Source organism: Acinetobacter sp. YQ_14 (assembly GCF_043102985.1).
GTDB classification, from domain to species: Bacteria; Pseudomonadota; Gammaproteobacteria; order Pseudomonadales; family Moraxellaceae; genus Acinetobacter; species Acinetobacter venetianus.
The window spans coordinates 1-57671 of record NZ_JBICJJ010000015.1 but is presented as its reverse complement, the minus strand read 5'-3'; the positions used below and the strand labels follow the sequence as shown (position 1 = coordinate 57671).

Below are 57671 nucleotides of genomic sequence, written 5' to 3'. Positions count from 1 at the left end.
ACGAATGTGCCGACTTTAATACCCCCAGCTGTACTGAGTGATCCACCACCAATAAACATTAATAACATGGTGAGAAGTCCAGTGCTGTGATTCATCGCTCCAGTATCAATTGTGTTAAACCCTGAGGAGCGTGGGACTGTTGCTTGAAACCAAGCATTTGCAGCTTGCTCACTAAAGCTCATAGGGCCGAGCGTTAAAGGATTATTTGACTCTAAAATCCAAACCAATATAAAAGCAACCAAATTTAAAATTGCAATCGCACTTAAAATTAACTTGCTGTTCGGACTTAATTTGCTCCAGCGCTTATGCTGTTTTATATCCATCAGTACAAGGAAGCCGATACCCCCTAATATATAAAGTGAGCTAATAGTAATACTGATTAAATAGTTGTGTTGAAAATTCATTAAACTATTGTCAAATAATGAAAATCCAGCATTATTAAAAGCTGAAACACTATAAAATACAGCATAGTATAGACCGCGTGCAAAGCCATAAATAGGTGTAAAAGCGGTCGTTAAAATGATGACCCCAATTAACTCAAAAAGCAGTGTATACGCCACCACGCCTTTTGCAACAAAGGTAACTTTCGATAAGCTGGTTTGTCCTAAACTATCTTGGGCCATCATTTGTTGTTTTAAGCCGACCTTGGGGGAAAGGCTAAGTGCAGCTAGAATTGCAAACGTCATGAACCCCAAACCACCAGATTGAATCAACAGCAAAATCACAAATTGGCCAAGGTGGTTAAACGTATCATTAATATTTACGACAGAAAGTCCAGTAATAGTTACCGCTGACGTAGCGGTAAACAGCGCATCCATCCAGCTCAATTCTTCTTTTTGCATAAATGGGAGTTTAAGCAATATTGTTCCAATAACAATAAAGCTTAAAAAACCAATCGCAAGTAAGGATGGGGGGCTTAGGTTAAAAATTTTCTGGGAATTCATTTGCATTGACATTCTAGCTGAAACATCCTGAAAGTTTTTTAAGATGGTTGAGCAAGCCTTCTAAGATCAGGACGTCACCTGTTTTTAACGTAAAGTTGGTATCTGTTTCATAAAGAATTTGTTGATCCCGTTTCAATAACAGTAATTTAATATTTGGTTCTTGAGCAAGGATGCCTGAGAGATTTACATTATTGAGTTTTTCATTCACAGGGACTTTAATAATATAGTGATCATGATCAAGTGACATATAGCGACTGACCATTGGGTAATTTAAAGCTTGGGCAACACGTACCCCCATATCTTCTTCTGGATGAATAATCTTAGTGATATCTAAGTGAGACAAAATTGTATGATGTGCTTTGGTTTTTGCTTTTACTAATATCTTTTCTACACCTAAACTTTTTAGGTTCAATACACATAAAATACTCGCTTCAATATCCTCACCAATTGCAACAATGACCGCATCACAATTTTGAATATTTAGTTCTTCCAAAACATGTTCGTCAGTCGCATCTGCAATAACTGCGTGTGTAATTTGATCTGCCAGATTCTCAACATTTCTTTTTAGTGTATCAATACCAATAACATCATGATGAAGTTTGGTGAGTTCTAATGCGACAGTTGCTCCAAAACTACCTAAACCAATGACTGCGAACTGTGCCATATCTATCCTTAACTAAATGATAAAAATATACTTTTATCTATTTTAAATGGAATAACTCGTCGATTTGTAATGATTTTGTTTGTCAAATCTTCAAGAAATTCTACACTCATTTAATATAAATAAAGCCGACATAAAGTCGGCTTTATCACTATCTTTATACGCTTATTTAAGGAAGCGCTTATAGCCAATATTATCGCTAATTTCAGCATAAGGATATGTAATTTGCTCTAAAGTCTCTACAAGACCATCTGGATTCTGTTTTGCATCAGTTGCTTGTAATCCGACGAGAACACGACCTTCAGCTGCACCGTGATTGCGATAGTGGAATAATGTGATGTTATGTGTCGGGCCTAAACGCTCTAGAAAAGTTAAAAGAGCACCAGGGCGTTCAGGAAATTCCACACGGAACAAACGTTCATTTTCAATATTTGCATGGCCGCCAATCAAATAACGAATATGAAGTTTAGCTACTTCATCATCTGAAAGATCGTCGACTTCATATTGTTGTTTCAGCATTTCGTGAATTTCGTGGCGTTCAGTTTCGCCACCTTTTAAGCTAATACCAACAAATACTTGTGCTTGATTACTATCGCTTGCACGGTAGTTAAACTCAGTAATGTTCCGACCTTGCAAGGCACGACAAAAATGTAGAAATGCACCTTTTTGTTCTGGGATCGTGACCGCATAGATCGCTTCTTTGCGTTCTCCTAACTCCGTACGTTCAGCAATATAACGTAGACGATCAAAATTCATGTTGGCACCACAAACAATTGACACCATGTTTTTGCCAGTCAATTGATGTTCAGCAACATATTTTTTAATACCAGCTAAAGCCATTGCACCAGATGGTTCGACGATACTGCGGTTTTCATCAAATGTATCTTTAATTGCAGCACAGATTTCATCGGTATTTACGGTGATTATATCTGGTTCAACGATGGGTCCAGAATTATCTGATTTGCGCAAGCGAACCATTTCAAAAGGTAATTCACCGATTTGAGCAACAGCAGTGCCATCAGCAAATAAACCAACATGAGGTAAAATCACACGTTCATTTGTTTCCAGAGCAGCTTTAAGACATGCTGACTCTTCATATTCAACACCAATAACTTTTACATGCGGTGCGACTTCACCTAAGTAAGCAGCGACACCAGCAATCAATCCACCACCACCAACAGCAACGAAAACGTATTCTACATCACGCCATTGACGCAATAACTCATTGGCTATTGTACCTTGGCCAGCAATCACAAGTTCATCGTCATAAGGTGGAATGAAAACTAAGCCTTCTGTTTCGGCACGTTGTTTAGCATATTTATTCGCAACATCAAAGCTATCGCCATGAAGAACAACTTGACCACCAAGGCTTTTAACTGCTTGAACTTTAATGTCAGGGGTTGTGCTTGGCATAACGATAATGGCTGGAATACCTAATTTTTTTCCAGATAATGCAACACCTTGAGCATGGTTGCCTGCTGACGCACAAATAACACCACGATCTAGTTGGTCTTTTGGTAATTGACTAATACGGTTATAGGCACCACGTAGTTTGAAAGAGAACACGGGTTGTAAATCTTCACGTTTAAATCGAATGTTATTATTAATTTTTTGACTAATTCGTGGAGCTGCTTCAAGCGGTGTTTCAATCGCAACATCATAAACCGTTGCTTGTAAAATTTGTCGTACCACACGAGACAGCATGTTCATCTTCCCTATAACAGTTTAAAATAGGTGAACATTGTAGCAAACCCCTGTGCATTTGCGCTGTTTTCTTACAGCAAATGTCAAAATAGTTGAGTGAAGTCATGAGTCTATATGCAACCCAAGATGAAAAAAAACAAGCTGCGGCAAAAGCAGCTTTGAAGCATTTGCCTAAAGGCGGCATTTTGGGCGTAGGAACAGGAAGTACAGTTAATTTTTTAATCGATTTATTGCCTGAGTTGCAATTAGAAGCAGCCGTAGCAAGTTCAAAAGCAACAGCTGATCGTTTGAAAAAGCTTGGTATCGAAGTTGTAGACATGAACTCGGTTGGTGGATTAGATGCTTATGTTGATGGTGCTGATGAAATTGATCGTCATATGCATATGATTAAAGGTGGTGGCGCAGCTTTAACCCGCGAGAAAATTGTTGCTTCGATTGCAAAGAAATTTGTTTGTATCGTTGACGACTCAAAATGGGTGGATCAATTGGGTCGCGACTTTCCACTTCCTGTAGAAGTTATTCCAATGGCACGCTCTGCGGTTGCACGTAAGATTGTTGCCTTAGGTGGTGATCCTGTCTACCGTGAAGGTGTTGTAACAGATAACGGTAACGTTATTTTAGATGTTTTTAATTTAAACATTTTGAATGCAATTGAATTAGAGAAAACGATTAACAACATTCCAGGTGTTGTAACAAACGGAATTTTTGCTTTAAATGCGGCAAGTATTGCGATTGTTGCGACAGATAATGGTATTGAAGAGCGTACTGCGCAGTAATGCGAGCAGTCTTATCTGAAGCATTGTTACCTGAGATTAAAATTGTTCGACATGCAAGGGCGAGAAACCTGCGTTTGCGTGTTGAGCCATCGGGCATACGGTTAACTGTACCGCTATTTGCTTCAACTAGACAAATTCAGCAATTTCTTAATCAATCTGAACAATGGTTAATTGAGACATGGAATAATCAGCAAAATAAGTTTAGCCAATCAGTTGCTATACCTGAAGATTTAAAATTATTTCATCACGTAGAAACATTTAAGCTTATTCAACAAAAACAAAGACAAATATTTAAATTTGATTTTGAGCAGCATTGTCTTTTTGTAAGAAATGAACAATTTGAGAAAGCTTTACAAGCAGCAGTGATTGCTTATGCGAAACACTTTTTGCCTGAATATTTAAAACAAATAAGTTTAAGTATTGGGCTACCTTTTCAAAAATGCTCTATACGTAAACCGAAGACACGTTGGGGGAGTTGTAGTGCTAAACATGACATCATGCTCAATGCCGCTTTGGTTTTGATGCCTGAGCACATAGTTCGGTCTGTATGTATTCATGAACTAGCACATACGATACATTTTGATCATAGCGCTGCTTTTTGGAATAAGGTTGCTCAATATGATGAGAACTATTTAGAAAACCGCAAGCAATTAAAAAATATTCAATTGCCTGCGTGGTGGTATATCTAGCTAAAATTACATTGAAGCTGAGTAGTTTGTAATTGGTCTGGTGCTTTTCTGCTATCGAGACCAGCACTCGCACTTTGCACTTGATTTTCTTTGATTTTAACCTGTACGAAAGAATAATCTAATGAAGTATTATTTGGTTCTGTAGAGCTACTATTAAGTAAATACTCACGGTTTGCTTTGTCTACTTGTAATAGGTTGTCAGTACTATCAGCATCAAGTACAGAACGATAGATTTGAGAACCTTTGATCAATTCGAGTACACCATTTGCACGAATATTTAACTGACAATTATTTACCGTGTCTTCATAGTGACCAATCAGATATTCAATAGAAGGTAAGTTTGGATTGACAATATTGATTCCAGTAATCCCTTGCTTACATGGATATATTGAGCCATTACACGTTGCTGTGGTGTCTACAAAGCCGACGGCTCTTCTGTAGTCACCTGCACCAGCTGTTCTTACATTTAATGTAGTATTGTAAATCGGTTCTGTTCCCACATAAGTATATTGTTGCAATAATTTATAACCATTAGGATTTATTGTCTGTTGTTGAAAATTGGTTGCTAACTTAAGAACTGAATCCTTTAGTGAACTTCCAAATTCAGTTCTAATATTTTTTTGGTTATCACCGATGTCTTTAGCGTTATTTTTTTCAGGATCGATATTGTTAGGGGATGGTTCTAATAATGATATTAAGTCAGTTTTATCGCCGTTAATTTTTTTCGCGTCTAAATAACCGTCTTTTAAATCTATAGAAAGATTCTTAATGAAGTCAATATATGGTGCATCTGGATAATTATTTGCCCATTTTTGTATATAACCTAAACTAAAAAAAGTATTCACATATAGGCTAGGTTTAAGTTGAACATCTTGGTTTGTGAAGCTACTCAGTTGATACGATGAAGCTAAATTAGGTATGTCTAATCTAGTGTATGCATTCAATAGAGCGCTGTTGATGTCATCTGTAGCAAGTTTTAAATGCAAGGTACTAATATCGGTGGAGGTCTCGGATTCATTTGGGAGTTGCCCTGATCGAATCAAAGCTCTTTGATATATAGCCTCAGAGCTTGGATTGATAAAAATAGTTTGTGTAAGGTTACTGACGTCTACATTCACGATACTATGCAAAACAGTTGAAACATTTTCATATTTGTTCGTTAGAAAATTATAAATGAGGGAGTTAGGGGATGTATTGATCTCAACTCTATATAAGTGACTGGTATTTAAAACTTTAGGTAAAGTGATTTGTAAATCAGTTGTAGTTGTAATGTCTTTTTCAAGAACAAGAGTATTATCGAAGTTATCATATACTTTGATAGTGACATCTCTCATTTCTACAGGAACTTTGATTTTAAAGTTTTTTGGCTTTGGCTCTGTCACAGTTGGAGTAGTAGTGTTTTTAGCCTCACTTTCACCACTTCCACAGCCTACTAAAGCTGTACCAAGTAAAAGAGTGCTTACACCTAAACATATCAATTGATTTAATCTTTGTTTTGATTTCAAAGAAGGCATCCCAGCTCTCCAAAAATTCTACATCCATGAAATTTATTATTACCACATCGCTTTTTATTTTATGCGAATAGATTGCTGATTCAATAGTATTTCTTGACCAGCGGTAAAATCTTTACAGTCAAAGCCTTTTTACACTGTTTTAGCTCGAATAGCTATTTTTATGATCAAATAAGCCATTTTAAGAGATAAAAAATTTAATTTTAAAATTTTATTCAAACACTAAGCTTTGAAATTTATAGTTAAAAACGCGATATAACTTATAGGTTTATAGATTGTTAAAAGTCAATCAAACTGCCATACTATTCACACGATTCAAAGTTTGAGGTGGAACACGTGATTTCTGTTGGAATTGTTGGCGGAACTGGATATACAGGTGTCGAGTTATTGCGCCTATTATTAAGACATCCACAAGCCCAAGTACGTGTTTTAACATCTCGAACAGAAGCAGGGAAAGCTGTTGCTGCTATGTTTCCTAGCTTACGTGGTCACACTGATCTTGAGTTTTCTGATTTAAACCTCGAAAATTTAAAGCAATGTGATATTGTATTTTTTGCAACACCGCATGGGGTTGCGATGCAGCATGCTGAAGAGTTAATTACAGCTGGCACTAAAGTAATTGATCTTGCTGCGGACTTTCGTTTACAGAATTTAGGCCAATTCGAAAAATGGTATGGAATGCAACATCATTGTCCTACTGTTTTAAAAGAATCTGTCTATGGTTTAACAGAGTTAAATCGTGAAAAAATAAAACAAGCGCAAGTGATCGGAAATCCTGGTTGTTATCCAACAACAATTCAATTGGGTTTAGCACCTTTATTAAAATCTTCTAGCAAGCTTGTGAATACTCAAAGCATTATTATTGATGCTAAATCTGGTGTTTCAGGTGCTGGACGAAAAGCAAGTTTAGGTATGATATACAGTGAAAATGCTGATAATTTCAAAGCGTATGGTGTCGCAGGTCATCGCCATCACCCTGAAATTGTTGAAGGTTTAGAAAATATTTCAGGCTTGAAGGGACAATTTGATCATTTGATTTTTGTTCCACACTTAGTACCGATGATTCGCGGTATGTTAAGTACAATTTACATTGATTTAACTGAACAGGGTAGCCAAGAAGATCTACAAGCACTCTATGAAGATTTTTATAAATCTGAGCGTTTTGTTGATGTTATGCCTGCTAATAGCTCTCCTGAAACACGTAGTGTCCGTGGAGCAAATGAATTGCGGATAGCTCTTTATCGCCCACAAGCAAATAAACTTATCATACTTGTCGCTCAAGATAATTTAGTGAAAGGTGCTGCAGGTCAAGCTGTACAAAACATGAACTTAATGTTTGGTTTTGATGAAGCTGCTGGGTTAAATGGTATTGGTTTATTACCATAAAAAACGCTTTTTTACTTCACACACATTTAAATTTGGATTTAAATGTGTGCTTTGATGTAGACCATAACGATAGAGATAATGATGGAAAACGCTGAACCGACTGTTTCACCAGACAGTTCCGTTAAAAAAAATAAATTCCTAAAAGCGAATTTACCTTTAGTTATAGCAGCCACTTTACTGATCGGTAGTAGTTTTGTATTGGGTTACACCGTTGGTCATCGTCAAGGTTTAACTGCTGTTGGTTATGACGCTGATGCTGAACAATTGGTTGATGTCGTTCAGAAACAAAAAACTGCATTAGATTCGATGACTAAAAGTCTGAATTCTGCTGTACAAGAACGTGATATGGCTGTTGATAATGCTGACGAATTATTCAAAGGTATTAATCAAGCAAATGCTGATAAAGCTCAGTTCGAGACGATGAATGCAATTTATCGTGAGACTTTAAGGCAGCGTGGTGGGGTTAGCTTAACTGTACAGAACTTAGCGATTAAATCACTGCCTGAAAACGCTTTTGAATATCAAATTGACCTAATTCAAGTGAGTCCAAGTAAACGTCGTGCTGTAGGTTCAGTTGAATTACGTCTAATTAAAGATTCTGAAGTTTTGGTTGTACCACTGGAAGATAAGAACTTTAATTTTGATGACTTTGAGCGTTTGACAGGTCGTTGGACTATGCCTAAAGGTTTTACTCCTCAGTTTATTGAAGTTCGTTTAACTGGTTACGGAACACCAGTGATTAAACGTTTCAGTTGGCAGCGTGGTAAACCTGTTGATGTAAGTTCAGCATTCGTGTCTGAAATCCCACAAGCCGAAGCTAACGCTCAATAATATATAGATTAAGAATTGAATATGCGAAGATACAAACGTCAAATGAATTTAAGTGAAGTGAAAAATTCTTTTCATCAATCAGGTTATGTAGATTGGCACTTGAATCCACGATTAAGTGATTCGCAAGATGATCATGAGGGCGAGGTGGTTGTCCAAACAGCCCCTCCTGAATTAAAACGACCTCCTTTATATGCAGTTGTTCTATTAAATGACGACTACACACCAATGGATTTCGTCATTGAAGTTTTACAAAGCTACTTTTCGATGGATTTAGATCAAGCAAGCCAAGTGATGTTAACGGTTCACTATGAAGGTAAAGGAACAGCTGGCATATATCCAAGAGATATTGCAGAGACAAAAGCTAATCAAGTAAATAATTATGCACGTGCACAAGGTCATCCTTTATTGTGTCAAATCGAACCTGAGCGAGGTGAGTGAATATTCAAATGAAATTTGAATATGAAACGTAAGAAAGCAACGCTTTGTCCGAGCGCAAGAAAAAAACACTTTTAGTCGTGTAAGGCGAGCCTTTAATCTAGTTTTGATAAGTCAGGCAAAAGTAATTAAATTGAATAATAGGTGAGCCTAAAATTATTCAATATTTAAAGCATTTGGATGGGTAGCAGTCATTTATTCAAAAATAAGAGATTTGTTTTATTTTTAATCAATTTGCTGCTTTTATTCCCTTTGTAATTGAATTTTTACAACAATACTTTGTTTTGAAACTTGACCAAGATACTCAACTAATGCTAACTGTAGAATATGAAGCAAAGAGACTTGTAGACGGGTAATTTATAACGATTACAAAAGCTCAAGCGGATCAAGTCAATAATTAGCTTTTGATAAAAAGATGCTTCTTTTTTGAGAAAGCCCAAGATATAAGGGGGTTACATGCTCAGTCGTCAATTAGAAGTATCGTTACGTTTGGCTGTTAGCATGGCTCGTCAAAAGAGACATGAGTTTCTGACAGTTGAACATTTGTTGCTTGCTTTACTTGATAATGATTCAGCCGTAAATGCACTAAAAGCATGTGGTGCTGATATCGTTACTTTACGTAAAGAATTAGAGGAATATGTAGAGCAACATACCCCAAAACTTGGTGATAATAGTGAACAAGCTCCACATCCAACAGAGAGCTTTGATCGCATTTTGCAACGTGCAATTTTTCATGTTCAATCAAGTGGTGGTGATCGTACGGTTGAAGGTGCAGATGTACTTGTTGCGATGTATTCTGAAAGAGATTCTTTCGCGGTTTACTTACTTAAACGTCATCAAATTAATCGCTTAACTTTGACTCAATACTTATCTCACGGTACACGTAAAGATGAGATTCAAGTTGAAGAGGAAGTAGAAGATATTGAAGGTGAAAGTGCAGCTTCAGCAAATGCTGGACCACTTGAACAATATACATTGAACTTAAATATCGAAGCGCAAAAGGGTAAAACAGATCCTTTAATTGGTCGTGAAAAAGAAATCGAGCGAGCAGCACAGATCCTATGTCGCCGCCGTAAAAATAACCCATTGTTAGTTGGTGATCCTGGTGTAGGTAAAACATCTATCGCTGAAGGTTTAGCTTGGTTAATTGTTAATGGTAAAGCACCAAAACCTCTAGCAAATGCTGAAGTATATAGTTTGGATATCGGTGCGTTAGTTGCTGGAACAAAATATCGTGGTGACTTTGAGAAGCGTTTAAAACAGTTATTAAATGCTTTGAAAAAGAATCCGAATGCTATTTTATTCATTGATGAAATTCATATGATTATCGGTGCTGGTTCGAGCATGGGTAGTACTATGGATGCATCGAATCTAATTAAACCAGCCTTAGCAAATGGTACTTTACGTTGCATTGGTTCAACTACTTTCCAAGAATATCGTCAGGTGTTTGAGAAAGACCATGCTTTATCACGTCGTTTTCAAAAAATTGATGTAAATGAACCAAGCATTGGTGAAACGATTGAAATTTTACGTGGCTTGAAAAGTAAGTTTGAAGATTTTCATCATGTGGAATACGACGATAAAGCTTTAGTTGCAGCTGTAGAGTTATCGGCTAAATTTATTCATGATCGCTTTTTACCAGACAAAGCAATCGATGTTATTGATGAAGCTGGTGCACAACGCCGTTTAAAAGCAGAAGTAGATGGCTCAACAATTTCTGTTGAAAACATCGAAGATATTGTTTCTAAGATTGCTCGTATTCCTCCAAAAACAGTGTCTAAAGATGACAAGACTGTGCTTGAGAATTTAGAACGTGATTTGAAACGTGTTGTCTTTGGGCAAGATGAGGCGATTACAGCACTTGCGTCAGCAATTAAATTATCTCGTGCAGGACTTAAAGCGCCTGATAAACCAGTGGGTAGTTTTGTATTTGCAGGCCCAACTGGTGTTGGTAAAACAGAGGTGACGAAACAGCTTGCTAAGTTACTTGGTGTTGAGTTTGTCCGTTTTGATATGTCTGAATATATGGAGCGCCACGCGGTTTCTCGCTTGATCGGTGCGCCTCCTGGTTATGTTGGATATGATCAAGGTGGATTGCTCACTGATGCAATTCATAAGAATCCACATTGTGTTTTATTACTTGATGAGATTGAAAAGGCGCATCCAGATGTATTCAATCTTTTATTACAAGTCATGGATCATGGTGCGTTGACTGACAACAATGGTCGTAAGTCTGATTTTAGAAATGTGATTATTGTTTTAACAACTAATATTGGTGCAGAAAGTATTTCTCGTGCAAGTATTGGTTTTACTGAACAAGATCATAGTGCTGATAATCAAGATGCGATGAAGCGAGCATTTGCTCCAGAGTTCCGTAACCGTTTGGATGGCGTGATTCAATTTAAATCACTTCCTACTACTGTGATTGAATCAGTAGTTGATAAATTCTTAACAGAGTTACAAGCACAATTAGATGAAAAACAAGTTGTGCTTGATGTGGATCAAAGTGCGCGTGATTGGTTGTCTGCAAATGGATATGATCGCCTAATGGGTGCTCGTCCAATGCAGCGTTTAATTCAAGAGCATTTGAAAAAACCGCTTGCTGAAATGATCTTATTTGGTGAACTTGCAGAGCATGGTGGTAATGTTGCTGTTTCTGTGAAGAAAGAAGATGGAAAAGACGTTGGATTGAAACTTGAAGTATTTGAGGATCATATAAATCCAAGTGCTGAACCAGCTTAATGTTAGAGTTTACATTTTCTATAACCCGAGTACTGAGTGTATTCGGGTTATTTATTTTAACGGCTATTGCAGAAATCTTGGGATGCTATTTTCCTTACTTAATCTTGAATCAAGGAAAATCTCATTGGTTGTGGATACCAACAGCACTTAGCTTAACGGTATTTGTTTGGTTGCTGACATTGCATCCAGCGGCATCTGGAAGGATATATGCTGCTTATGGTGGAATATATATTTTTACTGCACTGCTATGGTTACGTTATGTCGATCAGGTGATTCTGACACGTTGGGATATTTTAGGTGGTTTAATTGTATTGGTCGGTGCAAGTCTTATTATTCTGCAACCTCAGGGCTTAGTTCGTTAGTTTATGAAGCATGACTACTTAATGCTAAGCGTAATGCTTCATTATTCAATTAAAAACTATTTTAAATGATATGAATTCGTGATTTCACATGCGTCAATAAATGAATCATCGTGTGATACCAGTAGTACAGAACCATTAAAGTGCTTAATTGCGTGTGCTAATAACTCTCTAGATTCAATATCCAGATGATTTTCAGGTTCATCTAAAAGCAGAAGCTCCACATGCTGAAATTTTAAAGCCAGTAAAGCGACTTTTAAGCGTTCTCCACCACTTAAATTTTTTAATGGTATAAGTGCTTTGTCTCTACGAATTTTCATGTTGCCAAGCGATGTTCGTATTTGCTGTTCTGTTAGATTTGCATTGATAGTCTTTAAATATTCTGTTGCAGAAATTTCACCAGCTAAAAAAGATATGTTTTGATCGAGATAAGCTGTTTGTACATTACAGTACATTTTGCCCTCATGAGACTTAATAAGACCTTGAATTGTCTTCAATAAGGTAGATTTACCTATTCCATTTTCACCTTGTATATGAATTTTTTCTGAAGCATTCACTGCAAAATTGATTGATATAGAAAGATTAAAATCAAGTGTTAAATCTTGGCAACGTAAGATTTCTCCTGTTTTTTCGGTGATATGGTTAAACTCAAAAGACTGTGATTTTAAATGTTCAAGTTGAGTCTGTTTTTGCATTAAGTTATCTTTTGCATCGGCTAGTCGCTTGATTTGCTGGTTGCGTAAATGAGAAAGCGATTGCTCAGCTTGTTCTTTTTTTGCATCTAATAAGATAGGCGCTTGAGAGCCTGAGGTCCTTAATTTTTCACCTGTCTTTTTCCGTTTTTGTGCTTTCATTTGGTTTCGATGTTGCTGTTCTTTAAGCGCTCGAATTTCTCTTTTTTCCTGATGGACAGCCTTTGATAGTGCTTCAACTTGTATTAGATGTTGTTGCTGATAATGTGAATAGTTCCCACCGTAGTAGTGTAACCCTAGCTGATTCAGAACAAAAATACCCTGTACCTGATCTAAAAGTTGTCGATCATGGCTAATAATTAGCCCGCCAGTTTGGTGCTGACTCATTTGATCAATTAACCAGTTACGCCCTTGAGTATCTAAATGATTGCTTGGTTCATCTAAAAGTAAATAATGATCTTTAAGAAGAAATAAACGGCATAGTGCCAGTTTGGTTTTTTGTCCTTCACTCAAATCTTGAATACGAGTATCAAGATCAATTGGTAAATTTGCGCTTTCTAGCAATTGTTGCCAATGAGCAGGTAAATGCCAGAGATTTTCAACTTGATCATAATCTGCAAATGAAGCAATGCCTTGCTTTATACGTTCAAAACAAAAATATAATTCATGAATATTTAAAGCTTGAGCAATTGTGCTTTCTTTAATTCGCTGTAGTTGAGTGAGATGTTGATGAGGGCATTGCCACAAGATTTGACCAGAATAAGCAACCTCACTTTTCTTCTGCAAATGTAATATAGACATGAGCAAGGATTTACCTTGTCCATTTTTTCCAACTAGGCCTGAAAATGAATTTAAAGGTAATTGGAAAGAAATGTTGTCAAAAATTTTTTGTTGTGGAAAATCAAGCGTTAAGTTGGAAATAATACATGCCTGTTGGGTCATAAGAAAACCTCATAAAAACAGGATATACAAAATAGAATAATAAGAATAAGTTCTTAGAATAGAAACCACTAAAAGATAGATAAGCCTATTTTGCACATCAAAAAAGAAAGGGTATTTGATGTTAAAAAATAGAACTTACTTCATTGGCGTAATCTCAAATTGGTGTATTTTTACACTATTTTATGAGTAAAATGTTGAGAGGTCAATTTTTCTTATTTTGAAGTTATGTTTAAAAAAATATAAAAAGTGCTTGTCAAACGAGAAAATAGTGCGTAATTTAATACTTAGGAACAGTTTTTTAGATATTTGAAATAAACATGTTAAAGCATACTGTAAACACAAACGCATACTTTTATTTTTGGCAATATATTTAGTTGCCTGACGCGTTTCGGGCATCGGAAAGGTTGCCCAACCAGTTAATACCTGATCGGCAACACCGATCAGGTTTTTTTATGCTCTAACAATCATTACTTTAGGAGAAATACCATGTATAAATTTAATAAGTCATATTTTAGCAGCTTTTATTGGTTCTACTTTAGCCAACATCAATTATTGCTTAGATCCCTATTGCTCAAATAAATGATCTGGACTGCGAAGAAGGACAGTCCAAAGGAAATGAATAATGAACGCTTTAAATACTGCTTTGACACAACCACAAACTCATTCAAAAGAATCAATGCTTAGCTTGCCATCACAACTCAAAGCGCAGTATCCCTTGTCTGTCACTTTAGCGCAGCAAATTTCAAAACATCGTCAAACGATTCAAAACATTTTATCTGGACATGATCATCGTTTAATGGTGATAACAGGGCCGTGTTCAATACATGATCCAGTTGCAGTGCTTGAATATGCTGATCGGCTACAAAAATTACAAGAACAAGTCAAAGATCAAATTTTCCTCGTGATGCGTGCATATATTGAAAAACCACGTACCACGGTAGGTTGGAAAGGTTTTTTATACGATCCGAATTTAGATGGATCATCAGATTTACAACTTGGTTTAGAAAAATCACGTCAGCTTTATTTACAGCTTATTGAGAAAGGCTTGCCGATTGCGAGTGAAATTCTTAGCCCTATGGCAACAGGTTATTTTGATGACCTGTTAGCTTGGGGCGCTATTGGAGCGAGAACCAGTGAGTCTCAGATTCATCGTGAGATTGCAAGCCATATGCCGTACAGTATCGGCTTCAAAAATGGTACAGATGGTTCTATTCAGATTGCTTTAGATGCGATTCAGTCAGCATTAAATGGACACCAATTTTTAGGTATGACACAACAAGGTTTACCTGCGATCCTTCATAGCAATGGCAATCCATTACCACATTTAATTTTACGTGGCTCAAATCACGGAATAAATTATGATTTAGCCTCAATTCAGGCGATGCATTTCAAACATAAACATATGCCTGCTTTGGTGATTGATTGTAGTCATGGAAATAGCGGTAAAGATCCGTTATTACAACCACAAGTTTTGCAACAAATCATCGATGAGCGTGCGGAGTCAAAAGTTCGTGGTGTAATGATAGAAAGTCATTTAGTAGATGGAAATCAAAAGATTTCATGTGATATGACCTATGGTCAATCTGTAACTGATGGCTGCTTAGGCTGGGATAAAACAGCACAAGCTTTATTGGATATTGCTGAGCAGATGAGATCAAAAGTATAAAAGTATAAAAAGCCAATCATTGAGATTGGCTTTTTTATATTTATTTTGATTTAGGCAGCATGTTTAGATTGAGCATTAAGAAAATGCACAATTTCTTGGCTGAATTTTCTTGGTTCTGTAATTAGAGGTGTGTGCCCTGAATGCTCAAAGTAAACGGCTGTTGCATTGCTTAACGAGTTCGCAATCAGTGTTTGTCCTGTTTCAGGGTAAAGCGTAGATTCACGACCAATAAAGAAGGTCGTTGGGCAATCAACATGACTGATTGCTTCACGATAATCTTCATCGTGATTTAAATAGTTCTCTACATACCAAAGCAAGTAATCTAGGCGTTGAATTGGGAGTAAATACTTTTGTAAGAATGGGCGATGTAATGCGAGTTTGAAAATCTTAGGGCTGTAACTGTTGCTGCTCTGAAACTCAATGAATCCAGCCCATAAACTTACTAGCTTATAACGAACATCATCAGGTAAATCCTCTAACTTCTGAGCGTATTTATAATTTAGCAGAAGTGTTTGTATGTCGAGGAGTAGCTTTTTAAATTGAGGTTGTTTTTGCCCAAATAAACCATATTGCCAAGAATCATCAACTGCAATTTTGGGTGTTTGGTCAATGTGTAAATAGGCTTTTAATTTATTTGCTAGATCACCATGCTTCATACCATGCATTGCCGTCGTTGCGCCCATGGAATAGCCCATTAAGATGAATTGATCTAGTTTCAATTGCTTGATCAATGCATCTATATCATTCCAATGGCTTGAAATGGCATCCATTTCAGGAATAGCGCAGTTCTTTGAGCCACCAAAACCACGCCAATCGGGAATAATAAACTCGTATTGCTTACGATTTGCAAATAGGAAAGGTAGCCATTGCCAACTATGCATACCAAGTCCTGACAATACGAGTACAGGTTCACCTTCGCCAACACGACGTACAAAAAGTTTTTCTTGGTCAGGCATAGTATAAAACGGCATTATTATTCTCCAGTTTTGTCTGATTGCTCAAATTTCTTTAATTGAGGAATCATTTGTTCTAACCATTTTATCCATTCATTTTCTTTAATGATACCGAGTTCAAGGATCATTTTATGGATAAAGAGGATGCGATTAGTCGGTTCATGATTTTTAAAATCTTTATCATGAATTGCTTGGTATAAGCTTAATTTTTCCTTATGAAGCTCAAGATGACGCTCAAGTTCAGGTAAAATATTGTTACCGCCGAGTTGAGCTTCAGCTCTTAATCTAACCATAAGGTCATCGCGCAGTTGCGCAGGTTCACTTTGTTGTTCAATCCATGAAGCGAGTTGTATTCTGCCGAGTTGTTCGACTTGATAGGTCTTTTTTCGGCTATTCGCAGCTTGTTCTTCTAGTGTAGAAATCCATCCTTTTTTCAGCATCCCATTGAGTTCACGATAGATTTGCTGATGAGTCGCATTCCAAAAGAAGCCCATTGAACGGTCAAAGCGACGAGCTAATTCAAAACCAGTACTTGGCTTTTCTAATAAGCTTGTCAATAAAACATGGGCAAGTGACATAATATTCCGTAATAAAAATGACTCATTAGAATTATGCAATATGTTGCATAAAAATCAAATCTTGTTTATAACTTTATGCAACAAGTTGCATTAGCAAGCAGATTGCTAGCCAAAGGAGAAAACATGTCAGCTTACCCACATTTATTAAAGCCACTTGATTTAGGCTTTACAACTTTAAAAAACCGCGTGCTTATGGGGTCTATGCATATTGGTTTAGAAGAAGCACCACAAGGTTATGATCGTATGGCAGCATTTTATGCTGAACGTGCAAAAGGTGATGTGGGCTTAATCGTAACGGGTGGTGTTTCTCCAAATGATGATGGCGTTGTTTTTTCACACGGTACAAAATTAGATTCGATAGAAGAAGCTGAAAAACATAAAGTGATTACTCAGGCTGTGCATGAAGCTGGTGGTAAAATTGCTATGCAAATCCTGCATACGGGTCGTTATTCTTATCAAGCAAATAACGTTGCACCATCTGCTATCCAAGCACCAATTAACCCAATAAAACCTAAAGCGTTAAGTTCAGCGGAAGTACAACAAACAATTGATGATTTTGCTAACTGTGCCAAGCTTGCTCAATACGCTGGCTATGATGGTGTCGAAATCATGGGTTCAGAGGGTTATCTAATTAATGAATTTATTGCTGCGCGTACCAACCATCGTGATGATGAATGGGGTGGTAGCTATGAAAACCGTATTCGTTTTCCGATTGAAATTGTAAAGCGTACACGCGCATTAGTTGGTGAGAACTTCATTATTATTTATCGTCTATCCATGCTTGACTTGGTTGAAGGCGGTTCGAGTTTAGAAGAAGTCATTCAACTCGCAAAAGAAATTGAAAAAGCAGGTGCTACGATCATTAACACAGGGATTGGCTGGCATGAAGCACGTATCCCAACGATTGCGACCAAAGTTCCTCGTGCAGCATTTACTTGGGTGACTGAGAAGCTAAAAGGTACAGTTTCTATTCCACTGATTACATCGAATCGTATCAATACACCGGAAATGGCAGAACACGTATTGGCATCTGGCCATGCGGATATGATTTCAATGGCACGCCCAATGTTAGCAGATGCTGAATTTGTATTAAAAGCTAGTGAAGGTCGTAGTGATGAAATCAATACATGTATTGGTTGTAACCAAGCATGTTTAGATCATATTTTCTCTATGAAAATTGCAACTTGTTTAGTGAATCCGCGCGCATGTTATGAAACTGAGCTTATTTTTAAAGAAGCAAACACAGCAAAAAATATTGCGGTGATTGGTGCAGGTCCAGCTGGTTTGAGCTTTGCAACCTATGCTGCAAGTCGTGGTCATAAAGTAAAAGTATTTGATTCGAGCAATCAAATTGGTGGCCAATTTAACATTGCGAAAACGATTCCTGGTAAAGAAGAATTCTATGAGACTTTACGCTACTTCAAACGTCAAATTGAATTACAACCGAATATTGAGCTCGTACTGAACCACACTGCGACTTATGAAGAGTTGAGTCAAGCAAACTACGATGACATCGTCGTTGCAACAGGTGTTACGCCTCGCCAATTACAGTTTGAAGGTATTGATCATCCAAAAGTATTGAGCTATATCCAAGTATTAAGAGAGCGTGTGCCTGTAGGTAAGCGTGTCGCAATTATTGGTGCGGGTGGTATTGGTTTCGATACTGCGGAATACTTAACGCATGAAGGTGATAGCGGAAGTTTAAACCCACAAAAATTCTATGATGAATGGGGTATTGATACATCATATGAAAATGTGGGTGGGTTAAAACCAGCTGAGCTTGAAAAATCTGAGCGAGAAATTTACCTCTTACAACGTAAAACCGCTGCAGTTGGCGCAGGTTTGGGTAAAACGACGGGTTGGATTCATCGTACTGGCTTGAAACATCGTGATGTGAAAATGATTGCAGGTGCTAGCTATGACAAAGTTGATGATCAAGGTTTGCATATTACGGTTGACGGCCAAACACACATACTTGAAGTAGATAATGTCGTAATTTGTGCAGGACAAGAATCATATACAGCAATGTACGACCAACTTAAAGCAGATGGAAAGAATGTACATCTGATCGGTGGTGCGAAAGAAGCGGGTGAGCTAGATGCAAAACGTGCGATTCGCCAAGGCGCTGAATTAGCAGCAGTCGTATAATTCAATTTAGGGCATTCTTCCAAAGAGGAATGCCCTTAAATATATAAATCATAGCATAATTTAAAAAGGAGTATAACAATGACACTCGCAACAATGAAACATTCTTTAGAACAATGGCATGAGATGATTAAAACTCGTGATTTGACAAGCTTAAATGATTTATTAGCAGAAGATGTCATGTTCCGTTCACCAGTCGCATATAAGCCTTATGAAGGGAAACATGTTGTTTTCTTTATTCTCACAAATGTGATTCAGGTGTTTCAGGATTTTACCTATCACCGTGATTTCTATACTGAAGACGGTGAAAATGTGGTGCTTGAGTTTAGTGCCAATGTCAGTGGTAAGTCATTAAAGGGGATCGATATGATCAAATTTAATGAACAAGGTAAAATTATTGATTTTGAAGTGATGATTCGTCCAAGGAGTGGATTGGCTGCACTTGCAGAACAAATGGGCGCTCGATTTGCTCAATATCAAGCGAATGCATAAAAACACCAAATAGCCTAAGTAAATTGAGGTTTGAAAATGTGGTTAAAAATTACGACATTTGCATTACTTCCTATTGTTGCTATACAAGGAATCAAAGTCCGTAAAAATACGCCTAGTCTTCCAGAAGCAAGTGGTGATAGAGAAGGAGTAGTAGGCAGTGGAAAACCACTTTCATTGCTTATTATTGGTGATTCTGCTGCAGCTGGTGTTGGTGTAGCAACGCAGAAAGATGCTTTGTCGGGTGCGATCATTACAGAACTTTACAGTGAATTTACTTTGACGTGGAAGTTACAAGCGCAAACAGGTGACACGACACAACAAGTGATTCAGGCAGCTAAACAAATAAGTGATCAGAAGTACGATATTGTCATTACATCAATAGGAGTGAATGATGTTACGAAATTCACTTCAGCGAGATCATGGTTAAAACAACAAAAACAATTATTTATAGATATTCAAAACAGGTTTAATCCGAAATTAATCATCGTGTCTGGTGTGCCACCAATGCAACATTTTCCTGCTTTGCCTAATCCTTTGGCATGGTTGTTTGGAAAATATGCAGCGCAAATGAATCAAGTATTACAACAATGGTTGATGCCGCAAGATAAATTTAAATTTATCCAATATGATATAAAAGAGTTTCAGGCATTAAATTTGCCTATGGCAAGTGATGGTTTTCATCCGAGTAAAGAAATTTACGCAATTTGGGGGCAAAAAGTCGCATTTTTAGTGCGAGAAACATTTACTTATCGTTAAAGGTAGTGAGCGGATATGGGCATTTCAGCTTTAAATAAAATTAAAGTTTTAGGTTCAGAATTATTTGATGCAGTTGTTGGTGCTGAACAACCCAAAATGTATTATGACCCAAAAGGAAAAATTAAAAATACACTCGAAAAGCTACCCCAGTTACGAGAAAAATATCGCCCAACGCCGTGGTTGAGTAATACCCATCTTCATTTACTTTATTTTGATGTGATTAGAAAGAAAACTATAAAACTTGAGTATGATCGCGTTGACCAACTGACGATGCAAGATGGAGGAATCACTGCGATAGCATGGTATGGATATGATTTACCAGCAGAGACTCCAACAGTGGTGATCATGCATACAATTACGGGAACACCTGAAAGTATGCGTGAGCTTGTCAAAGATTTACATGAATATACAGGATGGCGCATCGCACTCTGTTTGCGCCGTGGTCATGCAGGTTTACCTATGCCTGTCCCGCGTATTTCCTTGTTCGGATCGACGAGTGATCTTCGGGAACAGTTACTGCATATTCAAAGTTTATTCCCTCAAACAGAACTATATGCGGTTGGCTCTTCTGCGGGAACTGGATTATTGGTTCGGTACTTGGGAGAACAAGGCTCTGACACACCTTTCAAAGCAGCTTTTGCGATGTGTCCCGGTTACAATACGGAAATTGGATTTAAAAATGTTCATCCGTTTTATAGCAAAATGATGACTAAAAAGTTATTCAAATATTTTATTCAACCTTATCAAGATATGTGGAATCAGGTTTCTTCAATTGAGAAAGTACTTGCAACTACGAATTTAGAGGAATTTGAGAAAGTTTATTTTGAAATGGCGGGATATCAAGATTATCAAAGTTATTGCCAAGCCATAAATCCAATCTATGTTTTTGAGAATATCAAAATTCCGTTGATGATTCTAAATGCTGAAGATGATCCTGTGTGTTCAATTAAAAATTTAGAACCTTATAAAGATGCGATTCAGCAGATGGATAATATTGCGGTTGTAACGACGAAGAAAGGTAGTCATTGTGGTTTTTACGAAAGCTTTAGTGCTAAATCTTGGGCTTCGCGTTTAATTGCAGACTTCTTTAAAAGTACAACTTAAGAGAATGAATGAATAAAAAAGCCAGTTGGAGGCAACTGGCTTTTCAATCTAATGAATAGATTAATTATTTAAAGCAGGTGTTGCTGCCGCAATAGCAGCTGCTACAGCATCATCTTCAGTTTGAGATGGACTAGTAGAGCTTTGAGTTTTTACAGGTTGTTCTACTTTGGCTGGTTTTGGTTGTTCAGTACGTGGAGCTTCTTGAGTAGCTGTGTCATTAGAAGTTTGTGCTGGACGAATTTCAGTCGTTGTGTTTTCAGTTTCTTCACGAGTTGTTTCAATTACAGGAGCAGGAGACTCTTGTGTATCTGCGCTTTCTAAAGCTTGAAACTCTTGAGCTTTTTCTGGTTCAGGTTGTTGAGTTTCTTGAGTCTCAGTCGCCTGTTCTTGCTGCTCTTCGTTTTTAGGTTCTTCTTTTTTCACACAAGCCGTCAATAAAAGACCTGCTGCAAGTGCTGCACAAATTAAAAGTTTTTTATTCGCCATTGCCAAAACAACATATTAAATAAGGACAGCGGAATTATAGCAGTAAAATTATCAGAGTGAATCACTGATCATTATTCAGTTTGTTGATATTTTATAAACGCTTAACCAATTTTCTTTTCTAAAGAAGCTTCGAATAGTTCATTTCATAGGTTATTTTCTGACAGATTCAGTATTTTGGGTTAGAGAAAACTAAATTAAGTATGAAAATTCCACAAATCCCATAAATTTTTATCGAAAATGCTGATAGAATAACCAGTTGTTTATAGTTCTTTGAATTGATGCGGTTTGACTTTGCTTTATAGGGGCAGAGTACAGTAAAATTGCCCAACATTGTAGGCCGATTTCGGCTCGATTGTACGAGAAACTCAATGACCCATTTTATTTTTGTCACTGGTGGTGTTGTTTCATCACTAGGTAAAGGTATTTCTGCTGCTTCTGTTGCTGCACTTTTGGAAGCTCGTGGCTTAAAAGTCACTATGGTAAAAATGGATCCATACATTAATGTCGATCCAGGTACCATGAGCCCATTTCAGCACGGTGAAGTTTTCGTCACAGAGGATGGTGCTGAAACTGACTTAGATTTGGGATATTACGAACGTTTCTTACGTCGTGCAAAAATGACTAAGTTGAATAACTTTACAAGTGGTCGTGTATATCAAGACGTTTTAAATAAAGAACGTCGTGGCGACTATCTTGGTGGTACTGTTCAAGTTATTCCACATATCACAGATAATATTAAAGAACGTGTGCTTCGTGCAGGCGAAGGTTATGACGTTGCGATTGTAGAGATTGGTGGTACTGTAGGTGATATCGAATCACTTCCATTTATGGAATCAGTACGTCAGTTAATGGTTGAGCTTGGTCATAAGCGTACGATGCTTATGCATTTAACTTTATTGCCATATATTAAATCTGCTGCTGAGTTAAAAACTAAACCTACACAACATTCTGTAAAAGAACTTCTTTCTATTGGTATTCAACCAGACATTTTAATCTGCCGTACAGAATATGATGTAGATGCTGATACAAAACGTAAAATTGCATTGTTTACGAATGTTGAAGCGCGTGCAGTTGTTGTATGTAAAGATGCAAAAACAATTTATCAAATTCCTCGTAACTTCTCCGAACAAAAGGTTGACGATTTAATTTGTGAACGTTTTGGTTTTAATGATCTTCCTGAAGCAAATCTTGAAGATTGGGACAATGTGGTAGAAGCATTATTAAATCCTGAATATACCGTTCGCGTCGCGATGGTTGGTAAATACGTTGAATTGCCAGATGCATATAAATCTGTCAATGAAGCGCTTTTACATGCAGGTATTCAAAATCGCGTTAAAGTTCAAATTGACTACGTCAATGCTGAAGATCTAGAACAACAAGACATCAATGTTTTGAGTACGGCTGATGCAATTCTTGTACCGGGTGGTTTTGGTGAGCGCGGTACAGAAGGGAAAATGCGTGCGATCCAATATGCTCGTGAAAACAAGATTCCTTTCTTAGGTATTTGTTTAGGCATGCAATTGGCTGTAATTGAATATGCTCGTAATGTTGCTGGTATTCCAGAAGCAAGTTCTACTGAGTTTAATCGTTCTACAAAGTCTCCATTAATTGGCTTAATTACTGAATGGTTAGATGAACGTGGCGAATTACAACAGCGTAGTCTTGAATCAGACTTAGGCGGAACGATGCGTTTAGGTGCTCAAAAGTCTGAATTGGTTGAAGGCACAAAAACACGTGAAGTTTATGGTAAAGCTGAAATTACTGAACGCCATCGCCATCGTTATGAAATGAATGATCGTTTCATTCCTACGCTTGAAGAAGCGGGTATGAAAATTTCAGGTTATTCTTCAGTACAGCATTTAGTTGAAACTGTAGAAATTCCTGAACATCCTTGGTTTATTGCTGTACAATTCCATCCAGAATTTACAAGTTCACCACGAGATGGACATCCATTATTTGCTGGTTTCATTGATGCTGCAAAAAAACAGCACAAACAAGGTAAATAAGGCAGTTCTTTAAATAAACTGGGAAAGTTTAAATGTCACAATTAAAACCACAAGAAGTTGTACGTTTAGGCGATATACAAATGGCAAATCATTTGCCATTTGTATTATTTGGCGGAATGAACGTACTCGAGTCAAAAGATTTAGCATTTGAAATTGCTGAAACTTATATTGATATCTGCAAACGCTTAGAAATCCCTTACGTGTTCAAGGCAAGTTTTGATAAAGCGAACCGTTCAAGCTTAACTTCTTTCCGTGGACCGGGTTTAGAAAAAGGGATTGAATGGCTTGCGGATATTAAAAAACAATTTAATGTTCCAATCATTACTGATGTACATGAACCACATCAAGCTGCGCCAGTTGCTGAGGTAGCTGACATCATTCAGCTTCCAGCATTTCTAAGTCGTCAGACTGATTTAGTTGAAGCAATGGCGAAAACTCAAGCCATCATCAATATTAAAAAAGCACAATTTTTAGCTCCACATGAAATGCGTCATATCTTGCATAAATGTTTAGAGGCTGGAAATGACAAGCTTATCCTTTGTGAGCGTGGCTCAGCATTTGGTTATAACAACTTAGTGGTTGATATGCTCGGCTTCGATATCATGAAAGAAATGAATGTTCCTGTATTCTTTGATGTGACTCATGCATTACAAACACCAGGTGGTCGTGCTGATTCAGCAGGTGGTCGTCGTGCTCAAATTACGACTTTAGCCCGTGCTGGTATGGCGACTGGACTTGCTGGTTTGTTCTTAGAAGCACATCCAGATCCTGAAAAAGCGAAATGTGATGGGCCTTGTGCTTTACGCTTATCACAGCTTGAGCCTTTCTTGGCACAATTAAAAGAATTGGATACTTTAGTTAAAGGATTCAAAAAGTTAGACACTCATTGATGCAGCTATTTGCATCTTGTTATTCAATCAACAGAGGAATTGTTCATGAGCCAAATCGTTGACATTCGTGCACGCGAAATTTTGGATTCTCGTGGTAACCCAACCATCGAAGCAGACGTAATTTTAGAATCTGGTGTTGTTGGTCGTGCATGTGCACCATCTGGTGCTTCAACTGGTTCTCGTGAAGCTTTAGAACTTCGTGACGGTGATAAATCTCGTTACCTAGGTAAAGGCGTTCGTACTGCTGTTCAAAATGTAAATAGTTCAATTCATGAATTACTTGTTGGTCAAAATGTTTTTGAGCAAAAATTGCTTGATGACAAAATGATTGCATTGGATGGTACTGAAAACAAAGAGAAATTAGGTGCAAATGCAACTTTAGCAGTATCTTTGGCTGCTGCTCGTGCTGCGGCATCTGAACAAAAACTTCCATTGTTCCAATACATAGCAAACTTACGTGGTCAAACAACTTTGACTATGCCTGTTCCAATGATGAACATCTTAAATGGTGGTGAACACGCTGATAACACTGTTGATATTCAAGAGTTCATGATTGAGCCTGTAGGTTTTACTTCATTTGCTGAAGCATTACGCTCAGGTGCAGAAGTTTTCCATGCTTTGAAATCTGTACTAAAAAAACAAGGTTTAAATACTGCAGTTGGTGATGAAGGTGGTTTCGCACCGAACTTACGTTCTAACGAAGAAGCCATTCAAGTTATTCTTCAAGCGATTGAGTTGACTGGTTATAAAGCTGGTTCAGATATGATGCTTGCTTTAGACTGCGCATCTTCAGAATTCTATAAAAATGGCCAGTACGTTTTAGAAGGTGAAGGTAACCGTGCATTTACAAGCCATCAATTTGCTGATTATTTAGCTGGGCTTGTAAATCAGTATCCTATTATCTCAATTGAAGATGGTCTTGATGAGTCTGATTGGGAAGGTTGGAGCTACTTAACATCAATTCTTGGCGATAAAATCCAATTGGTTGGTGACGATTTATTCGTGACGAATCCTAAGATTTTACAACGTGGTATTGATGAGAAAGTAGGTAACTCTATCCTTATCAAATACAACCAAATTGGTACATTAAGCGAAACCTTAGATGCAATTTACCTTGCTAAAGCAAATGGTTATTCAACTGTAATCTCTCATCGTTCTGGTGAGACAGAAGATTCAACAATTGCTGATTTAGCTGTTGGTACAGCAGCGGGTCAAATTAAGACTGGTTCACTTTGCCGTTCTGACCGTGTTGCGAAATATAACCAATTGCTTCGTATTGAAGAATTAACGAAAGCAGCTTACCGCGGTAAGGCTGAATTCAAAGGTCTAAAATAAGGTCAATTTATCTATGTTGAATACTTTTGATCATCTTTCTTTACAAAAGAGAGAAACTCTGCAAATTCATAATCCTATAGAATTTGCGGATAATCTTCCTTTGAGAAAGATGTAGAGAGTTTTTCATGATAGAGATGTTTCGATCTACTTCAAGTAAGTTGATTTTGTTGCTTGTAATCGCATTGGTTACAAGCTTACAGTACCAATTTTGGTTTGGTGAGGGAGGCTATCTTGCTCACCAAGCGCTTACGCAGCAAATTACCCAACAATCAGAAATAAATACTGAGCTTAAAGAGCGAAATCGTATTTTAGCGGCCGAAGTTTTTGACTTAAAAAATGGCACAGAAGCGATTGAAGAACATGCTCGTCTTGATTTAGGTTTAGTTAAACCTAATGAAACTTTTGTTCAAATGAGCACAATTAGCACTCATTACAAGCCAATTTATATTGATCCAAATGCAAAAGTAGATACAGCGACGAATGAAAACCCAGACTAAACTGTGGGCGGTTGTACCAGCAGCAGGTTCTGGTAGTCGTTTTTCTAAAACAGAATTAAAGCAATACCAATATATTCATGATCAGACTGTACTTGAACATACAGTTAATCGCCTTAACTCTCTCGATTTAGCTGGTTGCGTGCTTGCGATAGGCGAACAAGATAACTTTGCAAAAACGCTCTCTTTTCAAAATCAAAACAAAGTACATTTTTGTTTAGGTGGAAAGGAGCGTGTTCATTCGGTTTTAAATGCCTTAATCTATTTATCTGAGATAGCGGCAGATGATGATTGGGTGCTTGTTCATGATGCAGCAAGACCTTGCATAACTCAGCAGAATTTAGAGCAATTGGTTGTATCTGCGATTAATGCAGATCAAAGTTCTATTTTAGCAATACCTGTTCGTGATACTTTGAAATTGGTTCAAAGCAATAATCTGATTGCAAAGACCGTAAGCCGTGACTTATTATGGCAAGCTCAAACGCCTCAAATGGCTAAATTAAAAACATTAAAATCTGCAATTGAAACTGCTTTGGCAGACAATGTTTTAATTACTGATGAAGCAAGCGCTCTTGAATATGTAAATGAACTCGTACAAGTTGTACAAGGTCGTTCTGATAATATTAAAATTACTTATAGTGATGATTTAGAGCTTGCTCGTTTAATTCTTCAGTCGCAAAATCCATAGTTAAAGTGTAAATACAGGTCATATCAACCATAGTATCGCAGATAAATAAGTTGAAAATTAAAGCTTTTAACATCAATATAAATGACAACTATTTCACTATTTGTTAAATTTGAATAACATACTTTATAACGGATCAACAAATGAAAAAATTATTACTTGCAGGTCTTTTTACATTTTCTTTAGTCGGCTGTGCAACGACACCCGACCAACCACAAGATACCATGCAAGAAACTATACGTTATTCTTCTAGTCCTTGTTTTGGCGCTTGCCCAATTTATTCTGTAGAGGTTTCGCCATCTGGGGCTGTGCACTTTGATGGTAAGCAATATACGAAAGTTATTGGTACTCAAGATCTTACAGTTGATCCTTCTGTTTATAAAAAGCTCCAACAGGAACTTAAGACATATCGTCCTGAAACTGGTGCGAATGTCAAAACAACAGGTTGTGTGCAAACTGCTACTGATCAACCTAGTGCTTATTTTTGGTGGAAACGCCCAGATGGTACTGTTACGCGTTTAAGCCATTATCAAGGTTGTATTTCTCCAGCAAATGCTGAGTTAAATAAGTTAATTGAGAAATTACCGACATTGATTGGAATTGAAGATTTAGTACGTTAACTGATGCTGTAAAATTAGACAAAATTCGCAGTTATGTTAGTATAACGATACAACGCAATAATGCGGAGGGTTCACAAATGACAGCTTTTACAAACATGCAAATGACAATGCAAGAAGAAGATAATCTTCCAAATCTTGCTGTTCAAGCATTTCGTGATGCTTTTAAGCAAGCTAGTGAATCTTCTACTGTCGTTTTCGCAAAAGATCATCAATTAATTGAGAAGCTACCTTCTGGTAAGATTAATGTGATTAAAGATATTTCTGCGGCATATACGTCGATTACAGCAACTCAAAAAGTATTTAAGCGTAAGAGAAAACAGGCTTTTATATAATAAATGCGTCAACCTCGTATTCGTATGTTTGCTGGGCCAAATGGTTCTGGTAAAAGTACAATAAAAGACTATTTATTGCCCCGACATATCGGGGCATATTTAAATGCAGATGAATTAGAAAAAGTCTTAAATCAAACACAAGTTTTAGATTTAGAGAGCTATCATAATCACCTTGAGCCACTAAAACTGCTTGAGTTTTTACGAAGTAAGAAGAAAAAATTAAACCACAATACATTTGCTTTACTTAGTCAAGAACCTCAGCAAATAAGTGAAAAGAAAATACGTTTTGCTCATCAAGATGTTGATTCATATTTAGCGGCTCGAATTATTGATTTTATTCGTTTAGAGTTTCTAAGATTAAAAATAAGCTTTACTTTTGAGACCGTGATGTCTCATATCAGTAAAGTCGAGTTCTTGAAAGAAGCCCAAGCTCAAGGATTCAAAACATACTTATATTTTGTCTCTACTGTAGATCCTGAGATTAATATTGCTCGAGTTAAATATCGAGTAAGCACAGGCGGGCATCCTGTACCAGAACAGAAAATTCGTGATCGATATTTTAGAAGTATGGATTTACTTATGCAGGCGGTAGAAGTTACAGACAGAGCATTTTTATTTGATAATTCATCTGATGGACAAAAAGCTGCTTTTTTAGCTGAAATAGAACATGCAGAAATATTAAAATTAAATCAAGTGGTTACTGAATTTCCAATATGGTTTGCAGATAAAGTTCTTTCAGAGTTTGAATAATTTGTATCAAAATGAATAAATAGCTTTAATTATTATACTTAATAATATATTATAAAAACATATAGTGTATTGGGCAAAGCAAATGTCTAGCATCATCTCAGCTTTAATCGGTGGTGGAATCCTCGGAATCGCAGTCGTAGGCTACCTCTATGTAAACGGTCGGATTGCGGGTATTAGCGGTCTACTCGCACAAGTATTACAACCAAAATCACTTTTAGCGAATCCAGCATTTTGGTTCTTGCTTGGATTATTTCTCACGCCATTTTTGTATGGATTGTTTGTACAACCTGAAATTAAGATTAATGCAGCTCCATTTAGCTTGATCATCGCAGGTCTTTTAGTTGGCTTTGGTACACGTTTAGGTTCAGGCTGTACCAGTGGGCATGGTATCTGTGGTATGAGCCGTCTATCAATACGCTCAGTGATTGCAACGATGACATTTATTCTTGCTGGCATTGTGACTGTGTATGTGATTCGTCATGTTTTAGGAGCGGTAATATGAAAAATGTATTCGCTTTTATCTTTGGTAGCTTATTTGCTCTAGGTTTAATGATCTCGGGCATGTCGAATCCAGAAAAAGTTCTAGGATTTTTAGATATTTTCGGTCAGTGGGATATTAGTTTAATGTTTGTGATGGTTGGCGCAATTGCAATCGCGATCATTCCATTCCAAAAAGCAATCCGTAATCCTAAAACCTTGTTTGGTGAAAAAATTTCTTTACCTACAAATACCCAAATCGACAAAAAGTTGATTTTAGGAGCAGTCATATTTGGTGTAGGTTGGGGAATTGCTGGGATCTGTCCAGCACCAGCAATTACTTTAATTGGTTTAGGTTATTCTGAAGCTTGGTATTTTATTGCTTCAATGTTACTGGGTATTTTCATTCACCGTTTATGGGCTGAACGATAGGAGCGTAAACATGCAACATCCTCAAGTTAAAGCTTTCTTTGATGAAAACACCAATACTTTTAGCTATGTGGTCAGTGATCCACAGACATTACAATGCGCCATTATCGATAGCGTGTTGGATTATGATCCAGCATCAGCTTCAACATCGACACACAGCGCTGATCATATTATTAAGTTTATTCAAGAAAATCAGCTTAAAACTGAGTGGATTTTAGAAACACATGTCCATGCGGATCATCTCACAGCATCTCAATATCTAAAATCGCAACTTGGTGGAAAGATTGCCATGAGCGAAAAGATTAGTATTGTTCAAGAAACATTTAGCGCAATTTATAATATTGATATTAAAACGTTGAATAGCCATCAAACATTTGACTATCTTTTTAAAGATCATGAGCATTTTAAAATTGGTGATCTAGATGCGTATAACATTCCGACGCCAGGACATACGCCTGCGTGTCTAAGTTATGTCATTGGTGATGCAGTTTTTGTTGGAGATACGTTGTTTATGCCCGATTATGGAACTGCACGTTGTGATTTTCCGAAGGGCAGTGCGGATATTTTATTTGAGTCAGTGCATAAGCTTTATCAATTACCTGACCAGATGCGAGTTTTTTTGTGCCATGACTATAAGCCGATCGGACGAAATGAATATCAATCTGAAACCAGTATTGCAGCGCAAAAACAGACAAATATTCATCTTAATGTGAATACTCAAAAGCAAGATTTTGTTCGCATGCGTAATGCTAGAGATGCAACGCTATCCATGCCAAAATTGATTTTGCCATCTATTCAAATCAATATGGATGCTGGTCGTTTTCCTGAACCCGAACCGAATGGTATTCGTTATCTGAAACTGCCTTTTAACTATTTTAAGCACTAATTTTTAATAAATGTCATTTTACGGAATGGCATTTTTATATTTCTAAAATAGCCTAAGCAAAATTAAGTTGTAATTTTTAGAAATTTTGGATACCTCTTAAATAGCAAGAACAAATATAAATCTCATTATTAAAAAACCAAAATATAAGAACTTAAACAAAAAATCTTTGTATTCAATAAAAAAGCTATGCTACAAATACATCTCATTTTAGAACTTGCAATATTATAAGGTAATTTAATGACCACCATCTATTTAGTCAGACATGGTCAAGCTTCTTTTGGCAAAACAAATTATGATGAGCTTTCAGAAAATGGAGAAGCTCAAGCCAAAATCTTAGGGCAATACTTTAAAAAAACGATAACTGAACAGCCACTGATTATTTCTGGAGCAATGCAACGTCACTAACAAACAACTCAAATCGCATTAAATGAGTGTTTTCCTCAGGCTAATTATCAAACTAGTGCTTTGTGGAATGAGTTTAATCATCAACAAATTTTTTCACGTTATGAGCCTAAATTTGAACAACCAGAGTTATTGAAACAAGAGATTCATAACGAAATAGATCCAAGAACTTATTTAGCACAAATTTTTGATCAAGCGATACAACGTTGGACAGATGAATCCTATCTTCATGAATATGACGAGTCATGGATTGTATTCAAAACTCGTGTAGAAGTTGCATTACAAAATTTATGTACTGAATTGCAAAACACTCAAGCAAAAGAAGCTATCGTATTTACTTCTGCTGGAGTGATTTCAGTGATTGTAGGCAAATTACTTGAGTTAAATGTACAACGTACTTTTGCCTTAAGCTGGTCGATTGCAAATACGAGTATCACAACTTTAAAGCTATTAAATGATGAACCACAACTTTTTAGTATGAATGAACATCAGTTTATTAAATCACAAAATCCAGATCTTTTGACATGGTTATAATTGAGGTTTAAAGATTTTGATCGAAGTAGAAACACATCCATTAAAGCCATTTTTGCCTTCCAATGCAAAGTTGTTAATGTTGGGAAGTTTTCCTCCACCTCAAAGTCGTTGGAAAATGGACTTTTATTATCCAAATTACCAAAATGACATGTGGCGAATATTTGGTTTAATCTTTTTTAAAGATAAAAATTATTTTTTAGATTTAGCCAATAAAAATTTTCAAGAGCAAAAAATTCGTGAATTTTTGACTGAAATTGGTGTGGGGATATTTGATACGGCGTTCCAAGTAAAACGTCTACAAGGTAATGCGTCAGATAAGTTTTTAGAGATCGTTACACCTACTGACCTCGCTCAATTGCTTAAACAGATTCCGAAATGTCATACCATTATGACAACAGGAGATAAAGCTACCGATACATTGATGCTACATTTTCCTGAGCAGAGTAATAAGCCCATGATTGGTCAGTCGGTACAAGTGAATTTTGAGAGTCGTGAGCTCAATTTATACCGTTTACCATCTTCATCGCGTGCATATCCATTGGCTTTAGAGAAAAAAGCAGAAGCTTATCAGCATTTTTTTGAGCGGATTGGTTTGGTTTAATTATAAAAGCAGGGGAAATTAATGAATGATGTCGCTAGCCCAATTGACTTACGTAATTATAAGGATGCTGTGGAATGGCAAGATACGGCGAATGTGAAACGCCCGTGGAGAAAGGATTTCTTTGAGTATTATTCCAGTCTGATTAAGCGTCATGCTTTTGATTCATGTCATATTTTGGAGTTGGGAGCAGGCCCTGGTTTTTTAGCACAGCATTTGCTATCACAATTGTCTGATATTAAATATACAGCTTTTGATTTTTCTGAGGCTATGCATCAGCTTGCACAACAGAAGTTAACTTCTTCTCAGCAAGCAAGAACCAATTATCTCATTGGGAATTTTAAAGAGCCTGATTGGCAAAGCGCTATAAAGCAAAAATATGACTTTATTATTATCCATCAGGCATTGCATGAGCTTCGACATAAAAAATATGCTGCCGATTTCCATATAACAGTAAAAAAATTATTAAAACCTAAAGGTTATTACTTGGTCTGTGACCATTTATGTGCGCCTCATGCCATGCAAAATGATCAACTTTATATGAATAAACAGAAGCATATCGGTGCTTTAAAGGAGGCATCTTTTGAAAATATTAAGATGCCTTTAGAAATAGAAGGATTGTGTTTATTTGAGATGAGTTTAGATTAAATTTTCCATCATTCTTGGATATTTGATCCATCTAAAATCATTGATTTTGATGTCACGGACATGGCTAAAATCAGACCAGATCAGTTGACTGCCTTTTGTCCATTGCAGTGGTTTCACACGCTGTTCTACTGCTAATTTCTCTTGTTCAGTGGCTGGACGTAAATCCCCAATTTCGACATATAAACGAACGCCTGGATAATCACTAAAATTTCCTTGAATCAGTGAGCTTAGCCAGAAAAGCTTTCCACTATTAACTGCTTGAATACAGGCTTTAGGATTTTGAATTAGATTTTCTGCTAATTTTTCAGTAAATGTATCAAATAAATAAGCAGTTTGATTCTCATTGAGAAAAACGGTGCCGATAGGCGTAATATTGGGTTGACCATATTGATCGACTGTAGCAATTGAAACATGCATTGATGTCTTTTGTGCAAGTTTAAAAATTTTTTGAATATTTTTCCAGTCTTTTTCTAGAATCATGTGCTTGTCCTTATTATTGTTTCTCAAGGTAATTTAGCACAACAAAGTTGAAATAATATCGCTATTTGATCTTTTCTTATTTGTCAATTCGGCAAATTTTACTATGTAGAAAAGTTGATTTACATCATCCATTCCACTGGAAAATAAGACACAAAGTGCATGGTAAAACGCTGAAATTTCGTGCTTTCAGGATCATGATCATGTTTTATCACTTTACCATCTGATCTATGTTCATACCAAACAATATTGCCATTTTCATCAAGTTTAAGTTGGTAAGCGACTTGTAATAAATGTTGATCAAGCAAAGCTGTAATTTGATCTTGTAAATGATCTGACTCAACTACTAAGCCAACTTCAGTATTTAAATGAGCAGAGCGAGGGTCAAAATTAAATGAGCCAATAAAAACTTTACCATCAACATCAAAAAACTTGGCGTGTAAGCTAGAACGGTTTTTACCTTTTTTAGGAATTACGCTACCAGTAGCGATTTCGTACCACGTCCGTTTATTGCGTTCAATATTTGGCTTAAATTCATAGAGTTGCATACCATTTTTTAATAATGGTTTACGGTATTTACTATAAAAAGAATGCACAACAGCGACATCATTTGCCACCAAACTATTGGTTAAAACTCTTACTTTGATGCCATTCTGAGAAAGCTCACTGAGATATTGGGTACCACGTTGCGTTGGAACGAAATAAGCAGAGACAAGCTCCATATGCTGTGCGGGTTTTCCCATGATTTTTAAAACTTGGGAATACAATAATTCCTGATCTTTTGCTTTTCCCAAGGCTTTATTGGGATGATCTGCTACAAAATGTGCCTTTGCCCATTGAATAGGGTAGTTTTGCAGACGAATTTTTAAATAATCTTGAGCGGCCTCTAACTTTTCTTCTGTAGGTGTATTCACTTCATCCAAAGCTTGATAGGTTAGTTTCAAACTTTCTAATTGTTGTGGTTTACCATCACCCAAAAGTTGTTCTGTTGAATAACTGAGAGGATCACTCCAGAATTCTTCAAACACTTGTTCAGCACGATCTACGGCTTTGCCGTAGAAGAGAATGTCCATATCACTAAACTGGAACTGATCACTTGCTTCAAAATATTCACTACTAATGTTACGACCACCAGTTACTGCAATAGAAGCATCGGCAATCGTTAATTTATTGTGCATACGATGATTGATACGATTTAGTCTAAACACATAGTCAATAAAACGTAAATGTCTAAATTTATATGGATTGAAAATTCGAATTTCAAAATTTGGATGTTGTGAAAGGGCTTTCAAGGTTTTATCGAGTTTAACGCCATTCTGATCATCGATTAACAATCTAACTTTAACGCCTCGATCAGCTGCATTAAGCAATTCATGCAGCATCATTTTACCAATGGCATCGTCATTCCAAATGTAATATTGTAAATCGAGATGATGTTTTGCATTTCGAATGAGATGAATACGCGAGGCAATACTTAAAAAGGCATCATCTAATGCTAAAAAAGCCGTTAAACCGTTTTCAATATTAAGATCGGCTTGAGGATCATTCATCCATTTTGTTTTTGTTTGCAAGGATTTACTCCGATCATGGATTTGATTGGGAGGCAATGAACAGCCACTTATTCCTAATATGATAACAAGCGTTGTAATCTTGAAATGGTATGAATTGTTTATCATTTTATTTATCAAGCGTATGAATCCAATAGCAATTTGCATGTGATTGATTTTGTTATATATCTAAATGCTTTTTGTTTCCAAGGGTTAAATGTAATTGGTAATTTAATCAATGATTTATAGTTTTAATTCAACTAACTAAATAAGGTTGTTAAAGCTAAATAAATAGAATATTAAATTATATAAATCAATAAATATTGAGATAAAGTACTATACTGGTGTATAGTATATTTTTAGATTTAATGTGGTCGACATTATGCCTAAACAGATAGAGGATAAAAAAAAGATTCTCACACGCGTAAGAAGAATCCAAGGTCAAGTTCAAAGTGTCGAGCGAGCTTTGGAAAATGATGCAGAGTGTGCTGATATTTTGCAGCAAATCTGTGCAGTTCGTGGTGCTATAAATGGTTTGATGACTGAACTTCTCGAAATTCATTTAAAAGATACATTGGTTGTCGGTGAATCTTCGGAGTTGCAACGCAGTCAAGAGCTAACTCAGGTCAGTAAAATTCTTAAATCTTATTTAAAGTAAAATTCAGGAGTATCATCGTGATTAAATCTCGTGCAGCTGTTGCTTTTGCCGCTGGTGAACCATTACAAATCGTAGAACTTGATGTTGAACCACCTAAAGCAGGTGAAGTCCTCATTAAGATTAGCCATACTGGGGTATGCCATACGGATGCTTTTACTTTATCTGGTGATGATCCAGAAGGTGTTTTTCCAGCTGTATTGGGACATGAAGGTGCGGGTGTCGTTGTGCAGGTCGGTGAAGGTGTAACCAGTGTTACTGTTGGTGACCATGTTATTCCACTATATACGGCAGAGTGTAAAGAGTGTTTATTCTGTAAGTCAGGTAAAACTAACCTTTGTGTTGCTGTACGCGCAACTCAAGGTAAAGGTGTGATGCCTGATGGTACAACACGCTTTTCTTATAATGGTCAACCGATCTATCACTACATGGGCTGTTCTACTTTTAGTGAATATACGGTTGTTGCTGAAGTATCTTTGGCCAAAATCAATCCAGAAGCCAATCATGAACAAGTATGTTTGTTGGGCTGTGGTGTAACGACAGGTATTGGTGCGGTACACAACACAGCTAAAGTACAAGAGGGTGATAGTGTTGCTGTATTTGGTTTGGGCGGTATCGGTCTTGCGGTTGTGCAAGGTGCCCGTCAAGCCAAAGCAGGACGAATTATTGTAGTTGACACTAATCCTGAAAAGTTTGAACTTGCAAAACAGTTTGGCGCGACTGATTGCCTAAATCCAAAAGATTATGATCAACCAATTCAACAAGTGATTGTTGAAATGACAGGTTGGGGAGTAGATCATTCATTTGAATGTATCGGAAATACCAACGTTATGCGTTCAGCTTTAGAATGCGCACATCGTGGTTGGGGGCAATCTGTGATTATCGGTGTTGCTGGTGCTGGCCAAGAAATCTCAACACGTCCATTTCAGTTAGTGACTGGCCGTAAATGGATGGGTACAGCATTTGGTGGCGTTAAAGGACGTACACAATTGCCAAAAATGGTTGAAGATGCAATGAAGGGTGAAATTCAACTTGAACCATTCGTAACGCATACTATGCCATTGGAAAATATCAATGAAGCATTTGACTTAATGCACGAAGGTAAATCGATTCGTACAGTGATTCATTTCTAAACCGTATTATTTAAAATAGATGATGCGCAATGTGTCATCTATTCTTTGGGTTTAAATTAATGTCAAAACCTCGTTTAAAACTACATGTCCGAATATTTTCTAATGATGAGATTGCATTTGGTCCAGGTAAAGCTGATTTATTAGAAGCAATTCAACGAACAGGTTCTATTTCTCAAGCAGCAAAGTCAATGAACATGAGTTATCGACGCGCATGGCAGCTTGTAGATACCATGAACCAATGTTTCGACTCAACACTCGTTGAGACTCAAACGGGCGGAACGCATGGTGGTGGTGCAGTCGTAACTGAATTCGGTCAAACGGTCTTAAAAAAATTTAGAATAATGGAGAATCAAGCTGCGCAAGCGATCCAACAGGATTTTGATGAATTGTCAGGTTTATTAAAACGAACAGAATAACCCAGATATTGAAGATTTATAAAAATAATAATGCACAGTTTAGAAGCAAATTTGCTTATGCCTTTTTAATTTGCTGGATTATGGAGCAAGCAAAATTCATAGAAGCTCTTTTTCGTATCATCGCAAAGCAAAAATTTTTGATGAAAATTATGAAATAACGATAAATTACTATTTTTTATAGTAAAAATAAGGTTGGCATACTTTCTGCATTTATTAATTCAAACTTGTATACAAGATAGGATTCATAAAGTGCGTGAGATAAAAACTTTAGGCTGGACAGTTTCTGAATGGCAAACAGCTTATTTAAAAAATGAAATCCAGTTAGATAACTTGAAAGAATTAGTGACGGCAATTGATCCACAAGATTGTGCGTGGATTTCAGTAGCAAGTACAGATTTAATTGAACAACAGATCCAAGCACTGAACGCTTTAACTCAAAACGCTGAAGACTTACAAAAACAATTTCCATTATATGGCGTCCCGTTTGCAGTTAAAGACAATATTGATGTTACAGGCTTTGTGACGACAGCAGCATGTAAAGCTTTGACTCAAATTGCCGACCAAGATGCTGAGACAGTTCGTTTGCTCAAACAAGCAGGTGCGATTGTGATTGGGAAAACCAACCTCGATCAATTTGCAACAGGTCTTGTTGGAACACGCTCTCCATTTGGTGCAGTGCCAAATACCTTTAAATCTGAATATGTGAGCGGTGGTTCAAGTTCAGGTTCAGCAAGTGTTGTTGCAAGAGGCTTTGTTCCTTTTGCTTTAGGAACTGATACGGCTGGCTCTGGTCGTGTTCCAGCGGGATTTAACAACATTGTTGGATTGAAACCAACCAAAGGCCGTTTTTCTAATCGTGGTTTATTGCCTGCATGCAAAACGCTGGATTGTATTTCAATCTTCGCATTGACTGTGAGCGATGCTGAGCTTGTCGCCAATGTTGTTGAGGCATACGATGCACTCGATAGCTATTCAAGAAAACATCCTAAAAATGTTCCAGCACGCTTTTCGAACAAAATGAAATTTGCTGTGCCAGTACAACTTAACTTTTTTGGTGATATTCAAGCAGAAACTGCATTTCAAAAAACAATTCAACTGCTTGAATCACTGAATGCTGAAATCACAAACATTGATTTCTCAGATTTTGAAAAACTTGCTGCTCAACTTTATCAAGGCTCATGGGTTGCGGAACGCACAGCAGCCGTTGAAGCCTTAATCAAAACCAATGCTGATGATTTTGATCCAACTGTTTTAGAAATCATTCAACAAGGTGAAAAATATACGGCGATCGATGCATACAATGCTGAATATTTAAAACAAGATTTAGCACGAAAAATTCAAGAAACATTGGCTGAATTTGATGCCTTAATCGTACCAACAACACCGACGATTTATACCATTGAACAAGTACAGCAGCATCCGATCGAGTACAACGCACATTTTGGAACGTATACCAACTTTACCAATCTTGCTGATTTAAGCGCATTGGCTTTACCCGCAGGCTTTAGAGCAGATCATTTACCCTTTGGCATTACCTTGATTGCACCTGCTTGGTACGATGCTGCGCTCGCGCATTTTGGTAAAGCTTGGCAAAACTATTTAGCGCTGAAATTAGGTGCTTTAGACAAAAGTGTACCGTCAAATAGCTCGACTGTTATTTCTCCACATCATATTCGCGTTGCTGTGGTCGGTGCGCATCTAACGGGCATGCCACTGAATTTCCAACTCACCACACGTGATGCAGTTCATGTGGAAACCACAAAAACCTCTAAGAATTATGCGCTTTACGCACTCAATGGAACGATTCCGCCTAAACCGGGCTTAGCACGTCAAGAAGATGGTCAAAGCATTATCGTTGAATTGTGGGATGTGCCAACAGCGCGTTTTGGCGAATTTGTAGCAGAAATACCAACACCTTTAGGCATGGGGAATGTCGAACTAGAAGATGGTCGTTGGGTGAAAGGCTTTATCTGTGAGCCTTATGGCTTAGGTGATGCGGAGAATATTAGTCACTTTGGCGGTTGGAGAGCTTACATCCAGTACCGCAATAGCCAAACTGCAAATACAACACTTTAATTTTTTGGGGAATCATCATGTTTAAAACTGTACTTATTGCAAACCGTGGTGAAATTGCTGTTAGAGCAATTCGAACACTTAAAAAATTAGGCATTACCAGTGTAGCTGTATATTCAGACAGTGATCGTTACGCGCAGCATGTTGAAGATGCTGATATTGCTGTTGCTTTAGAGGGTTTGAAACCCGCTGATACCTATTTGTGTATTGAAAAGCTGATACAAGCTGCGAAACAAACAGGCGCAGAAGCAATTTTTCCCGGCTACGGTTTCTTGTCTGAAAGCGCTGATTTTTCACGCGCATGTGAAGAAAATAATATTGCTTTTATGGGGCCAACGGCGGAGCAAATTTTAGAGTTTGGGTTAAAGCATCGTGCGCGTGAGTTGGCGGCCGCTGCAAATGTGCCGATGACACCGGGAACAGGATTGCTGGATAGTTTGCAAGAGGCTTTGGCTGCGGCTGATCGAATTGGTTATCCGATCATGTTAAAAAGTACTGCTGGTGGTGGTGGTATTGGTTTAACACGTTGCGATACTCCACAAGCATTAACGGATGCCTATGAAAGTGTAAAACGCTTAGGTGAACAGTTCTTTAAAGATGCAGGTGTATTTATTGAATGCTTTATTGATAAAGCACGCCATGTCGAAGTTCAAATTTTTGGTGATGGTCAAGGTCAAGTGGTTGCATTTGGTGAACGAGATTGTTCATTGCAACGACGTAACCAAAAGGTAGTCGAAGAAACACCTGCTGCAAATCTACCAGAAGCAACCCGCAAAAAATTGCATCAGGCGGCGGTGGAACTCGGACAATCTGTAAACTACCGCAGCGCGGGTACAGTTGAGTTCATTTATGATGCAAAACGTGATGAATTCTATTTTCTGGAAGTCAATACACGTTTACAAGTTGAACACCCTGTGACTGAAATGGTGACAGGCTTAGATTTAATTGAATGTATGTTGAAAGTTGCTGCTGGCGATGAATTGGACTGGAATTATTTAAGCAATATTCAGCCGCAAGGTGCTGCAATTGAAGTTCGTATTTATGCCGAAGACCCAGCGAAAAACTTCCAGCCAAGTCCGGGTGTTTTGACCGAAGTTGCATTCCCAGAAGATATTCGTGTTGATACATGGGTGAAAACGGGAACAGAAATATCGCAATATTTTGATCCAATGATCGCCAAAATTATTGTCCATGCAGATGATCGTGCAGCTGCAATTGAAAAGTTAAAAACAGTATTGGCTGAAACTCGCTTAAATGGCATCAGCACCAACCTAGATTATGCTCGTGCCATTGTGTCGGATGAGCGTTTTGAAAGTATGCAAATCTGGACACGGATGCTCGATGATTTTAACTATGCACCGAATGTGATTGAAGTCGTACAAGCAGGTACTTTGAGTTCGATCCAAGATTATCCGGGTCGTACAGGATATTGGGATATTGGTGTACCACCATCAGGTCCAATGGATGATTATGCATTTCAGCTTGCCAATCGAATTGTAGGTAATGATGCAAAAGCCGCAGGTTTTGAATTTACCCTTGTCGGGCCAACATTAAAGTTTCACGCAAATACAACGATTGCACTCACCGGCGCAAGCTGTAAGGTATTGCTGGATGAAACTGAAATTGATTTTTGGAAACCCATTACAGTTAAAGCAGGTCAAACTTTAAAAATTGGACAAGTTGAATCAGGTTGCCGTACTTACTTAGCTGTACGTGATGGTTTAGATGTTCCATTGTATTTAGGTAGTCGATCAACATTTGCACTGGGTAATTTTGGTGGTCATGCAGGGCGTACTTTACGCGTTGGTGACATGATCAAGTTAGTTGATCCTGCATTCGCCAGTGTCGAGCTACCTGTTGCAATTGATACACCACAAGCATTATCGACTGATTTAATTCCTGAATATGGCAATGAATGGGAAATCGGTGTTTTATATGGCCCGCACGGCGCACCTGATTTCTTTAAACCTGAATATATAGAAGAATTTTTTGCATCTGAATGGACAGTACATTTTAACTCAAACCGTTTAGGTGTCCGTCTTTCTGGCCCTACACCAAGCTGGGCACGAGAAAATGGCGGTGAGGCAGGTCTACATCCATCCAATGTGCATGACTGTGAATATGCCATTGGTGCGATCAACTTTACGGGTGATTTTCCTGTCATTTTGGCAAAAGACGGCCCAAGCTTAGGCGGTTTTGTTTGTCCAGTCACCATTGCTAAAGCAGAACTGTGGAAAGTCGGACAGCTCAAAGCAGATGATAAAATTCGTTTTTATCCGATGTCAGTTGAGCAAGCAAATGCGCTTGAGCTTAAGCAAAAAGCCAATATTGAAAACTTTGCAAACGCTGAAAATGCTGCTGAAATTATTGAACCCACTGAAAATGTCAGTACCACCATTTTAGCGCAACGTGATGAAACAGACGTTTCCCCAAAAACAGTTTATCGCCAAGCAGGTGATAGTTATATCTTGCTTGAATACGGTGAAAATGTTCTGGATTTAGCATTGCGATTACGCGTACATCAATTGATTCAAATGATTTGTGATGCTGACATTGCAGGGGTATTGGAACTGTCTCCCGGTGTGCGTTCACTACAAATCAAATATGATGGTCTCGTGATTCCACAAGCTGATTTAATTAGCAAACTTCTTCAGCTTGAAGCAGAAATGGGCGATTTGAGTAACCTTAAAATCCCATCTCGTATCGTTCATTTACCTATGGCATTTGAAGATAGTGCAACACTAGGAGCTGTTGAACGTTATCAAGAAAGCGTATGTGCCAAAGCACCTTGGTTGCCAAATAACGTCGATTTCATCCAACGCATTAATGGTTTAGCACATCGTGATGAAGTCAAAGATATTATCTTTGATGCCAATTATTTAATTTTGGGTTTAGGCGATGTGTATTTAACTGCGCCATGTGCTGTACCCATCGATCCACGCCATCGTTTATTGAGCTCAAAATACAATCCTGCGCGTACTTTTACGGCTGAAGGCACTGTGGGTATTGGTGGGATGTACATGTGTATTTACGGTATGGATTCACCCGGTGGTTATCAATTGGTTGGACGTACTCTGCCAATTTGGAATAAGTTTAAGAAAAATAAACAGTTTGGTGACAAGCAATGGTTTTTAAAATTCTTTGACCAAATTAAATATTTCCCAGTCACTGAGGATGAGCTGAATCAATGGCGCGCAGATTTTGAAAATGGCCGTGCTGAAATCAAAATTGAAGAGACTGAATTTGATTATGCCGCTTATGTAAACTTCTTGGAAAATGAAGCAGAGAGTATCGCTGCATTTAAAGAGAAACAACAACATGCATTTACAACGGAAGTCAGTCGTTGGAAAGAAGAGTTCTCAACTCAGGCAGAAGAACAAATTGAACTTCCAAATGACGTGGATTACAGCCATCTTTCCTCACTTAATGCTTCTATGACAGGCAATATCTGGAAAATTTTTGTAGAAAGTGGGCAAGAGGTTAAAAAAGGTGAAACTGTTGCTATTATTGAAGCAATGAAAATGGAACTCCCTGTGTATGCTGAGGAAGATGGCATAGTGAAAGCAATTATTTGTCGCGCAGGGCAAACTGTTCACAGCGGTGAACCGTTGGTGTATATGGAATAGGTGCCAATGAAAGAGACAAAAATAACAACTAAAGGCTCAGACAGCTTGTCTGAGCTGGTTTACCAACGCATCAAGAATGATATCTTCGATTTCAAATTGATGCCCGGTGAACGCTTTACTGAGTCCGAAGTTGCAAAAGCCTATGATGTGAGTCGTACCCCAATCCGACAAGCATTGTATCGTTTGCAACAGGAAGGCTATGTTGATGTGAGTTTTCGCAGCGGTTGGCAAATCCGACCGCTGAATTTTCGTTATTACGAAGAACTTTATGATGTGCGAATTGTGTTAGAAAAAGATGCTATTCGAAAACTTTGTTATATCGATCATCAAAACTCGGTTGAACTGTCTGTTTTAAAAGATTTTTGGATGGTTGAACCAAGCCAATATTTGAAAGATATCAAGCAACTTTCTCAGCAAGATGAAGATTTTCATTGTGCTTTAGTTCGTGCTTCTGGAAATAATGAAATGGCACGGATTCATCGAGACTTGAGTGAACGCATTCGTATCATTCGTCGCTTAGATTTTTCCAAAGATTATCGTGTTGAAGCCACATATCAGGAGCATCAAAAAATTTTAGGTTTTATCTTTAATCGAAAAGTCGATGAAGCGATCAATGCAATCGAAGCGCACATCATGCAAAGCCGTGATGAAGTCAAAAAGATTACCTTGCAGATGTTGGATTCGAGTCAGTTTTATTAAACTTTTCCAATTTTCAAAAAGATTTATTTTTATGGAAACTGTTTTTGTTATGCCTAATTCTGCATAAAACTATCAGTTTCTGTTGTTTTACTATTTAATAATAAAAACCAAATTCGAAATCATCAGATCACCTATGATGAATCAACAACAGCTCATTCCTTTATTCCTTAAACTGGTCCGTAAAGAGGGCTTCTTTGTTACAGCGATTGATGGTATTACGCTGATGCGCGTAGATCACAACACACCTCCAATTTCAGTATTGCAAGAACCAACGCTTGTTTTCGTTTTACAAGGTAAAAAGCGCGGATATATAGCAAAAGAGACTTATTCATTTGAACAAGGTGAATGCTTAATCGTATCTGTTTCAATGCCATTCGATTGTGACACGATTGCAAGTTCAGAACAGCCGATGATTGCTGTTAGCATGAAGTTAGATGCCGATACCGTGAATGAATTGCTTGCTAAAACTTATTTTGAGAATTATCAATTTACCCCACTCACAACTGGGATGAGTGTCATTCAATACGATGAAACAATTTCATCTGTACTTTTGAGACTATTAAATACCTTAACTTCCGAACAAGACATATTAATTCTCGGAGATCAAATTAAGCGTGAGCTGTTATATCGAGTTATTCAACACTCTGGGGCAGATGCTTTAAAGGGGCTTGTTGTACAGGGAAATCTAAGACCTATTTATAAGATTTGTGAATATATTCAACATCATTTTACTGAAAAATTGACAGTTGAAATGCTTGCTGAACAAGCAAATATGAGTACATCTGCCTTTCACAAAGCATTTAAACAAGTTACTCAACATTCACCACTACAATATTTAAAAGTTGTTCGGTTGCATAAGGCAAAACAATTGTTGCAAAACGCAGACCAAAGTGTTGCCCAAGCCGCTTATGCTGTTGGTTATCAAAGTTCTTCTCAATTTAGTCGAGAGTTTAAAAAGCAGTTTGGTTTTTCTCCTAATCAGACTGAAGTAAATATAGATAAGGAATGATTAAATCATGAATCAGAATAGTAGAGAACAAATGCAATATATCGAAATTACTGAAGCAGGCGGTCCTGAAGTTCTAAAAGTTGTACAGGGTGAGAAACCTGAGATTAAAGAAGATGAAGTATTAATTGAAGTTTATGCAACGGGTATAAATCGACCAGATATTTTACAGCGGCAAGGACTTTACCCAATGCCTAAAGGCGTAACTTTAATTCCCGGTTTAGAAGTTGCAGGTGTTATTGTCGAAGTTGGTTCGGAAGTAGAAAACTTTAAAGTTGGTGACAAAGTCTGTGCACTTACCAATGGCGGTGGTTATGCAGAATATTGTGCAGTACCCGCTAATCAAACCTTAACAATGCCCAAAAATTTAAGTTTTGTAGAAGCAGCCGCTATTCCAGAAACTTATTTTACAGTTTGGGCAAATTTATTTCAGATCGGTCATTTAAAAAAGAATGAAACAGTGCTTATTCATGGTGGAGCAAGCGGAATTGGCTCAACAGCAATTAGTCTATGTCATGCGATGGGTATTCAATCTTATTCTACAGTTGGACATGATGATAAAGTCGAAAAATTGGCTTCTATGTCAAATGTTATCAATTACAAAACCCAAGATTTTGAAAAGGAAGTTTTAGCATTAACTGATGGAAAAGGGGTTGATGTCATTCTCGATATCATTGGAGCAGCTTATTTCAATCAGAACTTGCGATTGTTAAAACGTGATGGTCGATTGGTCATTATTGGCTTTATGGGTGGTCGAAAAGTAGATGGTTTTGATATTCAAGAGTTAATGTTGAAACGAGCTGTCGTGACAGGATCGACCATGCGAGCCAGAACAAATGATGAAAAAGCAAAAATTACTCGAGAGCTTGAGCAATTTGTTTGGCCATTGATTGAAGCAGGGCAATGTAAACCAATTATTTATAAAACATTTGCTTTTGAAGACGTTGCTCAGGCACATCAGTGCCTTGAGAGCAGCCAACATATTGGTAAAGTGGTATTAGAACTTAAATCTTAGTTTATGCCTAATTATGTTCATTCCATGCCTGTTTATATTCAAAACTTGAGCATGGCGAAGGCTTTAAGCAGTATGTGTTTAAACAAAACATGTGATGAGGAATCTCAAAATGACTACAAATTTAGATGATCGTAATCCAACTCCAGATCTTGCTGAAGATAATGCTTTTTTCCCGTCTCCGTATTCACTTAGTCAATATACTTCAGCCAAAACAGATTATGACGGCACAACTTATCCTACTCCATATGAAGGCAATAAAAAAATCTTAATGATTGCAACGGATGAACGCTATATCTTGATGCAAAATGAGAAATTCTTTTCAACAGGAAATCATCCTGTAGAAATGTTATTGCCAATGTTTCATTTAGATAATGCAGGTTTTGAATTTGATATTGCTACACTTTCTGGAAATCCTGTAAAACTGGAAATGTGGGCAATGCCAAATGAAGAGCAAGTTGTGTTGGATACTTATAAAAAGTATGAAAAGCAATTAAAAGCACCGCTTAAACTTGCTGATGTTTTAGAAAAAGCATTAAGTGTTGATTCGCCATATGCAGGCGTATTTATTCCAGGCGGTCATGGTGTACTGGCAAAAATACCACATAGCACAGAAGTAAAAGCATTATTAAAGTGGGCAATGGATCATGATAAATATGTGATTACTTTGTGTCATGGTCCTGCATCTTTACTCGCCGCTGCTCTAGGTGAAGCACCAGAGGATTTTATCTTCAAAGATTATCAGGTTTGTGTATTCCCTGATGCTTTAGATAAAGGGGCAAACATTGATATTGGTTATATGCCAGGACAGCTTCCTTGGTTAGTTGGTGAAAACCTTGAAAAGTTAGGCGTCAAGATTTTGAATAAAGGGATTACAGGTCAGGTACATAAAGATCGAAAGCTTTTAACGGGAGATAGTCCGCTAGCGTCCAATAATTTAGGTAAGCTTGCTGCAACAACGTTATTGGCTGATCCAAATCTTTAATGAATACTACATAGTAAAAAGCTCAACTTAGTGTTGGGCTTTTTTATGAAAATTAAAACTTTGTAAAGTAAATGACAAACTGACCAATAAAAATTGTTTAAATTAATAAAAGTTGGAAATTAGAAGCCGAAGGGAAATGAATGAAAGTATGTATTTACGGTGCAGGGAGTATTGGTTGTTATCTAGGTGGGCGATTGGCTGCGGTAGGAGTTGATGTCGATTTTATCGTTCGTCCTTCAGTAAAACAGCAACTTCAACATCACGGTCTGACTGTCTCAGATTATTTAGGACGAAGACAAACAATTTCAGTGGATGCGCTTCAGTTATACGATTCGGCGGATGTTGCTAATCAGGCAGACATCATTTTTGTTTGCGTAAAATCAGCAGCAACTCAACAAGTTGCAGCTGAGTTAAATATGATTTTAAAGAAAAGAACCATTATTATTAGTTTCCAAAATGGTTTAAGCAATGTAGGTGTCTTAAAACAGTTTCTAGATGGTCATACAGTGCTAGAGGGTATGGTGCCTTTTAACGTTGCAACTCTTGGAAATGGTGTATTTCATCAAGGTACTGAAGGAACTTTATCTGTTAAGAAAAATGATGGTTTAACTGAATTAATCCAAGCCTTTCAGCAGGCACATTTAGCAATAAAATTAGAACAAGACATGCAAGCGATTCAATGGGCAAAATTACTACTAAATCTAAATAATTCAATTAATGCATTATCACAATTACCATTAAAAGAACAACTCTCTATTCGTGAGTATCGACAGTGTTTAGCAATGGCCCAGCTAGAAGCATTAAACTTGCTAAAAATAGCAAAAATAAAACCCGCCCAGTTAACCACCATACCAGCTCGCTTCGTTCCAAATATTTTGAAATTACCAAATCCTATTTTTAATCTTGTCAGTAGGAAAATGTTGGAAATTGATCCCTATGCAAGATCATCAATGGCTGATGACTTACTCTCTGGAAAGAAAACAGAAATTGACTGGATTAATGGCGAAGTTGTAAAACTAGCAGAACAGCTAAGTTTAAAAGCTCCGATTAATCAGAAGTTAATTGAGTTGATTAAACAAGCTGAATCAACAATACAATCAAAAGCATGGTCAGGAGTAGAGCTTAAATCAGAGTTAATGTCTCTATAATCGCTTTCGCATAAAAAAGCGTATAACTTATATACGCTTATATTTAGATTAATATTGTATGTTTATTGGGCTATTACAGCTTCTTTAGAGCCAAATTTAGTAATCAATATTCCAAATATAGTCGCAAAAATATACATGAATATTGAATACACTGCTGCTGGCATAGCAATGGTGGTACTTGCCATAATTGTAAGCGCAATAGTCATTGCTAAAGTACTGTTATGAATACCAATTTCAAATGCACATGCTCGTGCTTGATATGAGCTAATACCCATAATACGTGGTACAAAATATCCAACCATAAGACTGATCGCGCAGAATAGTGCTGTTGCAAGACCAATCTGGCCAAGATAATCAATTAAATTATTTCGCTCTTTAATAATCGCACCTAAAATAATAATTACGAGAAATACTACCGCGAAGATTCGGACAGGACGATTTAGCTTCTCAGCAATTTGTGGCGCATAGTGACGAATAATCATCCCAATACATACAGGCACTAAAATAATCAAAAAAACTTGTAAAACCTTAGTGAATTGTAGACCGACTTGCTGGCCTTCATTCATGAAATGCAAGATTGAAAAGTTCACAATAAAAGGCAGAAAAACGGCTGCAATAATTGCATTTATTGCAGTTAAAGTAATATTCAGTGCGATATCACCTTTATATAAATAGCTAAATAAATTGGCGGTTGTTCCTCCCGGTGAAGCTGCCAACAGCATTAATCCCACTGCTAAAAGTGGGGGAAGTGCTAATATTTTGCAAATTAAAAAAGCAATACCCACCAATAGAATCAACTGGCAGAACAAAGCGATTAAAACTGCTTTGGGATGTTTGCTAACTCTTGCGAAGTCTTTAAGTGTTAATTCTAAACCCATACCTGCCATGACGATTGCTAAAGCAATAGGCAAAAATATTGTGATCAATCCTGAATCCATAACCGTACTTTCCTAAGTCATATTCTTTTGATAAATAATTGCTGTTTTATTTGATTTGGTCATTACCAAGAAAAATCTTGAATGATCTATTTGATTTAGTACTTTAAACATATATTTATTTGAAAATCTGTCAACTACACGACAACTGATACTTTTACTTATCTTTTTGATTAAAATAAAAAGGCAAGTACAGCTTGTGTACTTGCCTTGGTTTAAATTGACTTACCTAAAAAGTAAATGCCTTTTAAGTTTTAAAAGAAACCTGCTGGTTTAGTTGAATAACTTACTAAAAGATTTTTAGTTTGTTGATAATGATCTAACATCATACGATGGTTTTCACGACCAATACCTGACTTTTTGTATCCACCAAAAGCTGCATGTGCTGGATAAATGTGATAGCAGTTAGTCCAAACACGACCAGCTTCAATTGCACGACCAGCACGATATGAAATATGTGCTGAACGTGACCAGACACCTGCACCTAAACCATAAATAGTTTCATTTGCGATTTTGATCGCTTCGTCAAAGTCCTTAAACGTTGTTACTGAAAGTACTGGTCCGAAAATTTCCTCTTGGAAAATTTGCATGCTGTTGTGACCTTTAAAGACAGTCGGTTCAATATAAAAACCTTCACCTACTTCTTGACGAGCACTACCACCCGTGAGGACTTCTGCACCTTCTTCACGACCAGTGCTGATACAACGTAGGATTTTCTCTTGTTGTTCTAAAGATGCTTGAGCACCGATCATAGTTTCCGTATCTAAAGGATGACCTAATTTAATACGCTTAACACGTTCGATGGCTTTTTCTAAAAACTTATCTGCGATACTTTCTTGAACAAGCGCACGAGAAGGACAAGTACATACTTCACCTTGGTTTAAGGCAAACATTGCAAAACCTTCAAGTGCTTTATCAAGATAGTCGTCGTCTTGATCCATTACATCTTCAAAGAATAAGTTTGGAGACTTACCACCAAGCTCTAATGTAACAGGGATAATATTTTCAGTTGCGTACTGCATAATTAATTGGCCAACTTGTGTTGAACCAGTAAAGGCAATTTTTGCAATACGTGGGTTTGTTGCTAGTGGACGCCCAACTTCTGCACCAAAACCATTAACTACGTTAAGTACACCAGCAGGTAAAATATCTTGAATCAGTTCAAGTACTAATAAAATACCAACAGGCGTTTGTTCAGCAGGTTTTAATACCACACAGTTGCCTGCTGCTAGTGCTGGTGCAAGTTTCCATGCAGCCATAAGGATAGGGAAGTTCCAAGGAATGATTTGCCCCACTACACCTAAAGGCTCATGGAAATGGTATGCAATTGTATCTTCATCAATTTCAGAGATTCCGCCTTCTTGTGCACGAATACATCCTGCAAAATAACGGAAGTGATCAATTGCCAGTGGAATATCAGCTGCCAAAGTTTCACGAACTGGTTTACCGTTGTCCCAAGTTTCTGCGACAGCAAGAAATTCCAAGTTTTGTTCCATACGATCAGCAATTTTTAATAAAATATTTGAACGTGTTGTTGGAGAGCTTTTATTCCATTCAGCTTTCGCTTTATGTGCCGCATCGAGAGCAAGTTCAATGTCTTCAACTGAAGAACGCGGGATTTTTGTAAACACTTTGCCATCGACAGGTGAAACATTATCGAAGTATTCTCCTCTTACAGGAGCTACCCATTGACCGCCAATAAAGTTTTCATATTGAGCTTTAAACTGGACTTTAGAGCCAGCTTGATTAGGATCGATGTAACGCATATTAGATTCCTTTGCTTATAATTGATCTTAAATATCTACAGCTTTGGTATAAGGTACTTTTGTACGCTATTTCATTAGGATATAAATGAGAAGGTTGGAGAAAGGTTGGAAATCAGGGTCATGAGTGAGGGATACACAAATGTTTACAAAACAAGACCTGCTACAACAACGTAAGTCGGTAGATCAGCTAAAACGACAAAATAGTTTATCGCCGCAAAATGCTGAAAAACTTGGACAAAGTATTGCTAGCTCATGGCAGAGATCGGCTTCGTCTGCTATTCCTAAAGAGCGTTTAGCCGCACCTTTGTTGAGCCAAAATAGTAAAAATAAAACCAGTTTAGATATGGCTTTAGAACGTTGCTCAAATGAACTGAGCCATATTGCTGATCAATCTTCAATGGTGATTGCGGTTGGTGATGTTGGTAGTACGATTATTTGGACAGCTTCGAGTTCACAAATGCAAAGTGCAGCTGAAAAAGTCCATTTCATTGCTGGCGGACAATGGGCTGAAGATGTTGTAGGGACAAATGCATTGGCTTTGTCACTGAAAACACAACAATCTAGCTGTGTATTTTCCAATGAGCATTATATGGAATCTGTGCATGATTGGGTATGTTATGCAGCGCCAATCATTGATCCATATTCCAAACAAGTGCTTGGTGTGGTTGATTTATCTACGACTTGGAAAAAGCATAACACTTTGGGCATGTTAGCCGCTGAGCGTTGTGCATCAATTATTCAAACGGCTTTGATTGAGCAACAACGTCAACGTTTATATATTCGTGCGTTTGCTACGCCACAAATTATTTTTAATCAAAAATCGTTAGTTTTAACGCCACGTCAAGTCGAGATTTTGGTCATCCTAGCATTGTGTCCAAACGGATTGAATCTCGAAAATCTTCATCAAGCGCTTTATGGTGAACGCAAGGTGAGTATTGGTACTTTAAAAGCTGAAATGTCGCAATTAAGAGATATTTTAGGGGGAATGTTAGGTTCTCGACCATATCGATTATTGGCAGATGTTGAAGCAGATTTCTTATCAGCAGAACAAGCACTTGACTCAGGCTATGTGGCATCAGCTTTGCAATTGTATAAAGGTGTTTTTCTTTCAAAAACTGAAAGCCCATTTTTATGCGCATGGCGAGATTGTTTGGAGTCTCGTTTGAGTGATGCAATTTTTAAGACCAAAGAAACTGATCTTTTACTGAAGCATGTTGCACATTTCCCAGAAGCAATTGATGCTGTAGAACGTTTGATGGAACTATTGCCAGAAGACCATCCAGCACATTCATCTCTGAATAAATTTAAAGATATTTACTAGAATCAGTTCGTGAAAATTTGATATGTAAAAGCTGATTACTTGAAATGAAATCTGAAAAATGATGAAGAAGTTTCTTAATTACTGAATTTTGAAACAATAATTCTTAACATTATAATTTTTATAAATAAAAAAAGTGGGAATATAACCTTTTTAATATTCCCACAAAAAAGTAAGCCAATTTCTCGGAGTTTTGGCTTACTTTTGAGAGGAACTGTTATAACGCAGCTTTGAAAATTTCTACCACTTGAGCATGTGTTGCTTTACGAGGGTTAGTCAACATACATGCATCTTTCTGAGCATTTTCAGACATGATTGCAAGATCTTCAGTCTTAACACCTAACTCAGTTAAACCAGATGGAATTCCAATTGATGAAGATAATTCACGGATAGCATCAATCGCGGCAAAAGCAGCTTCAGTTTCAGTGAAACCGTCAACATTAACACCCATTAACTCAGCAATTTTAGCGTAACGATCTTGGCAAGCAATTAAGTTAAATTCACATACATGAGGTAATAAAACGGCATTACATACACCATGTGGAAGATTGTAGAAACCACCTAATTGATGTGCCATCGCATGAACATAACCCAATGACGCATTGTTGAATGCCATACCAGCAAGATATTGTGCATAGCTCATTGCATCACGAGCTTCGATATTCTCACCATTGGCGACAGCAGGACGTAACCATTGACTGATCATCGTAATTGCTTTTTCAGCGCATGCATCGGTAATTGGGTTTGCCGCAGTTGATACGTAAGCTTCAACAGCATGTGTCAATGCATCCATACCTGTTGCAGCGGTTAAACCAGCTGGTTTTGCAACCATAAGTTTTGGATCATCGATGGCGATTAAAGGCGTACAACGCCAATCTACAATTGCCATTTTTACGTGAGTATCAGTATTGGTAATAATGCAGAAACGCGTCATTTCTGATGCAGTTCCAGCAGTTGTGTTTACAGCAATCAGTGGGGTCATCGGAACAGTGCTTTTATCGATACCTTCATAGTCACGAATATGTCCGCCGCCAGCAGTCACAAGACCAATCCCTTTCGCACAATCGTGTGATGAACCGCCACCTAATGAAACGATAAAATCACATCCATTATCGTTATAGGCTTTAACACCATTATGAACATTAATGTCAGTAGGGTTTGGTTCAGCACCAGGAAAAACGTGGCTATCTACACCAGCATCTTTTAAATATGCTGAAATCGTATCTGCTACGCCAAATTTGAATAGACCTTCATCTGTTACGATTAGTGCTTTCTTTGCACCAAGGTTTTGCGCTTTTATGCCAATCTCTTTAGCACAGCCGGGACCAAAAAGTGAAACGCAAGGGATATAAAAACCGTTTGTTTGATCTGCAATATTTTTAAAAGCCATGGAGTGATTCCTTCTTCCATATTCCATAATTTGTTATACAGGTGGTCTAGCACCTTGGACTTAGTATGGAGTGCTTTAAAAAATTTCCTACCTACCAAAAACCTACCAAAGAAATTTTGTTTTTAATCATAAAGATATGGGTGCTATAAGCACCCATAATTAAACATATCGCTGAGATTAGAACCGCTTTGTGTAGTTCACAAATAGACGATCTTCACCAAAATCATTACCGTGTTCCACATTGTAATCAATACGAATATATTGCAATCCTAAACCTTTAAGAAAGGGTTGTTGAAAAGCATAATTTAAAATAATGTTAGATTCACTTTCATTATTTTCTTTACCATCGGCTGTTTTGAAGCTATCGCCATATACATATTTAACGGCTGCATTGAAGCCCGGAATATAATCTTTAAAATTATATCCATAGATAAAATGATATGATTTTTCATCCTTTTTAAAGAAACCCGTTGCATTCCAGTTAATAAAATAAGTTTCAGGTAAAAAACCATCTGGTAGAGGATATGCAGATTCACCAATAATTTGTTGATAACCTAATCCAAAAGTATGATTGTTTACTTTTAGTGTTTCTAATAAACCTATATTTTTTGCATCAATATTGAAGTTATTGCCATCGTCTTTTGCATTAAAATATTTAAATTTTGAGCCAAGAGTAAAATTTTCTGTATTAAAACTATGATCCAAACCAAGATAATGTTTATTATACAAATCTTGCATATTGCCAAAATAGTATTCAGCTTTTAAAGAAGGCATAACCTGATAGCGTAAATCAATGTAGTTTAAACCATCTGAATATTCAGTTTTTCCATTTGAGGTAAAAGAGAACTTCTGAAAATCTTCAGCATTTCGTGGTGAAACTTTTTCTACACGACCAATTTCTGCATAGAGTTGATCAGTAAGCTGAGATTTTAAGTTCGTTCCCCAGTAGGAAGTAAGCAACTGACGACTTGCATCTACAGCCGTAACAGGCAGGTCTAACCAAAGTTCACCCACACTTAATAACGTTTTATCATAACCAAGTTTTAATGTTGCTCCATGCTTTAAATAATCTGGTGCTTGAGACTGAGTTTCTCTATCGAAGGGAAGGATGGTATCTGCGACATGCTTATCCGAACTTAGACGCACCGCATATTGAACGGATGCATCCACACCGATCTTTAACGGCTTATCAGCAATAGTAAGCGGAGTGTCTACCATTCTTGAATTATAAAATAATGATGCTGCTTGAGACCAACTCCCTGTATCTTTTAAATTTTCATTTTCAAAATTGCGGTTGATATAGGCATTTTTTAAGGTAAATTTCCATTCGTCTTTAGCTGTATTCTCAGCAAATGTAGACATACTTGAGCAGCTCACCATCAGGGAAAATGTGGTTACAGCAATATGATTTAATTTAAAGATAGGCATTCTTTCATCATCCATTTAAAAGTTAAGTTGCGCCAATCCTAGGCGCAATAAGTTTTACTGTTGGCTAAGTGAAGTTTGAGGTTGAAGGGTGTTCTTTGTTGATTCAGTCGCGTTGACAGAAGCTTTAAGATTCACTAAGAAGATTGCTAATGCAGCAACTACACCGGGAATCGCAATTGCTAAGAAGTTCATTTGATGTGGTAATTCAAAGGTAAGTAATGCACCTGTTAAGACTGGCCCAATAATTGCCCCGATACGACCAATTCCTGATGCCCAGCCCATACCTGTTGAACGGACAGTGGTTGGATAAAACTGTGCGACGAAAGTATAAAGTAAGATTTGAGAACCAATCGTTGCTGCGCCAGCGAGTGCAATTAAGCTGTAGAGAATGAATTGAGGGCTGTTGAAACCTAATAAAATCAATGAAGCTGCACCGATGATAAACATAGCGGTAATCACAGGTTTCAAATGGAATTTATCTGCCAAAGCGCCACCGCCAATCGCACCAACCATTCCACCGATATTTAAGGCAAATAAGAACAGCATACTTGCACCTAGCGAATAACCCGCTTGCAGCATTAATTTTGGTAACCAGCTACCCAGCGCATAAACCATAAGCAGACACATAAAAAATGCGATCCAAAACATAAATGTGCTGAATGCTCGACCTTGTTGAAATAACGCACGTACAGGTGCATCTGTGTGAATATTTTCATTAAATACAAGTTGAGTTTCTTGGTTGATTTCAGCATTAGGTGCAAGTTTCGAGACGATCTGCTTTGCTTGATCGTGATGTTCAGACTTGATTAGAAATGCTAATGATTCGGGTAAGAATTTCCAAATAACAGGCAAGAGCAGTAATGGAATACCAGCAAGAATAAACATGATCTGCCAACCCATGTCTTTGACTAACCAAGCACCCAATAATGCTGAAGTCATACCACCGATTGCATATCCACTAAACATAATTGCAACTAAGGTGCTACGAATCTTTTTCGGTGCGTATTCAGTCATGAGTGCGACGACATTTGGCATAACACCGCCAATGCCTAGACCTGCTAGAAAACGCAAAATAGCGAATTCGACAGGGTTATCAGCAAATGCACCAATAAATGTGAAGCCACTGAATAATGCGACACAAATCATTATGGTTTTCTTTCGGCCTAAACGATCTGAAATCGTGCCGAAAATCATCGCACCAAACATCATTCCAAATAGCGCGGCGCTTGCTAATAAGCCTGCTTGCACAGCAGTTAAAGACCATTGCTGCATTAATAATGGCAGAGCAACACCATAAATAACTAAATCATAACCATCGAATATAATAATTAATAAACACCATATTAAAACCTTCCAATGGAATGGGTTAAATTTAGCATTATCAATAATCTCATTAATATTGACATTTGACATATTCATCCTTCACCTCCAATTTGTGAAGTATCTGTTATTTTGTAACTAAATTATTTTGTTATGTGCACCGAGTCAAAAACTTAATTGATATATCTTTATGTCATTAAAGTATTAATATTTATTCTATTTAAATTAAAAACGACAAAAAGCAGAGTATTTAAACCCTGCTTTTATATCAAATGGTATATTAAATAAATTTATCTATTAACTGATTAAAATCATCTGGCAGTTCAATATTTGAAATATGCGATGCATTAATTTCTGCTAATAGTGCATTTGGAATTTGCTGTTGCATAAACTCTCCGTCAGCTACGGTTGTTACAGGATCTTGAGTCCCTGCAATAATTAGCATAGGAATAGAGATTTTTTTTAGTTCTGTGCGAACATCCGCTTTAGCCAAAGCCTCACAACAATTTGCATAACCTATTGCGCTGCCAGCACTTAAGTCGTTACATAGGTTCGTTACAACTACTGAGTGACTTTGGATAAAGGGATTGGTAAACCATCTTGAGGCTGCCGTGGCTGCAATAGGTTGTAAACCTTGTTCACGAACAAGCTGTGCTCGATCTTGCCATGCTTGTTCCTGTCCAATCTTCGCTGCGGTATTAGCAACGATTACATGGCTAAACCGTGTTGGATAATGAATCGCCAGCCATTGTCCTGTGATTCCACCCATTGAAATACCACAAAATGCTGCTTTAGAAATATTCAGATGATCTAACAAAGCAATCACATCTTTTCCAAGCTGCTCTAATGTGTAAGATTCTTGTGGTGCTGTAGAAGAACCATGGCCTCGTGTGTCATAGCAGATTACAAAAAAGCGTTCTTTAAAATAATTAAACTGCTTTTGCCACATCCCATAATTTGTGCCCAACGAGTTTGAAAATACAAGTGCAGGGGAGTTTGGATCACCAAAAGTTTGATAATTGATTTGAGCATCTTGAGATTGAAAAATAGGCATAAAATGCTCCTTAAACTTGTTCAACACGTTGAATAATGAGCGCAATGCCTTGACCCACACCAATACACATTGAACACAATGCGTACTGCCCTTGAATCTGTTCAAGTTGATTCAATGCGGTGGTGACTAAGCGTGTGCCTGACGCTCCTAACGGATGACCTAATGCAATCGCACCACCATTCGGATTGATACGTGCATCATCATCTGCTAAACCTAAATCACGAGTTACCGCTAATGCCTGAGCTGCAAAGGCTTCGTTTAACTCAATCACATCCATTTGCTCTAGTGTCAGATTGGTCTGTTGCAGTAATTTCTTAATCGCAGGTGCAGGTGCAAAACCCATAATGCGTGGTTCAACACCCACCGTAGTTGCAGCAATAATTTTGGCGCGTGGTTTTAGTTGATATTCAGCAACCGCTTCATCTGAGGCGATCAAGAGTGCTGCTGCACCATCATTAATCCCTGATGCATTACCTGCTGTCACTGTTCCATCTGCTTTCACCACACCTTTGAGTTTGGTTAAGGCTTCAATCGTGGTTGATGCACGCGGATGTTCATCGCTATCCACCACAATCGCATCACCCTTACGCTGAGGAATGATAACGGGCACGATCTCTTGTTTAAAAAAGCCTTTGGCTTGCGCTGCTGCAGTACGTTGTTGGCTCACCAAGGCAAACTGGTCTTGATCGGCACGATTGATATTGAATTGTTCTGCCACGTTTTCAGCCGTTTGTGGCATGGTGTC

General features: G+C 37.4%; 53 protein-coding genes and 1 pseudogene (1 of these 54 running past the window's edge). 37 read left to right on the top strand and 17 right to left on the bottom strand.

Features of this window, described 5'->3' with window-relative positions:
- The 3 genes from ACF8D3_RS07895 to ilvA all read right to left on the bottom strand — a co-directional run.
- Positions 1–956, bottom strand: partial view of a TrkH family potassium uptake protein gene (locus ACF8D3_RS07895; RefSeq protein ID WP_004879777.1) — the 5' portion only. 382 nt of this gene lie to the left of the window's left edge; only the first 956 of its 1338 coding nucleotides appear in the window; the start codon lies at positions 954–956; its stop codon lies beyond the left edge, outside the window.
- Between the two features lies 1 nt (position 957).
- Positions 958–1608 carry a TrkA family potassium uptake protein gene (locus tag ACF8D3_RS07890; protein WP_004879776.1) on the bottom strand — a complete coding sequence of 217 codons (651 nt, stop codon included), beginning with the start codon at positions 1606–1608 and terminating at the stop codon, positions 958–960.
- Between the two features lie 162 nt (positions 1609–1770).
- Complete coding sequence (gene ilvA / locus ACF8D3_RS07885; protein ID WP_171054832.1) at positions 1771–3315, bottom strand: threonine ammonia-lyase, biosynthetic; 1545 nt, start codon at positions 3313–3315, stop codon at positions 1771–1773.
- Between the two features lie 98 nt (positions 3316–3413).
- Here ilvA and rpiA point away from each other — a divergent pair, with 98 nt between their 5' ends.
- Positions 3414–4085 carry a ribose-5-phosphate isomerase RpiA gene (rpiA, locus tag ACF8D3_RS07880; RefSeq protein ID WP_392471000.1) on the top strand — a complete coding sequence of 224 codons (672 nt, stop codon included), beginning with the start codon at positions 3414–3416 and terminating at the stop codon, positions 4083–4085.
- Complete coding sequence (locus ACF8D3_RS07875; RefSeq protein ID WP_392470999.1) at positions 4085–4774, top strand: M48 family metallopeptidase; 690 nt, start codon at positions 4085–4087, stop codon at positions 4772–4774. Before rpiA ends, ACF8D3_RS07875 begins: the two co-directional genes overlap by 1 nt.
- Here ACF8D3_RS07875 and ACF8D3_RS07870 read toward each other — a convergent pair.
- The gene (locus ACF8D3_RS07870) at positions 4771–6288 is read right to left on the bottom strand and encodes a hypothetical protein (RefSeq protein ID WP_392470998.1); all 1518 of its coding nucleotides are present in this window, start codon (positions 6286–6288) and stop codon (positions 4771–4773) included. The genes ACF8D3_RS07875 and ACF8D3_RS07870 overlap by 4 nt on opposite strands.
- A 333-nt stretch (positions 6289–6621) precedes the next feature.
- Here ACF8D3_RS07870 and argC point away from each other — a divergent pair, with 333 nt between their 5' ends.
- From argC to ACF8D3_RS07845, 5 genes are all read left to right on the top strand, one after another.
- Positions 6622–7671, top strand: coding sequence for an N-acetyl-gamma-glutamyl-phosphate reductase (gene argC, locus ACF8D3_RS07865; RefSeq protein WP_392470997.1), 1050 nt, complete (start codon positions 6622–6624; stop codon positions 7669–7671).
- An 81-nt stretch (positions 7672–7752) separates the two neighbouring features.
- Positions 7753–8502 (top strand): DUF6776 family protein, encoded by a 750-nt coding sequence (locus tag ACF8D3_RS07860; RefSeq protein WP_392470996.1) that lies wholly within the window; start codon positions 7753–7755, stop codon positions 8500–8502.
- Between the two features lie 21 nt (positions 8503–8523).
- Positions 8524–8940 carry an ATP-dependent Clp protease adapter ClpS gene (gene clpS / locus ACF8D3_RS07855; RefSeq protein WP_017196608.1) on the top strand — a complete coding sequence of 139 codons (417 nt, stop codon included), beginning with the start codon at positions 8524–8526 and terminating at the stop codon, positions 8938–8940.
- A 453-nt stretch (positions 8941–9393) separates the two neighbouring features.
- Positions 9394–11679, top strand: coding sequence for an ATP-dependent Clp protease ATP-binding subunit ClpA (gene clpA, locus ACF8D3_RS07850; protein ID WP_007483394.1), 2286 nt, complete (start codon positions 9394–9396; stop codon positions 11677–11679).
- Positions 11679–12041 carry a YnfA family protein gene (locus ACF8D3_RS07845; RefSeq protein ID WP_004879759.1) on the top strand — a complete coding sequence of 121 codons (363 nt, stop codon included), beginning with the start codon at positions 11679–11681 and terminating at the stop codon, positions 12039–12041. Before clpA ends, ACF8D3_RS07845 begins: the two co-directional genes overlap by 1 nt.
- A 56-nt stretch (positions 12042–12097) precedes the next feature.
- On the opposite strand, the gene ACF8D3_RS07840 is transcribed toward ACF8D3_RS07845, so the two are convergent.
- Positions 12098–13672, bottom strand: coding sequence for an ATP-binding cassette domain-containing protein (locus tag ACF8D3_RS07840; protein WP_392470994.1), 1575 nt, complete (start codon positions 13670–13672; stop codon positions 12098–12100).
- A 622-nt stretch (positions 13673–14294) separates the two neighbouring features.
- Here ACF8D3_RS07840 and ACF8D3_RS07835 point away from each other — a divergent pair.
- The gene (locus tag ACF8D3_RS07835; protein WP_392470993.1) at positions 14295–15338 is read left to right on the top strand and encodes a 3-deoxy-7-phosphoheptulonate synthase; all 1044 of its coding nucleotides are present in this window, start codon (positions 14295–14297) and stop codon (positions 15336–15338) included.
- A gap of 50 nt (positions 15339–15388) precedes the next feature.
- Here the strand turns inward: ACF8D3_RS07835 and ACF8D3_RS07830 are convergent, their stop codons facing one another.
- Positions 15389–16309 (bottom strand): alpha/beta fold hydrolase, encoded by a 921-nt coding sequence (locus ACF8D3_RS07830; RefSeq protein WP_392470992.1) that lies wholly within the window; start codon positions 16307–16309, stop codon positions 15389–15391.
- 2 nt (positions 16310–16311) lie between these two features.
- Positions 16312–16869 (bottom strand): PadR family transcriptional regulator, encoded by a 558-nt coding sequence (locus tag ACF8D3_RS07825; RefSeq protein ID WP_004879746.1) that lies wholly within the window; start codon positions 16867–16869, stop codon positions 16312–16314.
- 123 nt (positions 16870–16992) lie between these two features.
- Here ACF8D3_RS07825 and ACF8D3_RS07820 point away from each other — a divergent pair, with 123 nt between their 5' ends.
- From ACF8D3_RS07820 to ACF8D3_RS07805, 4 genes are all read left to right on the top strand, one after another.
- Entirely contained in the window at positions 16993–19017 is a 2025-nt protein-coding gene (locus ACF8D3_RS07820; protein WP_392470991.1) for an FAD-dependent oxidoreductase, read from the top strand.
- 78 nt (positions 19018–19095) lie between these two features.
- The gene (locus ACF8D3_RS07815; RefSeq protein ID WP_392470989.1) at positions 19096–19506 is read left to right on the top strand and encodes a nuclear transport factor 2 family protein; all 411 of its coding nucleotides are present in this window, start codon (positions 19096–19098) and stop codon (positions 19504–19506) included.
- 36 nt (positions 19507–19542) lie between these two features.
- Entirely contained in the window at positions 19543–20262 is a 720-nt protein-coding gene (locus ACF8D3_RS07810; protein ID WP_392470988.1) for an SGNH/GDSL hydrolase family protein, read from the top strand.
- A gap of 15 nt (positions 20263–20277) precedes the next feature.
- Positions 20278–21366, top strand: coding sequence for a YheT family hydrolase (locus tag ACF8D3_RS07805; RefSeq protein ID WP_392470986.1), 1089 nt, complete (start codon positions 20278–20280; stop codon positions 21364–21366).
- 60 nt (positions 21367–21426) lie between these two features.
- On the opposite strand, the gene ACF8D3_RS07800 is transcribed toward ACF8D3_RS07805, so the two are convergent.
- The gene (locus ACF8D3_RS07800) at positions 21427–21852 is read right to left on the bottom strand and encodes an internalin (RefSeq protein WP_392470985.1); all 426 of its coding nucleotides are present in this window, start codon (positions 21850–21852) and stop codon (positions 21427–21429) included.
- A gap of 368 nt (positions 21853–22220) precedes the next feature.
- Here ACF8D3_RS07800 and ACF8D3_RS07795 point away from each other — a divergent pair, with 368 nt between their 5' ends.
- From ACF8D3_RS07795 to ACF8D3_RS07730, 14 genes and pseudogenes are all read left to right on the top strand, one after another.
- Positions 22221–23858, top strand: coding sequence for a CTP synthase (locus ACF8D3_RS07795; RefSeq protein WP_007483082.1), 1638 nt, complete (start codon positions 22221–22223; stop codon positions 23856–23858).
- A gap of 32 nt (positions 23859–23890) precedes the next feature.
- Positions 23891–24748, top strand: coding sequence for a 3-deoxy-8-phosphooctulonate synthase (gene kdsA / locus ACF8D3_RS07790; protein ID WP_007483084.1), 858 nt, complete (start codon positions 23891–23893; stop codon positions 24746–24748).
- A 45-nt stretch (positions 24749–24793) separates the two neighbouring features.
- On the top strand, positions 24794–26083 hold the full coding sequence (eno, locus tag ACF8D3_RS07785) for a phosphopyruvate hydratase (RefSeq protein ID WP_004879735.1): 1290 nt from the start codon (positions 24794–24796) through the stop codon (positions 26081–26083).
- Positions 26084–26208: 125 nt separating this feature from the next.
- Positions 26209–26580 carry a cell division protein FtsB gene (gene ftsB, locus ACF8D3_RS07780; protein WP_004879733.1) on the top strand — a complete coding sequence of 124 codons (372 nt, stop codon included), beginning with the start codon at positions 26209–26211 and terminating at the stop codon, positions 26578–26580.
- Positions 26564–27265 carry a 2-C-methyl-D-erythritol 4-phosphate cytidylyltransferase gene (ispD, locus tag ACF8D3_RS07775; protein ID WP_392470984.1) on the top strand — a complete coding sequence of 234 codons (702 nt, stop codon included), beginning with the start codon at positions 26564–26566 and terminating at the stop codon, positions 27263–27265. The genes ftsB and ispD overlap by 17 nt, the downstream gene beginning before the upstream one ends.
- Before the next feature lie 140 nt (positions 27266–27405).
- Positions 27406–27882: a DUF6438 domain-containing protein gene (locus ACF8D3_RS07770; RefSeq protein ID WP_004879729.1), complete on the top strand. Its 477-nt coding sequence runs from the start codon at positions 27406–27408 to the stop codon at positions 27880–27882.
- Between the two features lie 77 nt (positions 27883–27959).
- Positions 27960–28214, top strand: coding sequence for a hypothetical protein (locus tag ACF8D3_RS07765; RefSeq protein ID WP_392470982.1), 255 nt, complete (start codon positions 27960–27962; stop codon positions 28212–28214).
- A 3-nt stretch (positions 28215–28217) separates the two neighbouring features.
- The gene (locus ACF8D3_RS07760; RefSeq protein WP_061391999.1) at positions 28218–28964 is read left to right on the top strand and encodes a zeta toxin; all 747 of its coding nucleotides are present in this window, start codon (positions 28218–28220) and stop codon (positions 28962–28964) included.
- A gap of 82 nt (positions 28965–29046) precedes the next feature.
- Positions 29047–29466, top strand: coding sequence for a YeeE/YedE family protein (locus ACF8D3_RS07755; protein ID WP_392470981.1), 420 nt, complete (start codon positions 29047–29049; stop codon positions 29464–29466).
- Positions 29463–29873 (top strand): DUF6691 family protein, encoded by a 411-nt coding sequence (locus ACF8D3_RS07750; protein ID WP_023012819.1) that lies wholly within the window; start codon positions 29463–29465, stop codon positions 29871–29873. The genes ACF8D3_RS07755 and ACF8D3_RS07750 overlap by 4 nt, the downstream gene beginning before the upstream one ends.
- A 10-nt stretch (positions 29874–29883) precedes the next feature.
- Positions 29884–30756 (top strand): MBL fold metallo-hydrolase, encoded by an 873-nt coding sequence (locus ACF8D3_RS07745; protein WP_023012818.1) that lies wholly within the window; start codon positions 29884–29886, stop codon positions 30754–30756.
- 237 nt (positions 30757–30993) lie between these two features.
- Positions 30994–31692, top strand: a pseudogene (locus ACF8D3_RS07740) (histidine phosphatase family protein).
- 16 nt (positions 31693–31708) lie between these two features.
- A complete protein-coding gene (locus ACF8D3_RS07735; RefSeq protein ID WP_392470978.1) occupies positions 31709–32293 on the top strand; it encodes a uracil-DNA glycosylase family protein in 585 nt (194 codons plus the stop codon).
- Positions 32294–32314: 21 nt separating this feature from the next.
- Positions 32315–32938 (top strand): class I SAM-dependent methyltransferase, encoded by a 624-nt coding sequence (locus ACF8D3_RS07730; RefSeq protein ID WP_392470976.1) that lies wholly within the window; start codon positions 32315–32317, stop codon positions 32936–32938.
- Here ACF8D3_RS07730 and ACF8D3_RS07725 read toward each other — a convergent pair.
- On the bottom strand, positions 32930–33418 hold the full coding sequence (locus tag ACF8D3_RS07725; RefSeq protein WP_019384544.1) for a pyridoxamine 5'-phosphate oxidase family protein: 489 nt from the start codon (positions 33416–33418) through the stop codon (positions 32930–32932). The genes ACF8D3_RS07730 and ACF8D3_RS07725 overlap by 9 nt on opposite strands.
- 119 nt (positions 33419–33537) lie before the next feature.
- The gene (locus ACF8D3_RS07720) at positions 33538–35046 is read right to left on the bottom strand and encodes a phospholipase D family protein (protein WP_392471079.1); all 1509 of its coding nucleotides are present in this window, start codon (positions 35044–35046) and stop codon (positions 33538–33540) included.
- A gap of 298 nt (positions 35047–35344) precedes the next feature.
- Between ACF8D3_RS07720 and ACF8D3_RS07715 the strand changes: the two genes are divergently transcribed.
- From ACF8D3_RS07715 to ACF8D3_RS07670, 10 genes are all read left to right on the top strand, one after another.
- A complete protein-coding gene (locus ACF8D3_RS07715) occupies positions 35345–35620 on the top strand; it encodes a metal/formaldehyde-sensitive transcriptional repressor (protein ID WP_061524995.1) in 276 nt (91 codons plus the stop codon).
- 20 nt (positions 35621–35640) lie between these two features.
- The gene (locus ACF8D3_RS07710) at positions 35641–36750 is read left to right on the top strand and encodes an S-(hydroxymethyl)glutathione dehydrogenase/class III alcohol dehydrogenase (protein WP_392471077.1); all 1110 of its coding nucleotides are present in this window, start codon (positions 35641–35643) and stop codon (positions 36748–36750) included.
- 59 nt (positions 36751–36809) lie between these two features.
- Positions 36810–37166 (top strand): winged helix-turn-helix domain-containing protein, encoded by a 357-nt coding sequence (locus tag ACF8D3_RS07705; RefSeq protein WP_392470975.1) that lies wholly within the window; start codon positions 36810–36812, stop codon positions 37164–37166.
- Between the two features lie 249 nt (positions 37167–37415).
- Positions 37416–39242 carry an allophanate hydrolase gene (gene atzF / locus ACF8D3_RS07700; RefSeq protein WP_392470974.1) on the top strand — a complete coding sequence of 609 codons (1827 nt, stop codon included), beginning with the start codon at positions 37416–37418 and terminating at the stop codon, positions 39240–39242.
- A gap of 17 nt (positions 39243–39259) precedes the next feature.
- A complete protein-coding gene (uca, locus tag ACF8D3_RS07695; RefSeq protein WP_392470973.1) occupies positions 39260–42865 on the top strand; it encodes an urea carboxylase in 3606 nt (1201 codons plus the stop codon).
- 6 nt (positions 42866–42871) lie between these two features.
- Positions 42872–43564, top strand: a complete 693-nt coding sequence (locus ACF8D3_RS07690) for a GntR family transcriptional regulator (protein WP_004879699.1) — start codon at positions 42872–42874, stop codon at positions 43562–43564.
- Positions 43565–43697: 133 nt separating this feature from the next.
- Positions 43698–44573 carry an AraC family transcriptional regulator N-terminal domain-containing protein gene (locus ACF8D3_RS07685; RefSeq protein ID WP_392470971.1) on the top strand — a complete coding sequence of 292 codons (876 nt, stop codon included), beginning with the start codon at positions 43698–43700 and terminating at the stop codon, positions 44571–44573.
- A gap of 7 nt (positions 44574–44580) precedes the next feature.
- On the top strand, positions 44581–45585 hold the full coding sequence (locus tag ACF8D3_RS07680) for an NAD(P)H-quinone oxidoreductase (RefSeq protein WP_023012809.1): 1005 nt from the start codon (positions 44581–44583) through the stop codon (positions 45583–45585).
- A gap of 109 nt (positions 45586–45694) precedes the next feature.
- Positions 45695–46567 carry a glyoxalase III HchA gene (gene hchA / locus ACF8D3_RS07675; RefSeq protein ID WP_392470968.1) on the top strand — a complete coding sequence of 291 codons (873 nt, stop codon included), beginning with the start codon at positions 45695–45697 and terminating at the stop codon, positions 46565–46567.
- Positions 46568–46707: 140 nt separating this feature from the next.
- On the top strand, positions 46708–47715 hold the full coding sequence (locus tag ACF8D3_RS07670; protein WP_392470967.1) for a 2-dehydropantoate 2-reductase: 1008 nt from the start codon (positions 46708–46710) through the stop codon (positions 47713–47715).
- A gap of 62 nt (positions 47716–47777) precedes the next feature.
- On the opposite strand, the gene ACF8D3_RS07665 is transcribed toward ACF8D3_RS07670, so the two are convergent.
- Both ACF8D3_RS07665 and ACF8D3_RS07660 read right to left on the bottom strand, forming a co-directional pair.
- Entirely contained in the window at positions 47778–48653 is an 876-nt protein-coding gene (locus ACF8D3_RS07665; RefSeq protein WP_392470966.1) for a bile acid:sodium symporter family protein, read from the bottom strand.
- 251 nt (positions 48654–48904) lie between these two features.
- On the bottom strand, positions 48905–50416 hold the full coding sequence (locus ACF8D3_RS07660; protein WP_004879686.1) for an aldehyde dehydrogenase family protein: 1512 nt from the start codon (positions 50414–50416) through the stop codon (positions 48905–48907).
- 139 nt (positions 50417–50555) lie between these two features.
- Between ACF8D3_RS07660 and ACF8D3_RS07655 the strand changes: the two genes are divergently transcribed.
- Positions 50556–51737, top strand: a complete 1182-nt coding sequence (locus ACF8D3_RS07655; RefSeq protein WP_392470964.1) for a transcriptional regulator — start codon at positions 50556–50558, stop codon at positions 51735–51737.
- Between the two features lie 214 nt (positions 51738–51951).
- On the opposite strand, the gene ACF8D3_RS07650 is transcribed toward ACF8D3_RS07655, so the two are convergent.
- The 5 genes from ACF8D3_RS07650 to ACF8D3_RS07630 form a co-directional block, all read right to left on the bottom strand.
- Positions 51952–53124 carry an iron-containing alcohol dehydrogenase gene (locus ACF8D3_RS07650; RefSeq protein WP_007483133.1) on the bottom strand — a complete coding sequence of 391 codons (1173 nt, stop codon included), beginning with the start codon at positions 53122–53124 and terminating at the stop codon, positions 51952–51954.
- Positions 53125–53301: 177 nt separating this feature from the next.
- Entirely contained in the window at positions 53302–54504 is a 1203-nt protein-coding gene (locus ACF8D3_RS07645; protein ID WP_392471076.1) for an OprD family outer membrane porin, read from the bottom strand.
- A 102-nt stretch (positions 54505–54606) separates the two neighbouring features.
- Positions 54607–55971 (bottom strand): aromatic acid/H+ symport family MFS transporter, encoded by a 1365-nt coding sequence (locus ACF8D3_RS07640; protein ID WP_061392772.1) that lies wholly within the window; start codon positions 55969–55971, stop codon positions 54607–54609.
- Positions 55972–56152: 181 nt separating this feature from the next.
- Entirely contained in the window at positions 56153–56926 is a 774-nt protein-coding gene (pcaD, locus tag ACF8D3_RS07635) for a 3-oxoadipate enol-lactonase (RefSeq protein ID WP_061392773.1), read from the bottom strand.
- A gap of 10 nt (positions 56927–56936) precedes the next feature.
- On the bottom strand, positions 56937–57671 hold a 735-nt coding region (locus ACF8D3_RS07630), incomplete at its 5' end, for an acetyl-CoA C-acyltransferase (RefSeq protein ID WP_392470962.1).

Bases quoted from the DNA above. Each gene is read 5' to 3' on its own strand.
- ACF8D3_RS07665 (WP_392470966.1), bottom strand. From the start codon at position 48,653: ATGGATTCAGGATTGATCACAATATTTTTGCCTATTGCTTTAGCAATC.
- ACF8D3_RS07830 (WP_392470992.1), bottom strand. From the start codon at position 16,309: ATGCCGTTTTATACTATGCCTGACCAAGAAAAACTTTTTGTACGTCGT.
- ACF8D3_RS07875 (WP_392470999.1), top strand. From the start codon at position 4,085: ATGCGAGCAGTCTTATCTGAAGCATTGTTACCTGAGATTAAAATTGTT.
- hchA (WP_392470968.1), top strand. From the start codon at position 45,695: ATGACTACAAATTTAGATGATCGTAATCCAACTCCAGATCTTGCTGAA.
- ACF8D3_RS07760 (WP_061391999.1), top strand. From the start codon at position 28,218: ATGCGTCAACCTCGTATTCGTATGTTTGCTGGGCCAAATGGTTCTGGT.
- uca (WP_392470973.1), top strand. From the start codon at position 39,260: ATGTTTAAAACTGTACTTATTGCAAACCGTGGTGAAATTGCTGTTAGA.
- rpiA (WP_392471000.1), top strand. From the start codon at position 3,414: ATGAGTCTATATGCAACCCAAGATGAAAAAAAACAAGCTGCGGCAAAA.
- ACF8D3_RS07725 (WP_019384544.1), bottom strand. From the start codon at position 33,418: ATGATTCTAGAAAAAGACTGGAAAAATATTCAAAAAATTTTTAAACTT.
- ACF8D3_RS07745 (WP_023012818.1), top strand. From the start codon at position 29,884: ATGCAACATCCTCAAGTTAAAGCTTTCTTTGATGAAAACACCAATACT.
- ACF8D3_RS07805 (WP_392470986.1), top strand. From the start codon at position 20,278: ATGGGCATTTCAGCTTTAAATAAAATTAAAGTTTTAGGTTCAGAATTA.
- ACF8D3_RS07815 (WP_392470989.1), top strand. From the start codon at position 19,096: ATGACACTCGCAACAATGAAACATTCTTTAGAACAATGGCATGAGATG.
- ACF8D3_RS07715 (WP_061524995.1), top strand. From the start codon at position 35,345: ATGCCTAAACAGATAGAGGATAAAAAAAAGATTCTCACACGCGTAAGA.
- ilvA (WP_171054832.1), bottom strand. From the start codon at position 3,315: ATGAACATGCTGTCTCGTGTGGTACGACAAATTTTACAAGCAACGGTT.
- pcaD (WP_061392773.1), bottom strand. From the start codon at position 56,926: ATGCCTATTTTTCAATCTCAAGATGCTCAAATCAATTATCAAACTTTT.
- ACF8D3_RS07670 (WP_392470967.1), top strand. From the start codon at position 46,708: ATGAAAGTATGTATTTACGGTGCAGGGAGTATTGGTTGTTATCTAGGT.
- ftsB (WP_004879733.1), top strand. From the start codon at position 26,209: ATGATAGAGATGTTTCGATCTACTTCAAGTAAGTTGATTTTGTTGCTT.
- ACF8D3_RS07845 (WP_004879759.1), top strand. From the start codon at position 11,679: ATGTTAGAGTTTACATTTTCTATAACCCGAGTACTGAGTGTATTCGGG.
- clpS (WP_017196608.1), top strand. From the start codon at position 8,524: ATGCGAAGATACAAACGTCAAATGAATTTAAGTGAAGTGAAAAATTCT.
- ACF8D3_RS07705 (WP_392470975.1), top strand. From the start codon at position 36,810: ATGTCAAAACCTCGTTTAAAACTACATGTCCGAATATTTTCTAATGAT.
- ACF8D3_RS07750 (WP_023012819.1), top strand. From the start codon at position 29,463: ATGAAAAATGTATTCGCTTTTATCTTTGGTAGCTTATTTGCTCTAGGT.
- clpA (WP_007483394.1), top strand. From the start codon at position 9,394: ATGCTCAGTCGTCAATTAGAAGTATCGTTACGTTTGGCTGTTAGCATG.
- ACF8D3_RS07890 (WP_004879776.1), bottom strand. From the start codon at position 1,608: ATGGCACAGTTCGCAGTCATTGGTTTAGGTAGTTTTGGAGCAACTGTC.
- ACF8D3_RS07655 (WP_392470964.1), top strand. From the start codon at position 50,556: ATGTTTACAAAACAAGACCTGCTACAACAACGTAAGTCGGTAGATCAG.
- ACF8D3_RS07680 (WP_023012809.1), top strand. From the start codon at position 44,581: ATGAATCAGAATAGTAGAGAACAAATGCAATATATCGAAATTACTGAA.
- eno (WP_004879735.1), top strand. From the start codon at position 24,794: ATGAGCCAAATCGTTGACATTCGTGCACGCGAAATTTTGGATTCTCGT.
- ACF8D3_RS07650 (WP_007483133.1), bottom strand. From the start codon at position 53,124: ATGGCTTTTAAAAATATTGCAGATCAAACAAACGGTTTTTATATCCCT.
- ACF8D3_RS07730 (WP_392470976.1), top strand. From the start codon at position 32,315: ATGAATGATGTCGCTAGCCCAATTGACTTACGTAATTATAAGGATGCT.
- ACF8D3_RS07765 (WP_392470982.1), top strand. From the start codon at position 27,960: ATGACAGCTTTTACAAACATGCAAATGACAATGCAAGAAGAAGATAAT.
- ACF8D3_RS07820 (WP_392470991.1), top strand. From the start codon at position 16,993: ATGTCAGCTTACCCACATTTATTAAAGCCACTTGATTTAGGCTTTACA.
- ACF8D3_RS07645 (WP_392471076.1), bottom strand. From the start codon at position 54,504: ATGGTGAGCTGCTCAAGTATGTCTACATTTGCTGAGAATACAGCTAAA.
- ACF8D3_RS07640 (WP_061392772.1), bottom strand. From the start codon at position 55,971: ATGAATATGTCAAATGTCAATATTAATGAGATTATTGATAATGCTAAA.
- ACF8D3_RS07660 (WP_004879686.1), bottom strand. From the start codon at position 50,416: ATGCGTTACATCGATCCTAATCAAGCTGGCTCTAAAGTCCAGTTTAAA.
- ACF8D3_RS07690 (WP_004879699.1), top strand. From the start codon at position 42,872: ATGAAAGAGACAAAAATAACAACTAAAGGCTCAGACAGCTTGTCTGAG.
- ACF8D3_RS07800 (WP_392470985.1), bottom strand. From the start codon at position 21,852: ATGGCGAATAAAAAACTTTTAATTTGTGCAGCACTTGCAGCAGGTCTT.
- ACF8D3_RS07795 (WP_007483082.1), top strand. From the start codon at position 22,221: ATGACCCATTTTATTTTTGTCACTGGTGGTGTTGTTTCATCACTAGGT.
- ACF8D3_RS07825 (WP_004879746.1), bottom strand. From the start codon at position 16,869: ATGTCACTTGCCCATGTTTTATTGACAAGCTTATTAGAAAAGCCAAGT.
- ispD (WP_392470984.1), top strand. From the start codon at position 26,564: ATGAAAACCCAGACTAAACTGTGGGCGGTTGTACCAGCAGCAGGTTCT.
- ACF8D3_RS07755 (WP_392470981.1), top strand. From the start codon at position 29,047: ATGTCTAGCATCATCTCAGCTTTAATCGGTGGTGGAATCCTCGGAATC.
- ACF8D3_RS07840 (WP_392470994.1), bottom strand. From the start codon at position 13,672: ATGACCCAACAGGCATGTATTATTTCCAACTTAACGCTTGATTTTCCA.
- ACF8D3_RS07870 (WP_392470998.1), bottom strand. From the start codon at position 6,288: ATGCCTTCTTTGAAATCAAAACAAAGATTAAATCAATTGATATGTTTA.
- ACF8D3_RS07860 (WP_392470996.1), top strand. From the start codon at position 7,753: ATGGAAAACGCTGAACCGACTGTTTCACCAGACAGTTCCGTTAAAAAA.
- ACF8D3_RS07770 (WP_004879729.1), top strand. From the start codon at position 27,406: ATGAAAAAATTATTACTTGCAGGTCTTTTTACATTTTCTTTAGTCGGC.
- ACF8D3_RS07685 (WP_392470971.1), top strand. From the start codon at position 43,698: ATGATGAATCAACAACAGCTCATTCCTTTATTCCTTAAACTGGTCCGT.
- ACF8D3_RS07835 (WP_392470993.1), top strand. From the start codon at position 14,295: ATGAACGCTTTAAATACTGCTTTGACACAACCACAAACTCATTCAAAA.
- kdsA (WP_007483084.1), top strand. From the start codon at position 23,891: ATGTCACAATTAAAACCACAAGAAGTTGTACGTTTAGGCGATATACAA.
- ACF8D3_RS07810 (WP_392470988.1), top strand. From the start codon at position 19,543: ATGTGGTTAAAAATTACGACATTTGCATTACTTCCTATTGTTGCTATA.